At 52.6% G+C, this 55,392-nt stretch carries 61 protein-coding genes (1 of these 61 only partly in view); 22 read left to right on the top strand and 39 right to left on the bottom strand.

Going from position 1 to position 55,392, the window contains the following annotated elements; all coding sequences use genetic code 11:
* Nucleotides 1–318: 318 nt before the first annotated feature.
* Complete coding sequence (locus tag B472_RS02520) at nt 319–744, bottom strand: Cd(II)/Pb(II)-responsive transcriptional regulator (RefSeq protein ID WP_019425169.1); 426 nt, start codon at nt 742–744, stop codon at nt 319–321.
* A gap of 79 nt (nt 745–823) precedes the next feature.
* On the opposite strand from B472_RS02520, the gene B472_RS02525 reads away from it, so the two are divergent.
* The 3 genes from B472_RS02525 to B472_RS02535 all read left to right on the top strand — a co-directional run bounded on the left by B472_RS02525 (nt 824) and on the right by B472_RS02535 (nt 2,904).
* Complete coding sequence (locus tag B472_RS02525; protein WP_040505710.1) at nt 824–1,456, top strand: cation transporter; 633 nt, start codon at nt 824–826, stop codon at nt 1,454–1,456.
* A 69-nt stretch (nt 1,457–1,525) separates the two neighbouring features.
* Nucleotides 1,526–2,569 carry a DMT family transporter gene (locus tag B472_RS02530; protein WP_019425171.1) on the top strand — a complete coding sequence of 348 codons (1,044 nt, stop codon included), beginning with the start codon at nt 1,526–1,528 and terminating at the stop codon, nt 2,567–2,569.
* Nucleotides 2,566–2,904 carry a YnfA family protein gene (locus B472_RS02535; protein WP_019425172.1) on the top strand — a complete coding sequence of 113 codons (339 nt, stop codon included), beginning with the start codon at nt 2,566–2,568 and terminating at the stop codon, nt 2,902–2,904. Before B472_RS02530 ends, B472_RS02535 begins: the two co-directional genes overlap by 4 nt.
* Nucleotides 2,905–3,146: 242 nt before the next feature.
* On the opposite strand, the gene B472_RS16880 is transcribed toward B472_RS02535, so the two are convergent.
* The 8 genes from B472_RS16880 to B472_RS17070 form a co-directional block, all read right to left on the bottom strand.
* Entirely contained in the window at nt 3,147–3,716 is a 570-nt protein-coding gene (locus tag B472_RS16880) for a hypothetical protein (protein WP_133176048.1), read from the bottom strand.
* A gap of 16 nt (nt 3,717–3,732) precedes the next feature.
* On the bottom strand, nt 3,733–4,107 hold the full coding sequence (locus B472_RS02540; protein ID WP_019425173.1) for a hypothetical protein: 375 nt from the start codon (nt 4,105–4,107) through the stop codon (nt 3,733–3,735).
* A gap of 49 nt (nt 4,108–4,156) precedes the next feature.
* A complete protein-coding gene (locus tag B472_RS02545) occupies nt 4,157–7,276 on the bottom strand; it encodes an efflux RND transporter permease subunit (RefSeq protein ID WP_116798558.1) in 3,120 nt (1,039 codons plus the stop codon).
* A gap of 12 nt (nt 7,277–7,288) precedes the next feature.
* Complete coding sequence (locus tag B472_RS02550) at nt 7,289–8,419, bottom strand: efflux RND transporter periplasmic adaptor subunit (RefSeq protein WP_019425175.1); 1,131 nt, start codon at nt 8,417–8,419, stop codon at nt 7,289–7,291.
* A 12-nt stretch (nt 8,420–8,431) separates the two neighbouring features.
* Nucleotides 8,432–8,968, bottom strand: a complete 537-nt coding sequence (locus tag B472_RS02555) for a hypothetical protein (RefSeq protein WP_040505712.1) — start codon at nt 8,966–8,968, stop codon at nt 8,432–8,434.
* Nucleotides 8,969–9,000: 32 nt separating this feature from the next.
* Nucleotides 9,001–10,269 (bottom strand): TolC family protein, encoded by a 1,269-nt coding sequence (locus B472_RS02560; protein ID WP_019425177.1) that lies wholly within the window; start codon nt 10,267–10,269, stop codon nt 9,001–9,003.
* A 146-nt stretch (nt 10,270–10,415) separates the two neighbouring features.
* Nucleotides 10,416–10,769 (bottom strand): cation efflux protein, CzcI family, encoded by a 354-nt coding sequence (gene czcI, locus B472_RS17470; protein ID WP_026039163.1) that lies wholly within the window; start codon nt 10,767–10,769, stop codon nt 10,416–10,418.
* A gap of 116 nt (nt 10,770–10,885) precedes the next feature.
* On the bottom strand, nt 10,886–11,053 hold the full coding sequence (locus B472_RS17070; protein WP_157951953.1) for a hypothetical protein: 168 nt from the start codon (nt 11,051–11,053) through the stop codon (nt 10,886–10,888).
* A 33-nt stretch (nt 11,054–11,086) separates the two neighbouring features.
* On the opposite strand from B472_RS17070, the gene B472_RS02570 reads away from it, so the two are divergent.
* Nucleotides 11,087–11,710, top strand: a complete 624-nt coding sequence (locus B472_RS02570) for a tyrosine-type recombinase/integrase (RefSeq protein ID WP_019425179.1) — start codon at nt 11,087–11,089, stop codon at nt 11,708–11,710.
* 249 nt (nt 11,711–11,959) lie between these two features.
* On the opposite strand, the gene B472_RS02575 is transcribed toward B472_RS02570, so the two are convergent.
* The 15 genes from B472_RS02575 to B472_RS02650 all read right to left on the bottom strand — a co-directional run bounded on the left by B472_RS02575 (nt 11,960) and on the right by B472_RS02650 (nt 25,041).
* On the bottom strand, nt 11,960–13,018 hold the full coding sequence (locus tag B472_RS02575) for an esterase (protein WP_040505704.1): 1,059 nt from the start codon (nt 13,016–13,018) through the stop codon (nt 11,960–11,962).
* A 68-nt stretch (nt 13,019–13,086) separates the two neighbouring features.
* Nucleotides 13,087–14,064, bottom strand: a complete 978-nt coding sequence (locus B472_RS02580; protein WP_026039165.1) for a tripartite tricarboxylate transporter substrate binding protein — start codon at nt 14,062–14,064, stop codon at nt 13,087–13,089.
* Between the two features lie 37 nt (nt 14,065–14,101).
* Complete coding sequence (locus tag B472_RS02585) at nt 14,102–14,494, bottom strand: VOC family protein (protein ID WP_019425183.1); 393 nt, start codon at nt 14,492–14,494, stop codon at nt 14,102–14,104.
* Nucleotides 14,491–15,429 carry a hydroxymethylglutaryl-CoA lyase gene (locus tag B472_RS02590; protein WP_026039166.1) on the bottom strand — a complete coding sequence of 313 codons (939 nt, stop codon included), beginning with the start codon at nt 15,427–15,429 and terminating at the stop codon, nt 14,491–14,493. The genes B472_RS02585 and B472_RS02590 overlap by 4 nt, the downstream gene beginning before the upstream one ends.
* Nucleotides 15,430–15,437: 8 nt before the next feature.
* Complete coding sequence (locus B472_RS02595) at nt 15,438–16,664, bottom strand: CaiB/BaiF CoA-transferase family protein (protein WP_019425185.1); 1,227 nt, start codon at nt 16,662–16,664, stop codon at nt 15,438–15,440.
* A 70-nt stretch (nt 16,665–16,734) separates the two neighbouring features.
* On the bottom strand, nt 16,735–17,637 hold the full coding sequence (locus tag B472_RS02600; RefSeq protein ID WP_019425186.1) for a LysR family transcriptional regulator: 903 nt from the start codon (nt 17,635–17,637) through the stop codon (nt 16,735–16,737).
* A gap of 949 nt (nt 17,638–18,586) precedes the next feature.
* Nucleotides 18,587–19,327, bottom strand: a complete 741-nt coding sequence (locus B472_RS02610) for a 2OG-Fe dioxygenase family protein (protein ID WP_019425188.1) — start codon at nt 19,325–19,327, stop codon at nt 18,587–18,589.
* 15 nt (nt 19,328–19,342) lie between these two features.
* Nucleotides 19,343–19,753, bottom strand: a complete 411-nt coding sequence (locus B472_RS02615; RefSeq protein WP_081504889.1) for a dihydroneopterin aldolase — start codon at nt 19,751–19,753, stop codon at nt 19,343–19,345.
* Nucleotides 19,750–20,238, bottom strand: a complete 489-nt coding sequence (locus B472_RS02620; protein WP_116798559.1) for a low molecular weight protein-tyrosine-phosphatase — start codon at nt 20,236–20,238, stop codon at nt 19,750–19,752. Before B472_RS02620 ends, B472_RS02615 begins: the two co-directional genes overlap by 4 nt.
* Before the next feature lie 253 nt (nt 20,239–20,491).
* Complete coding sequence (locus B472_RS02630) at nt 20,492–21,952, bottom strand: exonuclease domain-containing protein (protein WP_238147368.1); 1,461 nt, start codon at nt 21,950–21,952, stop codon at nt 20,492–20,494.
* 63 nt (nt 21,953–22,015) lie between these two features.
* A complete protein-coding gene (locus B472_RS16885; RefSeq protein ID WP_133176049.1) occupies nt 22,016–22,339 on the bottom strand; it encodes a hypothetical protein in 324 nt (107 codons plus the stop codon).
* 26 nt (nt 22,340–22,365) lie between these two features.
* Nucleotides 22,366–22,992 carry a class II aldolase/adducin family protein gene (locus B472_RS02635; protein WP_026039168.1) on the bottom strand — a complete coding sequence of 209 codons (627 nt, stop codon included), beginning with the start codon at nt 22,990–22,992 and terminating at the stop codon, nt 22,366–22,368.
* 80 nt (nt 22,993–23,072) lie between these two features.
* Complete coding sequence (locus B472_RS02640) at nt 23,073–23,444, bottom strand: hypothetical protein (protein WP_133176050.1); 372 nt, start codon at nt 23,442–23,444, stop codon at nt 23,073–23,075.
* A 120-nt stretch (nt 23,445–23,564) separates the two neighbouring features.
* A complete protein-coding gene (locus B472_RS02645; RefSeq protein ID WP_019425194.1) occupies nt 23,565–23,957 on the bottom strand; it encodes a DUF4149 domain-containing protein in 393 nt (130 codons plus the stop codon).
* 10 nt (nt 23,958–23,967) lie between these two features.
* Complete coding sequence (locus B472_RS02650) at nt 23,968–25,041, bottom strand: MerR family transcriptional regulator (RefSeq protein WP_081504891.1); 1,074 nt, start codon at nt 25,039–25,041, stop codon at nt 23,968–23,970.
* Nucleotides 25,042–25,304: 263 nt separating this feature from the next.
* On the opposite strand from B472_RS02650, the gene B472_RS02655 reads away from it, so the two are divergent.
* The 6 genes from B472_RS02655 (at nt 25,305) to B472_RS02680 (ending at nt 29,811) form a co-directional block, all read left to right on the top strand.
* The gene (locus B472_RS02655) at nt 25,305–25,607 is read left to right on the top strand and encodes a high-potential iron-sulfur protein (protein WP_019425195.1); all 303 of its coding nucleotides are present in this window, start codon (nt 25,305–25,307) and stop codon (nt 25,605–25,607) included.
* A 104-nt stretch (nt 25,608–25,711) separates the two neighbouring features.
* Nucleotides 25,712–26,218, top strand: coding sequence for a demethoxyubiquinone hydroxylase family protein (locus tag B472_RS02660; protein ID WP_255418399.1), 507 nt, complete (start codon nt 25,712–25,714; stop codon nt 26,216–26,218).
* An 11-nt stretch (nt 26,219–26,229) separates the two neighbouring features.
* Nucleotides 26,230–26,970: a bifunctional 2-polyprenyl-6-hydroxyphenol methylase/3-demethylubiquinol 3-O-methyltransferase UbiG gene (ubiG, locus tag B472_RS02665; protein ID WP_050995396.1), complete on the top strand. Its 741-nt coding sequence runs from the start codon at nt 26,230–26,232 to the stop codon at nt 26,968–26,970.
* Between the two features lie 8 nt (nt 26,971–26,978).
* A complete protein-coding gene (locus B472_RS02670) occupies nt 26,979–28,538 on the top strand; it encodes a cryptochrome/photolyase family protein (protein ID WP_116798574.1) in 1,560 nt (519 codons plus the stop codon).
* A gap of 58 nt (nt 28,539–28,596) precedes the next feature.
* Nucleotides 28,597–29,004: a thiol-disulfide oxidoreductase DCC family protein gene (locus B472_RS02675; protein WP_116798562.1), complete on the top strand. Its 408-nt coding sequence runs from the start codon at nt 28,597–28,599 to the stop codon at nt 29,002–29,004.
* Between the two features lie 75 nt (nt 29,005–29,079).
* Nucleotides 29,080–29,811, top strand: coding sequence for an SDR family NAD(P)-dependent oxidoreductase (locus tag B472_RS02680; protein ID WP_019425199.1), 732 nt, complete (start codon nt 29,080–29,082; stop codon nt 29,809–29,811).
* A 371-nt stretch (nt 29,812–30,182) separates the two neighbouring features.
* Here the strand turns inward: B472_RS02680 and B472_RS16890 are convergent, their stop codons facing one another.
* Nucleotides 30,183–30,746 (bottom strand): hypothetical protein, encoded by a 564-nt coding sequence (locus B472_RS16890; RefSeq protein ID WP_019425200.1) that lies wholly within the window; start codon nt 30,744–30,746, stop codon nt 30,183–30,185.
* An 84-nt stretch (nt 30,747–30,830) separates the two neighbouring features.
* Here B472_RS16890 and B472_RS02690 point away from each other — a divergent pair, with 84 nt between their 5' ends.
* The 4 genes from B472_RS02690 to B472_RS02700 are packed head-to-tail and all read left to right on the top strand — an operon-like array spanning nt 30,831 to nt 34,810.
* A complete protein-coding gene (locus B472_RS02690; RefSeq protein ID WP_157951955.1) occupies nt 30,831–31,229 on the top strand; it encodes a helix-turn-helix domain-containing protein in 399 nt (132 codons plus the stop codon).
* On the top strand, nt 31,216–33,669 hold the full coding sequence (locus tag B472_RS02695) for a VIT and VWA domain-containing protein (protein WP_019425202.1): 2,454 nt from the start codon (nt 31,216–31,218) through the stop codon (nt 33,667–33,669). Before B472_RS02690 ends, B472_RS02695 begins: the two co-directional genes overlap by 14 nt.
* A 53-nt stretch (nt 33,670–33,722) precedes the next feature.
* A complete protein-coding gene (locus B472_RS16895; RefSeq protein WP_133176051.1) occupies nt 33,723–33,983 on the top strand; it encodes a hypothetical protein in 261 nt (86 codons plus the stop codon).
* Between the two features lie 50 nt (nt 33,984–34,033).
* A complete protein-coding gene (locus B472_RS02700) occupies nt 34,034–34,810 on the top strand; it encodes a Fic family protein (protein ID WP_019425204.1) in 777 nt (258 codons plus the stop codon).
* A gap of 13 nt (nt 34,811–34,823) precedes the next feature.
* On the opposite strand, the gene B472_RS02705 is transcribed toward B472_RS02700, so the two are convergent.
* Nucleotides 34,824–35,849, bottom strand: coding sequence for a tyrosine-type recombinase/integrase (locus B472_RS02705; RefSeq protein WP_026039172.1), 1,026 nt, complete (start codon nt 35,847–35,849; stop codon nt 34,824–34,826).
* Nucleotides 35,850–35,950: 101 nt separating this feature from the next.
* On the opposite strand from B472_RS02705, the gene B472_RS02710 reads away from it, so the two are divergent.
* Together B472_RS02710 and B472_RS02720 are read left to right on the top strand one after the other, a co-directional pair.
* Nucleotides 35,951–36,166 carry a hypothetical protein gene (locus tag B472_RS02710; protein ID WP_019425206.1) on the top strand — a complete coding sequence of 72 codons (216 nt, stop codon included), beginning with the start codon at nt 35,951–35,953 and terminating at the stop codon, nt 36,164–36,166.
* A 448-nt stretch (nt 36,167–36,614) separates the two neighbouring features.
* Nucleotides 36,615–36,926 (top strand): hypothetical protein, encoded by a 312-nt coding sequence (locus B472_RS02720; RefSeq protein WP_026039173.1) that lies wholly within the window; start codon nt 36,615–36,617, stop codon nt 36,924–36,926.
* A gap of 47 nt (nt 36,927–36,973) precedes the next feature.
* On the opposite strand, the gene B472_RS02725 is transcribed toward B472_RS02720, so the two are convergent.
* Both B472_RS02725 and B472_RS02730 read right to left on the bottom strand, forming a co-directional pair.
* Nucleotides 36,974–37,483, bottom strand: coding sequence for a DUF6641 family protein (locus B472_RS02725; protein ID WP_019425209.1), 510 nt, complete (start codon nt 37,481–37,483; stop codon nt 36,974–36,976).
* 108 nt (nt 37,484–37,591) lie between these two features.
* Nucleotides 37,592–38,992 (bottom strand): hypothetical protein, encoded by a 1,401-nt coding sequence (locus B472_RS02730; RefSeq protein ID WP_133176052.1) that lies wholly within the window; start codon nt 38,990–38,992, stop codon nt 37,592–37,594.
* 678 nt (nt 38,993–39,670) lie between these two features.
* Here B472_RS02730 and B472_RS02740 point away from each other — a divergent pair.
* From B472_RS02740 to B472_RS02750, 3 genes are read left to right on the top strand one after another with little or no spacing between them, the layout of a single operon-like run.
* Nucleotides 39,671–39,961, top strand: a complete 291-nt coding sequence (locus tag B472_RS02740) for a nucleotidyltransferase family protein (RefSeq protein WP_019425212.1) — start codon at nt 39,671–39,673, stop codon at nt 39,959–39,961.
* Nucleotides 39,962–39,988: 27 nt separating this feature from the next.
* The gene (locus B472_RS02745; protein ID WP_019425213.1) at nt 39,989–40,213 is read left to right on the top strand and encodes a hypothetical protein; all 225 of its coding nucleotides are present in this window, start codon (nt 39,989–39,991) and stop codon (nt 40,211–40,213) included.
* Nucleotides 40,214–40,234: 21 nt separating this feature from the next.
* Nucleotides 40,235–40,582, top strand: a complete 348-nt coding sequence (locus B472_RS02750; RefSeq protein WP_019425214.1) for a DUF3024 domain-containing protein — start codon at nt 40,235–40,237, stop codon at nt 40,580–40,582.
* 11 nt (nt 40,583–40,593) lie between these two features.
* Here the strand turns inward: B472_RS02750 and B472_RS02755 are convergent, their stop codons facing one another.
* The 10 genes from B472_RS02755 to B472_RS02800 form a co-directional block, all read right to left on the bottom strand.
* Nucleotides 40,594–41,868, bottom strand: a complete 1,275-nt coding sequence (locus B472_RS02755) for a Y-family DNA polymerase (RefSeq protein ID WP_019425215.1) — start codon at nt 41,866–41,868, stop codon at nt 40,594–40,596.
* A 4-nt stretch (nt 41,869–41,872) separates the two neighbouring features.
* Nucleotides 41,873–42,337, bottom strand: a complete 465-nt coding sequence (locus B472_RS02760) for a LexA family transcriptional regulator (protein WP_238147370.1) — start codon at nt 42,335–42,337, stop codon at nt 41,873–41,875.
* 454 nt (nt 42,338–42,791) lie between these two features.
* Nucleotides 42,792–43,196: a hypothetical protein gene (locus B472_RS02765; RefSeq protein ID WP_019425217.1), complete on the bottom strand. Its 405-nt coding sequence runs from the start codon at nt 43,194–43,196 to the stop codon at nt 42,792–42,794.
* Nucleotides 43,197–43,263: 67 nt separating this feature from the next.
* Nucleotides 43,264–46,371, bottom strand: coding sequence for an efflux RND transporter permease subunit (locus B472_RS02770; RefSeq protein ID WP_019425218.1), 3,108 nt, complete (start codon nt 46,369–46,371; stop codon nt 43,264–43,266).
* Nucleotides 46,372–46,386: 15 nt separating this feature from the next.
* Nucleotides 46,387–47,514 (bottom strand): efflux RND transporter periplasmic adaptor subunit, encoded by a 1,128-nt coding sequence (locus B472_RS02775; RefSeq protein WP_081504893.1) that lies wholly within the window; start codon nt 47,512–47,514, stop codon nt 46,387–46,389.
* Nucleotides 47,515–47,529: 15 nt separating this feature from the next.
* Complete coding sequence (locus tag B472_RS16900; protein ID WP_133176053.1) at nt 47,530–48,156, bottom strand: hypothetical protein; 627 nt, start codon at nt 48,154–48,156, stop codon at nt 47,530–47,532.
* Nucleotides 48,153–49,418: a TolC family protein gene (locus B472_RS02785; protein ID WP_081504894.1), complete on the bottom strand. Its 1,266-nt coding sequence runs from the start codon at nt 49,416–49,418 to the stop codon at nt 48,153–48,155. The genes B472_RS16900 and B472_RS02785 overlap by 4 nt, the downstream gene beginning before the upstream one ends.
* Before the next feature lie 1,146 nt (nt 49,419–50,564).
* On the bottom strand, nt 50,565–50,774 hold the full coding sequence (locus B472_RS02790; protein WP_019425223.1) for a BrnA antitoxin family protein: 210 nt from the start codon (nt 50,772–50,774) through the stop codon (nt 50,565–50,567).
* A 10-nt stretch (nt 50,775–50,784) separates the two neighbouring features.
* Nucleotides 50,785–51,063 (bottom strand): BrnT family toxin, encoded by a 279-nt coding sequence (locus tag B472_RS02795; protein ID WP_019425224.1) that lies wholly within the window; start codon nt 51,061–51,063, stop codon nt 50,785–50,787.
* 43 nt (nt 51,064–51,106) lie between these two features.
* Nucleotides 51,107–51,463 (bottom strand): DUF6876 family protein, encoded by a 357-nt coding sequence (locus B472_RS02800; protein WP_040505706.1) that lies wholly within the window; start codon nt 51,461–51,463, stop codon nt 51,107–51,109.
* 506 nt (nt 51,464–51,969) lie between these two features.
* On the opposite strand from B472_RS02800, the gene B472_RS02810 reads away from it, so the two are divergent.
* Complete coding sequence (locus tag B472_RS02810) at nt 51,970–52,581, top strand: tyrosine-type recombinase/integrase (RefSeq protein ID WP_369908169.1); 612 nt, start codon at nt 51,970–51,972, stop codon at nt 52,579–52,581.
* A gap of 242 nt (nt 52,582–52,823) precedes the next feature.
* Here the strand turns inward: B472_RS02810 and B472_RS02815 are convergent, their stop codons facing one another.
* Nucleotides 52,824–53,456, bottom strand: a complete 633-nt coding sequence (locus tag B472_RS02815) for a nitroreductase family protein (protein ID WP_019425228.1) — start codon at nt 53,454–53,456, stop codon at nt 52,824–52,826.
* 127 nt (nt 53,457–53,583) lie between these two features.
* Here B472_RS02815 and B472_RS02820 point away from each other — a divergent pair, with 127 nt between their 5' ends.
* Nucleotides 53,584–54,210: an ANTAR domain-containing response regulator gene (locus tag B472_RS02820; RefSeq protein WP_019425229.1), complete on the top strand. Its 627-nt coding sequence runs from the start codon at nt 53,584–53,586 to the stop codon at nt 54,208–54,210.
* A gap of 269 nt (nt 54,211–54,479) precedes the next feature.
* A protein-coding gene (locus B472_RS02825; RefSeq protein ID WP_019425230.1) for a CmpA/NrtA family ABC transporter substrate-binding protein crosses the window boundary here: on the top strand, nt 54,480–55,392 show its 5' portion. Its footprint extends 332 nt past the window's final position; only the first 913 of its 1,245 coding nucleotides appear in the window; its start codon is at nt 54,480–54,482; the stop codon falls past the right edge of the window.

Genomic DNA, 55,392 nt, shown 5'->3' on the forward strand with positions numbered 1-55,392 from the left:
CCAAGGCCTACCAATACCGGGCACTCGACATGCTGTGCAGGTGATTAGCGCTTTACCGAACATGAACGACCGGTCTAGCGCTAGCTGTAGAGACACTCCCGACCCAAAGCGAACGGTCGCTGCGCTGCCTTGGGCGGCGGTAATGCAGCGTTAGCAGACAGCGGTTTACGGCGGAGGCTACCTGTTACCGGCCAGAAGCTGACGTAGGCTGAAAAATGTTAATGGCTGCATTGAACTGATTACCGTTATGAAGCCAATCAGCTAAATCGAACTGATTGACTGCCATTTGGCTCATTTAAGTTTCTGGGCGTCCCAGCATTAAGCTGGATGGCATGCGCAAGACTCCCCGTGAGCGGCGGACACTAGCTCTTCAAGAATGCCGCAGTGCGCCCCCTCGTGGGTACCGAGGCATCGCGCCCGCAGCCGAAGCAGCTGCTTCTCCAGTGCCCTCATGCTCTTTAGGCGGGCGCGCACACGGGCCAGTTGGTCGTCCACCAGAAGATCGACATCGCCGCAGTTTCTGTCCGGTTTATCAACGAATCCAAGTAGCCGCTTCACATCGCCCAGCGGCATGTCCAGAGCCCGGCAGTGGCGGATGAACGACAGGCGCTCCAGGTGAGCCACCGCGTAGTCGCGGTAGCCGTTTTCGCGCCGAGCCGGCGCGGGCATCAAGCCCTGTTTTTCGTAGTAACGGATGGTTTCGACATCCACGCCGGTGGCGAGGGCAAGTTCCTTTATCTGCATTACATGATCCTGCTTTAAATAAGTATTTGACACTGTAGCGGCTCCAGGGTTTCTAATGCAAGTATTGAAAGGAAAACCCATGTCAACCCACTGCTGTGACCACGTCGCACCCAAACTTGATGCCATTGTCAACCTGGTCCGTTACCGCAAGATCCTCTGGATCGCCCTCGTGGTCAATGCCGCGATGTTCCTGGTCGAGATCGTGGCTGGCGTTCAGTCTGGGTCACTTTCTTTGCTGGCGGACGCGGTCGATTTTGCGGGCGACGCGATGAACTACGCGGTATCGCTCGCGGTGCTGGCTTCGGCGCTGGCATGGCGAGCGCGCGCCGCCATGCTCAAAGCCTTGAGCATGATGGGTTTTGGCCTGTATGTGCTGGGCGCAGCACTGTGGTCGGTGTGGAATGGCGGCGTGCCCCAGGCCACCACTATGGGTTCAATAGCCCTCGTGGCGCTGGTGGCCAACGTGGCCGTGGCATGGATGCTCTATGCCTTCCGAGAAGGCGATGCCAACATGCGAAGCGTGTGGCTATGCTCTCGCAACGACGCCATCGGCAACCTTGCCGTGTTCATCGCCGCCTTGGGCGTGTTCGGCACTGGATCGGCCTGGCCTGATCTTGCGGTGGCCAGCCTGATGGCGGCGCTCGCCTTGCACGGTGGCTGGACCGTGCTGCAGCTGGCGCGCGGGGAACAGGGCGAAGATAGTGCCAAGTAAGACTACCATGGCCACGTCCACTGAACCAATCCGATTGAATCCTTCCGCTGTGTGTCAGACAACCTCGGTATGAATAGAGCCGTCCTTTACGCGCTTTGTGCTGCGGCACTGTTTGGCGCTAGCACCCCGTTTGCTAAGCTATTGACGGGTGATACACCACCAGTTCTTTTGGCGGGGTTGCTTTATTTGGGAAGCGGGCTTGGCCTAAGTCTGGCACGCGTGATTCGTGATCGCGGCGTAAGGCCGTCGGGCCTGCCCAAAGGTGAGTGGCCTTGGCTGCTGGGGGCGATCTTTTTTGGTGGGATGCTAGGCCCTGTGGCGCTGATGTTTGGATTGCTATCAACAAGCGGTTCCACTGCATCGCTGTTGCTGAACCTCGAAGCGGTTCTGACTGCTGTAATTGCCTGGGTTGTTTTCAAGGAAAACGCTGATAAGCGCATCATATTGGGAATGCTAGCGATCGTGGCCGGTGGTGTTGCGTTGAGCTGGCCGACTGCATCCGCTGTCCAATCCAGCATCACGGGCCCCGCCTTGGTGGGTTTAGCATGCCTGTTCTGGGCTATTGACAACAACCTAACCCGCAAGGTGTCAGCATCGGATGCCCTGTTCATTGCTGCTACCAAGGGCGTCATGGCAGGCGCAGTCAATACGTTGATTGCGATAGGTATGGGTGCCGTGCTGCCCGGATTTGCCACTCTGTTGGCCACGATGGCGGTCGGTTTTTTGGGCTACGGCATCAGTCTTGTTCTGTTTGTACTGGCCTTGCGGGGTCTGGGAACAGCCCGCACCGGCGCCTACTTTTCTACGGCACCATTTATAGGAGCGGCTACGGCCTTGATGGTCTTCCCGGAAACCACATCTTTGGCGTTTTGGGTTGCTGCGGCGCTGATGGGCCTTGGTGTTTGGCTTCATCTGACCGAGCACCATGCACATGAACATTTGCACGAAACGCTGCAGCATGAACACGAACATGAACATGACGAGCACCACCAGCATGTCCATGACTTTGAATGGGATGGCGTTGAGCCTCACACACATGATCACAAGCATGCAAAACTCAAACACGAGCATTCACATTTTCCGGACATTCACCACCGACATTCGCATTCATGACACCGATCCAAGCATTGGGCCTGTACGCGCTAACCGCCTGCGCAGAGATTATTGGTTGCTACCTGCCGTACTTATGGCTCAAGAAAAGTGCGTCTCCATGGTGGTTGATTGTTGCCGCAGCAAGTTTGGGCCTGTTCGCGTGGCTGCTGACGCTGCATCCACATCCTGCTGGACGTGTGTATGCCGCCTACGGTGGGGTATACATCGTTATTTCAGTCTTGTGGCTGTGGTTAGTCGATGGCGTGTTGCCTGATCGCTGGGACTTGGTAGGCGCATCACTCGTGCTTGCCGGAGTGGCTGTGATTTATTTTGCACCGCGCAACGTGTCGCTTTGACTCAGCATGTGCTTTCGAGTGTCTAGGCGATAAGCGCTGCCCCGCTTCTCAGAGTCATGCTCAAAACTCTCCAAACGAACCATTCCCAATGACAGCTTGGCATGGCAGGTGCTTCCAGAACATCAGAGCAACAAGTGCTACAAAGACCATCCAAAGTCTTGCGGAGTAAAGATGGTACTTATCCAGACAGGTTGAAGCAATCCCGCCAATGACAATCAGTCATGGCGGATGGCCTCGGAGCATCAAAGCAAAGTGATGTCTTTGATCAAACGAGAACGCAGTGCGCGCTGTTTGAGTTGATCCACTGAGTCATTCGTCCACTGATGCGAAGATTTGCCCCAAAAATAATCAGTACCCGTAATTCCCAACAACCGAACTTCTCCCTTAGTACCTGAAATTGTTCGGTCAAACGTTTTACCTCCAACATTGAAAGTGATTTGATGAGTCCCCTCTTTTAATCGGAGGCGAATCATGGAGTTTGGAACAGTCTCCATCGCTGCGCCACCATCCACAGAAATGTCCAACGGATGATGTCCGTCGCCCCAATAACGCACGACGTAAACCGTCAGAGCTTCAGGCACTGAGGCAAACGACTTTGCTTCATCATCTTTGGCAATGCTGGGTGCAGGATCTTTGGTGCAGTAAGCATTTCTTCCTCGATCCGTATGGCAATGCGGCTTCTCAGCGATTCGATCAACCGGTGAAGCGCAGCCTGCGATGCCAAGTACGCAAGCTGAGACGACGATTGTTTTAGTAATCCAAGTTTTCATAATATTTTCCCAAAATTGATCCACCATTTGTGGCAAAAACAAGTAAGTTGTAAACGCCTCATTTCAGAACAAAACGTGCAGAAGTTGTTTTCCCAGCTGAACTGAATTGAGCAACAACCTTTGTCCCAGGAGCTACCTTGAAGCTACCTTTGGCTTCAAGCTTGTCGCCTGTTGGTTTCAACTCAACTTCTTGCTTGTCAGCGCCAGAAAGCAGTGTGACTTTTGCCGTCGTTTTACTCACGTCAACGGGTTTGCCATGGTCACGCACGAACAACTGCAGCACATCAGGTTTGGCGACCAGTTCGTAGTCAACATCCTTGACGGTGGTCAAAACACCCCCTTGCATGGGTTTGTGATCTGTATCGTGTGGCCCTGCCCATGCGAGTCCGCTGAGGAAAAGTGACGATGTGATCAAGAGCGTATGGAATTTCATGAGATGTCCTTTTGAGGTTTTGGTTGAGGTTGAAGAAACGAATGAATGGTCAGAATGCTTCAGCATCTTTGTCTTGCAAAAGCGCCTCGGCAGGTTTGCGGCCAAAGAGCCAAAACATGGCAGGCGTCAGAAAGGTGTCGAGCAGCGTCGAGCTGATCAAGCCCGAGAAAATCACCACGGCGACCGGGTGCAAAATTTCGGTGCCGGGGCGTTCGGCCTCGAAGAGCAATGGTGCCAATGCGAAGGCAGTCACTAAGGCCGTCATTAACACGGGGCTCAAACGTTCCATCGAACCGCGCAAGATCATGGGCTTGGTGAAGGACTCTCCCTCAAAGCGCATCAGGTTGATGTAATGACTGACCTTCAAAATGCCGTTGCGCACCGAAATGCCCGCCAGCGTAATGAAGCCGACCAGGGCGGCCACCGACAGGGGCTGACCTGACAGCCAAAGACCCAACACGGCACCCACGAGCGCCAAGGGAATGTTCACCATGATCAAGGCCGACAAAACGGCGGACTTGTAGCGGCTGTAAAGCACCACAAACATCAACACCACCGAGACCACCGAGAGCAAAGAGATCAGGCGCGAGGCTTCTTCTTGCGCCTGGAACTGCCCTCCGAGGGTGATGAAGTAGCCCTCAGGCAATCGAGAATCCGCCGTCACTTTGCGTATGTCGGCCACGACTTCTGACAATGGGCGGCCCGAAGCGTTGGCAGAAATCACGATGCGCCGTTTGCCGTTGTCCCGACTGATTTGGTTGGGACCATCGGCGTCTTCAATCGTTGCGATTTTGGACAGCGGAATTCTGCCCGAGGGTGTTTCGATCAACACCTGGCCCAAGCCTTCCAGCGATCGTGCGGATTCTGGTAAGCGCACGACCAGCGCAAAGCGGCGACCTCCCTCCATGATTTGCGTGACACGTTCACCTTCCACCAGGGTCTGCAGTGTGGCAAGCACTTGCGCGCCAGACAGGCCGTATTGCGCTGCTGCGGCATAGTCCAACCGAACCTTGATCTGTGGCGCAAGAACTTGTTTTTCGATTTGCAGGTCGGCCATACCCTCGATGCCTGACAGCCGTGAGCGCAGGGCATCGGCTTGACCGCGCAGCACGTCCAGGTCTTCGCCAAAGATCTTGATGGCGATTTGTGAGCGCACCCCAGACAGCATGTGGTCGATGCGGTGTGAGATCGGTTGCCCCACCTCAATCGAAGCAGGCAGGTTGACCAAGCGTGCACGGATGTCGGCACGGACCTCATCCATTGAGCGCGTCAACTCGCCTGAGGGTTTGATGCCCACGTCCAATTCGCTGACATGAACGCCTTCGGCATGCTCATCCAATTCAGCACGTCCGCTGCGTCTGCCCACATGCAGAACTTCGGGCACCTGCTTGACCAGCACTTCGGCCTGGCGCGCCAGGTCAGAGGACTCGGTCAAGGTCACGCCCGGGTTCAGCCGTATGCCCACCAGCAAGGTGCCTTCATTGAAAGGAGGCAAGAAGGTGGTCGGAAAAAACGGAACAGCCGCCGCTGCAAACACTACCGCCACACATGCACTGGTTATCGCCACGCGTGGCTTGTCCAGCACTTTTTGCAAACTGCCTTTGTAGCCTTGCTTGAGCCATGCCAGCACTTTGGTGTCGCCATGGTCCAAGTTTTTCATGCCCGGCAAGAGGTAGTAGCTCAGCACCGGCGTCATCGTTACCGACACCAACAAAGAGGCCAGTGTCGAGATGATGAAGGCAATGCCCAGCGGCACAAACAACTTGCCTTCCAGGCCCGGCAAAGCGAAAAGCGGAAGGAAGACCAGCACGATGATCACCGTCGCATAGAGGATCGCCGAGCGGACTTCCATGGACGCCTTGGCCACGAGCGCGAGCAGCGACAGGCGCTGGCTTGGGTCCTTGGCGCGGTCTTCTTTCATGCGCCGCAAGATGTTTTCCACATCCACCACGGCATCGTCCACCAGTCCGCCAATGGCAATCGCCAGCCCTCCAAGCGTCATGGTGTTGATCGACAAGCCAAAATACTTGAACACCAGTGCAGTGATGAAGATGGAGACTGGGATGGCGGTGAGCGCGATGATGGTGGGGCGAACTGTACCCAAGAAGAAGAAAAGGATCGCGGCCACAAACAGCGACGCACCGATCAACTTGCCTTGTAGCGTCGAGATCGACGCCTCAATGAAGCTGGCTTGTCGGAAGGTCACACGGGGTGCCTCCATCCCCGCAGGAAGGGATGCCTTGAGATCCGTAATCGCTTCTTCAATCGACTGTGTCAAACGGGTCGTGTCAGCGGTGGGCTGCTTTTGAACGCCCAGAATCACGGCTGGCTTGCCTTCAAAGCCTGCATCCCCACGTTTGATGGCTGCGGCAAAAGTGACCTCAGCGATCTGCCGTAGCAAGATGGGCTGACCGTTCTTGGCGGTGATGGCCAGATTGCGCAAGTCCTCCAGACGGGAAGTGCGACCAAGGTTTCGAATCAGATATTCGCGCCCGTTGAGCTCCAGAAACCCCCCTGAGGTGTTGGCCGAAAACCCGCGCAACGCCGACTCCAACTGGTCCAAGGAGATACCCAAGTCCGACAGGCGCGCTGTGTTGGGCTGCACCTGAAACTGGCGCACTTCGCCGCCAATGGGGATGATCTGTGCGACGCCGGGGATGGACAGGAGTCGAGGCCGGAGCACCCAGTCGGCGTACTCACGCACGGCCATAGGGGAGATCTTCTGCGGATCGACAGGAATAGCGATCTGCATGATCTCACCCATGATGGAGCTGATCGGCCCCATCCGTGGAATTACCCCGGCAGCCAAACCTTCTTCCATGGACGAGAGGCGTTCAGACACCAGTTGGCGTGCCCGAAAAATCTCCGTGTCCCAGTTGAAGGTGACATACAAAAAGGACAGGCCAGCAGAAGAGGTCGAACGAACCGATTCGACCCCAGGCAAGCCATTCATGGCCGTCTCCAGAGGAAAGGTAATCAGTTGCTCGACCTCTTCGGGCGCCATGCCACCCGCCTCGGTCATGATCGTCACAGTAGGTTTATTGAGATCGGGAAAGACATCGACTGGCGTTCGAGACAATGTGAATGCCCCGTAAGCCATCAATACGGCACCCGCTATCAACACCAGAAGCCGGTTGGTCAGGCTATTTTCGAGAAGCCACTTGAACATATCGTGACCCCTTTACCGGACTTGATTGATGAGCGTGGCACCTTGGATCGCCACACGATCGCCAGACTTCAAGCCCGAGATCACCGTGACACGCGCACCATCCAGGGGCTCGAACGTCACCGTGCGGGGTTCAAACTGCTCAGCTGCAGACTTGACCCACACCACGTTCTGATTGGCAGCGTTTTTCATCAGTGCCGACTGGGGGACCGCAATACCCTGTGTCTTTTGCTTAGACTGCACATAGACTTTGACAGGCTGTCCAACGGCCAGACCTAGTAGTTCCGGGCTTTGCACTTGGAAGTTCAGCGGCAGCGCTTGCTCGCGCAAACTGCGCGCTGCACCCATGAAAACCAGTGGCGTGCGCTGGTCGCCGACAGCCAGTGAGGCACTGCCGATGTTGTTGGTCAGTGCGCTATCAAAAGCCAAGGCTTCGATGCGCAGTCGCCTAGGGTCGACAATTTCGAAAATTAATTCACGCTTGTCCACCACTTGACCTGCCACGACATGCGCCGAGGCAATCACGCCAGAAACGGGCGCGACCAGTGCTTCCTTGCTGCTGAGGCCGCCACCGACGGCCGACATGCGTTCGGTCAGGCTGAGCACGTCGCTCTCTGCGGCTTCCACTTCCTTGCGCGGCACCGTGTCCGATAACTCGCGCAAACGTGCCAAACGCTTTTCAGCAAGCGCTTTAGCCGCGCGAAATTCGGCCAATTGAGTCAACTGACCTGCACGCTCTAGGGGGGCGAACGCAGGGACGACGTAGGCCAATACCTGTCCTTTATTCACGGTTTGCCCTGCGTTGGGCAGGCCATTAGGGCCTGGTTCTATGCGTCCGGCGTTGATGGGCTGGACTTTCCCCCCTGCATTGGGGTCCATCAGCACCCGACCATTGAGTTCAAAGGCGCGTGGCAGCTCGGAGGTTTCCACTACAAGAGTGCGCACATTCAATTGGTGTTGGGCTGGCTTAGGCAAAAAAACGCTGCCATCGGCCATGCGCTGTGGACCATTGGTATTGGCCATCGCAGGCGCAGCCCCGTGGTCATGGCCTTCGCCCGCGTACGTAGGCAGCGCAGCACCTGCAAGGGTCAAAGCCGCAGCCATTGCCATCAAGTGGTGTGGTTTAAAAGTATTGATTTTTTTCATGCTGGTGGCTCCTTAAGCCGTACGAGCTTGTTGACGAAAGCGAACGATTGCGCCCAGAGCCATCAGTGCGAATAAACCCGCGCCGATCCACAGGGCGATACCTTTCCAGGAAGAGCGATGGCTAAGTACATCTTTGTTCTCATGCAAATCGAGCTCGGTAGCCAACAGGTCATTCAGATCACCGGCCTGAATGGTTGCGGTGATGGCAATGACGCCAGGTTTGAGCGTGTCCTTAAGGAAGACTTCGTATTCACCCACGCCATGTTTTTCAGCTTTGTATTTGCTGCCTTCGATGTCAATGTCAATTTGAGCGTCATTGACGGGACTGTTGTCTTTAAAACGGTCCAGGTAAATCGTCAGCTGCTTGCCATTGACAATGCCAACCATTTCCAGATCCTCTGAAACCGCGACGAAACGCGGCAGTGCTGTGCCCTGTGCTTGTGGAGCAGCTTCTCCATGGTCGTGACCCGCACCGGCAATGGCAATGGGACTAAGCAGTGTGAAGATCAGCGCCATGAGAGTGGCGGCTGTTGAATGAATTAAATTCATGGTGTTCCTTGAAATTTTGAGGGGTGTCAGCATCACTCGGGCAGCAAGCCCAAGGACTGCCGCAATGCCGAAATGGCGGAGGCTAGGTCAATCCCGCTTCGAGCGGCTTGTCGCGCGGCCTCTGCAGCCTCGACCTCAATGCGCAAGCGTGTGGGCAGATCTGTCTCGCCCAGCCTGAACGACTTGTCGAAAAAACCTCGGGACTCGTTGGCCAGCATTGCTCGTCGTTGCGCGGCGACGAGTTGGGTTTTCACAGCCTCTAGGCGAGAAGCAGCGCCTCTTTGATCAGCTTGAATTTGGTCCCTCTCAAGGATCAGCTTTGACTGCACTTCAATAGCCTCTGCCTGTGCCGTCGCGATACGAGCGTCATACCTGGGCCCTGAACCAAACGGCACTCGAATGCCGATGAGCACAGTCTGGCCATAGCGGTCTCCAAATGCCCCACGACCGCGCGTTGTGGCCACCGTGAGTTCCGGGTTGAATCGCTTCTGGGTGCTAATCAGCTGAGCCGTCCGCTCGGCCATCGTGATGCGGTCCTCCAGTTCAGCCAACAAGGGATGACCAACTGATATAGCCGAACTGGGGGTCGGTTCAGCTGCAGCGTTGACTGTCAAGTCAGCCTGAGCCGTTCTGCCTGTCAACGACATCACTTGTGCCAACGCTGCGGCAGAGGCCGCTTGAGCTTGGGCGGCATGCGCCTGGGCCGCAGCTAGAGCGCCTTCGGCTTGATGCCGGTCCGACTTGGCCAGATCACCCGCGCTGGTACGTTTAGCAACATCAGCGGCGAGGCGTTGCGAATTCGCCAGTTGTTCGCTCGCCAGTTCAGCATCGACGCGAGCTCGCAACCAGCCCCACCAAGCATCCCTGACGGAAGCGGCGAGCCGCAGTTGTGAGGCGAGCAGCTTGCGCTCAACCAACGAGATTTCAGCCTGCGCCAGATCGGTACTGGCCGTGCGTTGCCCGGGTAGCCAAATGGGAATGGCAATTCCCACCTCGGTTTCACGCGAACCGTTGTTGCCAGTCATCTGATCCGATCGCTGACTGATATCCAGCGATGGTGGCTCGGGAGACAGCATCAATGCGGCTTTAGCCTGGGCCTGGGCTGCATCGCGACGCGATTGAAGCGCGTGCGCCTCGGGCTGCCTTTGCCACGCCGTATCGAAAACATTTTTCAAGGACACCGAGCCACTCAACGCGGCGGCGGATGTGCCTTGTGCTTGGGCCGTCAGCACCAAGCCACTCAGGGTCATGACCGACAGCGCGATTCGAATCGGTGTCGATCTTTTTTTGTACAAACTCATAGCTCATCTCCAATGGTGAAAACATCCAAGGAGATCAGCGAGCAGCGACAACACGTCGCTAGGCGATGAAGCAAAACGCAAAAAGCGTCATGCTCACTCGCGCACAGGGGATTCGAAAAGAGGTGGAGAAACCCGAGACTCGCCGATCAGGCAAGCACGGGCCAATTAGGCCGCTCAGGACGTTCTCTTGAAAGCTGAGAAACAATCACCTGAGGGTGAAGTGGATTATCGTCAGAGACCGCTGCTGTGGTCGTGTTCAGATCGTTGACCAGAGCAGCTGCACAACCCATATGGCAAGTGGCACAGTCATGGTCCATGCCCGCCGATTGGGGTGAGTTTTTGCTGGACTCTTGGTGGTCAACTGACGCATGGTCATGGGTGTGGTGACCAGGGTGCTTGGCAGTCACACTGGTTTCGTGCTCGCAATAGCTTGCCATTGCTGCCCAACTGAACTGCAAGGGCAACAAAACCAGCAAAAAAATCGCCAAGTACCGTCTCATAGTTTAAATTTTAGCGACTCAAATTTTTCAAAGTCACCGGGCATTTATTTGTCCCCGTGGAGGTTGAGGTCAATAAAGAAGGATTCAGATGCTTTGGCAAGCGTTCCAATTTACGTTTATCCAATACGACTTTTCATTGTTTGCAAATTAACAATAATTTGTGGCTGGCCGCTTTTGGCCGAATGCGCTGGTTGACTGCCCAACTCGTTTGCAGTCATCAGTTCAACTGGAGTGATCTCTTCTGACTTGATATAGCGCAAGGCGGTTACAACCCAAAAGCGCATGCTTTGCTCCCCTCAACTCGATGGGAGACCATCATGGAAACCTCAACCAATGTGGTTCATCACGAACCGTGGAACAAGGGCAAGATCGTCGGGCAGAAAGCTCCCTTCAAGGTGAAAGACATCTGGGCCCTACGCGTACGGCTTCAGATGGAAGGACGGGTTCGCGAGCTCGCCCTCTTCAACCTTGGTATCGACAGCAAGCTTCGCGGATGTGACCTCGTATCACTCAAAGTCCGCGACGTGACCCATGGCGATCAGGTGGCCAACCGAGCCATCGTCATGCAACACAAGACCAAGCGCCCAGTGCAATTCGAGATCACGGCTGTCACCAGAGAGGCCTTGCAAGCGTGGATCAAGCAGGCGGCATTGAAATCCGACGACTTTCTTTTTCCGAGCAGGCTCCACGATTCCCCCCACCTCGGAACCCGGCAGTACGCTAGGATTCTCGGGCACTGGGTGGATGAGCTTGGTCTGGATCGTTCCGAGTATGGGACCCATTCGATGCGAAGGACTAAAGCCACGCTGATCTATCGACGCACTAAGAACCTCCGAGCCGTGCAACTGCTGCTCGGCCACTCCAAGCTGGAATCGACTGTGAGGTACCTGGGTATCGAGGTCGACGACGCTCTTGAAATCTCCGAGCAGACTGAAATCTGAGACGGTCATTGGAGGCGGCCTTCGTTCCGACACCGGGTCGACCGCCTTCAATGGCAGCTATGTGGGTGCCATCAAAAGTGTTGCTTTCGGCCAGAAACGGTCATTGATCAGAAAGAAGTTTGGGATCACTTCCATTTTTGACATGCAATGGTATCTGGGCTCGGTAGACTTAAAAAATCATCCTTTCTATGGTTAACCCAAAAAAGCATTTTTTAGCATCGAGCCAGTGATGTAACCAGTTGCCCCTCGTCACGGTTTGCTCAATCCTTTGCGCATCATCCAGTCATTGACCAGTTTGGCAACTTCATCTGAATTTCGATCCATCATGATCATGTGACTGTTACCACGCACCCCAACGGTTGGCAAGTCAATTTCATCAGCGATCCCGCCTTGAGATTTCAGCGCAGAGATCATTGTCTTCAGGGGGGCCACAATTCCACCCCATCGTGGGGTCTCGCGAATTTTGTCTCCCCACACAAACAACATCGGAACATTTTTCAAGGGGGAAAGGTCAGTCTTATTTGGATCAAGCGCTCCTGACGGCTCAATGCCCACAACAGCTTTGACCAAGTTCGGATATTTGAGTGCCGCGTTGTAGGCAAACGTACTCCCCTGTGAATGCGGCATCAATATGCATGGGCATACCTTTTCAACCAGCGCGTTGTAGGCGGCTTGTGTTGGCGCATCATTGGTCACCCAGCGAGGGACGCCCTGCTTCATGAATTGATCAAAACGCTCAACCGGAAATTGTGTATCGGTGTAAGCATCTCGCTGAGCGGATCCCACGGTATATGTAGAACCAAACCGGAATAATTCCCAAGCTTCTTTTTTGGTCCTGAAGACGGGTTCTGATTTGAAAATTTCGGGATAACGAGCCCATGAAGCACGACCCCGCTCAACAGCATCAGCGACATACACGTCATAGCCGTTTCGCAAGAAGAACATCTGCCATCCCGGCTTACCATCCGGCTTGGTCTCCCAAGTCACCCCCGATAGCCCACCACCATGGATCATGACCAGAGGATAGGCGCCCCGTTTCTTTTCATCTGAAACCAACGTGTACTGAGCATACATTTGCTCAACCTCAAATTCCCCATTTGGATCAAGGATGACAGGAGGCTGAGTAGGCGTAAAACGTACTTCTTTTTTGGGCAAGCCATCCAACACTGCCGTTCGACCACCCACATGAAAACTTCCAATTTCTTTGATGCTGATCGGTAAATCAGCCACTGTTCTATTGCTTGCACACCCAGCAAGAACCGCGACAAAAAAAACAATTGCCGAATAATTAAAAATAGAATTTTTCATTTTTTTCCTTCAGAAATTTTTTGGGGGAACAATTAAAGGTGGCGGATTCTTTCAATTCGCTTGGTACGTCATTCAGCTGCGATCTTTGCCGATTGGATGACGCGGCCCCAGTAGTCGAGCTCCTTTCGTGTGTAGTCACCAAGTTGAGTTGACGTCATTTGATCGACGGTCGTACCGCTATCTTCCGCCTTCTTTCTAATATCTACCGTCGCCAAAATTTTGTTGACTTCGGTGTTTAAAAGTTGAATCACTTCAGCTGGCGTACCTGCGGGTGCATAAAGCGCAAACCAAGAGTCAAGATTGAAGTCCTTCAAACCAGCCTCCATTGCAGTGGGTACTTGAGGAAGTGACGTTAAACGCGCAGATGTGGTGACCATCAAGCCTTTCAGTTTCTCGGCTTTGATCTGGCCGACCACCGACGCAGGGGTTGTGAAGAAAAGATCAACTTGCGCGCCCAGCAGGTCTTGCACGGCTGGGCCAGCACCCTTGTATGGCACGTGGGTGAGTGACGTTCCAGTGATTTGCGCAAACAATTCGCCAGCGATATGCTGAATAGAACCGTTACCTGAAGATGCGAAATTTAGCTTTCCTGGGTTAGCCTTGGCATAGGAAATGAGCTCCCGCAAATTGTTGGCAGGGAGGTTATTGCGCGCCACCAGCAACTGGGGCGCGCGCGTCAACATGGCGACTGGGGCAAAGTCCTTAATTGGATCCCAGCCAGCCTTTTTAAACAGGTGTGGATTTCCTACCTGGTAGCCGCTGTAGGCAAGCAGCAATGTGTAGCCATCGGGCTTAGCTCGGGCAACGAACTGATTGCCAATATTGCCCGATGCACCGGCCTTGTTATCAACTACGACGGATTGGCCGAGAGCGCGAGACAGCGGCTCCGCAATTAGGCGAGCTGAAAAGTCCGTCGTACCACCTGGTGCGCTAGGAACGACGATGGTGATGGGGCGGTCCGGAAATTTTGTTTGCGCCCATATGACGGGGCTGCTCACACAGGCGATTGCCACAGTAGTTGCTGCAAAAAAATGTCGACGTTGCATTGCTTGTCTCCTTGATTTATGAAATTGCACCGGTCACTCAGACTGGGGTAGATAGTTCAATCAGGTTATGGTCAGGATCCCTTATGTAGACCGATCTGATTTTTGAGGTGGCCCCTGTACGCATAACCGGTCCCTCCACGATTGGCCAGTTCACAACCTGCAGATGCTCAATCACCTGTTCAAGTGAGACACTGACGATGAAGCAAAGATCCAAAGCGCCCGGCACGGGCAGGTGGGCCTTGGGTTCAAGCTCACCGCCCTGGACATGCAAGTTGATTTTTTGGTTGCCAAATTTGAAAGCCCGACGCTCAACAGGTGGCGCGCCCCCAACAAAGGTTTCGAGCTGCATACTGAGAACCCGTGTGTAAAAGTCGATACAAGCTGCCTCACGCGAGGAAGTAAGGACGAGGTGATCGAGGTGGCTGATCATGCGGACTCCTTGAGCAATTCATTTACCGAGGCTGGTATCGGATGCAGGTCAGTGATTAGGCCTGCCTTGGCGATCTGGCCAGGCACGTCGTGGCCAACGATGTCAGGCAGACTGCGAGCAATCGGCAGCAGTCGAATCAGATCGATGCCTGTGTCGTAGCCCATGACGTCGAGCATGTGGATAGCGTCTTCACTGGTGATGTTGCCGCTTGCACCTGGGGCATAGGGGCATCCACCCAGGCCGCCCAGCGAAGCATCAAACCGGTCAATACCCGCATCCACAGCAGCAACAACATTGGCAAGCCCCATGCCGCGGGTGTTGTGGAAATGTAGGGTCAACTGCAATTGCTCAAATCGCTCTCGCAGGGCGTGGGACATCCTGGCGACTTGACTGGGATGTGCCATACCGGTGGTGTCGCAGATGGTGAGGCCGCGGACACCCAGATCGACGAATCTCTCGGCCCAACGCAGTACCTCCTCTTGTGATACTTCGCCTTCCATCGGGCAACCGAAGCACGCCGACAAAGAGACGTTGATCGGGACATGGCCATCGGCTAATTCGATAACCTCTTTCAAGGCGCTGAAACTCTTTTCCCGAGGCATGCGCAAATTAGAGAGGTTGTGTGCTTCAGAGGTGGACATCACTAAGTTCCACTCATCGGCATGCGACTCCAAAGCTCGCTCAGCACCTCGCACGTTAGGTACCAGCACCGTATATTCAACACCTGGTATTCGGCGGATGCGACCCATGACCTCTTCAGCATCACGCAACATCGGTATGGCTTTGGCTGAGGTAAATGAGGTAACTTCGATCTTGGAGTACCCACAATTGCTCAGCGCGTCGATCAGTTCGACCTTGACGTCAGTGGGGACGAATGCAGGTTCGTTTTGAAAGCCATCACGGGTGACGACCTCGTTGAAGTAAATGCGTTGCATGAGGTGGCTCATTGGACAACGCCCCGTTCTTTGAGGGCTTGCATCTGGGAATGGTTCAGGCCGATCTCGCGAAGAACCTTATCTGTGTCTTGACCAATGCTAGGAGCATTTCGGCGATGTGCGCCTGGCGTGGCGGAAAGCTTGGGCACGATGCCCGGAATCGTCAGCGTGCTGCCATCGTCCATCCTAATTTCCTGAAGCATCCCGCGGGCGCTGTAGTGGGGGTCTGCAGCAATGTCGGCCACTGTGTAAATGCGACCGGCCGGGACCCCAGCGCCATCGAGAGCCTGCAGCACCTCGCCGACTGTCATTTGCGCAGTCCAGGCACCGATGGCGTCGTCCAGTTCGCTGACTCGTTGGACCCGTCCGGCGTTATCGGACAGTGTTGGATCGGCACTCAGGTCATCCCGGCCGAGCAGCGCCATCAGTCGGCGAAAGATGCTGTCTCCGTTGCCTGCGATCAGGGCGTAGCCGCCATCCTTGCATCGGTAAGCGTTAGAGGGCGCGATGCCAGGCAGCGCCGAGCCAGCCGCTTCGCGTACTGCACTAAAGGCACTGTACTCGGGCAGCAGGCTTTCCATGCAGTTGAATACTGCCTCGTACAAGGCGACATCAATGATCTGGCCCTTTCCGCTGGCGTTGCGGTGTTGCAGCGCCAACAAGATGCCGATCACACCATGAAGTGCAGCCAGGGTATCCCCAATGCTCACGCCGACTCGAACCGGAACGCGCCCAGGCTCAGCGGTCAGATGTCTGAGTCCGCCCATTGCCTCGGCAACGACGCCAAATCCTGGCTTGTTACGGTAGGGGCCAGTCTGGCCATAGCCGCTGATGCGCAGGACGATCAGGCGAGGATTGATCTTGATGAGGTCATCCGGATCCAACCCCCAGCCTTCCATGGAGCCAGGGCGAAAGTTCTCAATCAGCACGTCGGCCTCGGAAGCCAGTTGACGAACAATCGCCTGGCCCTCGGTCTGGCGCAGGTCAAGCGCTAACGAACGCTTGTTGCGAGACTGCACCTGCCACCAAACCGAAGTTCCGTCTTTGAGCAGGCGCCACTTACGCAGGGGATCGCCAGCTGTTGGGGTCTCAATCTTGACAACTTCTGCGCCGAAATCTGCAAGCGTCTTTGCGGCAAAAGGGCCAGCGATCAATTGACCCAGTTCGAGGACCTTCAATCCACCCAGTGCGCTGGGTGAAAAAATGTTTGCGCCGGAGAAGTCGTCTTGTCCCATGTGAAGCAGTTTCCCACATGGATATCCGCAGTGTCTATTTGCGAATCAATGAGGAAGCCTTAGCATTTTGCTAAGGCCTGGAGAAAAAATCACGTAAGTCGGTTGCCGCTGAATCTGCTTCGTCACGGATGCCGATCATCAACTGTCGGTGGGCCCATGAATCAGCCAAGGGACGCCATGCAAGCTTCATTGACTTAACAATCGATAGTCCAGCGCCTTTGGGCAGGGCCGCGATCCCCAGCCCAGATGCCACCATGTGACCTACGGCGTCAAAACTTCGCACCTGCATACGTAATTTGAGCGGCCGGCCTGCCACTATGGCGGCTCGTTGCTGTTGCTGGAGCATCGCCGCGCCATGGTTCAGGCTTATCCACTGCTCTTCAAGGGTTTGTTCAAACGGCAAAGGAGTTTGCCCAGACAACGGATGACCCTTGGGAAAGATAAGGATCAATTCATCAGTACGGAAGTCCACTACCTCTAGGCCGTCTGTGACTGGCCCCTCAACGAAGACGCCTACATCCGCTCGACCCTCCCGCAGTGCCATTACCACCTGTTCTGAGACCTGCTCTTCGACCTCGATTCGAATCTCAGGGTGTACCTGTTCGTATTGCGCTATCAACGGGGGAAGAAACTGGGTGATGGCTGCACTGCTGCAAGACAAGTGCAAGTGGCGCAACACACCTTGACGCGCATCGGCTAGTTCAGCCACAAGCTGGTCCATCTCCTGGAGCATCGTCAGGCCTCGACGCATAAAGGTCCGTCCAGCTGCCGTGGGTGCTAACCCCCTCGAATGTCGCACAAACAGGCTTTCGCCAAGGGCCGTCTCCAGCTCCCGCAGGCGTCGGCTCGCGGCAGGCAGCACAAGATTACAGTCCCCTGCAGCTGCTGTTAGGCTACCAGTTTGCGCGCATGTCACAGCCAAACGGATTGAGATGAAGTCGAAGCGAGCGAGGTTGTACTGTAGTGCTGGCATGAAGATGGGTAAAAGACAAAACAATTAGAGAACAGTCTAATTCAAGCCTTTATTCTGGGGTGTGGTTATTTGTTACCGCCAATGAAAGAACAGTATTCGTTCGACTGCTAAGTTGGATATTCCGCTTCGGGTCGGGAGTGTCTCTACAGCTAGCGCTAGACCGGTCGTTCATGTTCGGTAAAGCGCTAATCACCTGCACAGCATGTCGAGTGCCCGGTATTGGTAGTACAGCAGTCTTTGGAGGTACTACCTGTTGTATGACGGGTAGTGATCGTGGCGGCTATAACGACCGCTCACCACGAGTGGCTCAGTTCAGCCTAAAGCCGCCCCTTAGACTTCTCCACAAACACTTTTTCCATGACCAAGGGGGTTCCCCGGCACATGAACTATGGATTGGAAATCCGAAACATCGCCACAAGTAAATGCTTGCTCGTGCATGCACCAACCCACCCCGCTGAGAAAAATGCCCAGCCAACCGGTATGAATTTTTCAGATCGACTTGATAGCTCCTCGGGATCGAAGCAAACATGCGGCTTCATGGAACTAACGGAGCCCGTAGCATGCAAGCCCATACTAAAGAAGAAATCGACTCAAGGACTGAACCAAGCCCTATGGCCATCATTGGTGCCATCCTCGCCCAGGGCGCTATCAGGTGGATGGATCGGCAAAAGAAAGATCAACAGGTTGCTCAAAAAAGCAGCAAAGTCTCTGCCTCCCGCCTAATTGCTAAGCCCGGGAGCACTTTGCCGACAAAGTGAATCGCTTGTTTAACTTCAGATAAAACCGGAAAGCCTTGATTCGATTTTGGTATGAATACATTAGCTACCTTCTAGTAGTCCAAGTTTTTAGCAGCATCCCCAGATGGTCGGTTTTCGGCCGGCGTCAACACGCTCATGATCCTATGATCGAGTCTTCAAGTCACTCACGCGCTACCATTAAAAGCTTATTTTCAAGCAGATGGGTCTTGGAAATGGTTGGCGCGCAAGGTTACAACCAGCGTGTCGCGATGGCCTTGAGCGCCCAACGGCTGTACCGGCGTGCTTTCGTGGATCACGCGCGCATCGTCCAGTAAAAGCAACGACCAGGCTTGCTTCATGGTGAACCTCTCACCCCTTGGCCCGTGAGCGTCGAACACGCGCGTCTCGCCCCCTTTGATGCTCTCCCGGTGAACCACAAACACGGCAACGAAATCCACGCCATCGCGGTGCGCGCCTTCTGGCGTAGGCCGGCCAATACCGTCTGTCGTGTCGATGCGAAATTGGTGCGCTTCGATGCACCATCGTGTGTCCATACCGCGCAGTTGATTCGCTGTTGTGGCCAAAGCAGACAATATTTTGGGCCAGGCCGGTTGATAAAGGGTTCTGTCCAAAATGGGTTCGAACCAACGCGCCATCCCGCCATGCAGTGCGTTGTAGTCCAGCGATTGCCAGTGGGCGCGGTGCGGCACCTGGGCCAAAGTGCCGCTCTCATGAACAAAACTGCTGTGCCGTCGGCGTCGGTAGCGGCCGCCATCCTTTAAGTGCTGGTCGTGAGGCATGTCGTTCCAGTCGGCGGACAGGGCGTTCAACTCATCCATTGAGCAAGCGGCCCACTGCGCAACGCTTGCAGCATCGAGCACGATGAAGGCCTGCTGCGCCATCTGGTCCGGCAGGTTGGCAAGTGGGGCGTAGTGAGGCGTTAATTCGTGCATTTTTGAAAATTCAGTCTATATTGGATTTTGCAATGAATGACGCAGATTCTGGGTGGCTGCCTCGTTGAGAGACAAACGAACGCCCAGGACGCCATTGCCCCTGCGAACAGGTGCTTTTCGCAGGCGGATGTCGATGCTGAGGATGTCTGTGTAAGCCACGCAAGCTTGGGCGATACGTGTCATGAGACGTTCTTGGGTTTCGTAGTGCCCATCTTCGGCAAGCCGGTCAATCTCCGCCATCAAGGGGTCATAGTCAAAGACATTTACCATCTCATCTTTAGCAATGAGTACCCGATGGCTACTGATGCCCAAGGTCAGGTCCAAGAAGTGAATGTCGGGTCGGGTGTCCAACGGTCCATAAGTTCCGATGTCTGTTCTCAGATGCAAATCTCTCAACTCGATGACTGCTGAATTGGTAGGTTTCATATCTGAACCTTTTGAAGAGTAAATTTCATCAAACCGTCGCTGGCTTCTTCGATCAAATCCAACACCTGCTCAAAGCCCTGATCGCCACCGTAGTAGGGGTCCGGTATGACCGAGGCTTGCGATGTTTGCAAAAATTCAGCCAACCCCCGAACCTTGTGAAGATGTTGTGCTGGACATCTCTCCTCTAAGAGCGCGCGGTTATCCCAATCCATTGTCAATAGCAAATCGAATTCTTCAAAGTCACTGTCCACAACTTGCCTGGCTCTTAAATGAGACATTTCATACCCTCTTTTGAGCGCATGCATCTGGCTACGCTCATCCGGGGGTGCATCAGGATGAAAGTTGTGTGTGCCGGCCGAGTCAATTTTGACTTTGTGCAGGAGTTTCTGATTTGCCAGCCGCTTGTAAAAGACAGCTTCTGCAGTGGGACTTCTACAAATATTGCCCATGCAGACAAAAAGAATTTGGTATTTGAGGTCGCTCATTTTTACATTGGTTGAAATCATTTTTTAAAAAGTACAACAGAGGGTGTGACTGTCAGTGCCGCTTATCGGCCTTCCAAGTGCCGCCATATCGGTAACTGGGGTGAAACGCTACTTTGGTCCGGCATGCTTGGCAAAGCAAGGTCCAAACACCGGTTTCGTCTGGCACCACCCTGTAAAGCGTTGATCTCACATCTTTGCAGTTTTCGCAAGCTTTGATACGGGATCGAACAGGTTTGGACATGGTGATCCAAGATCAATCAATCGCGTCAAACGGGACGGTCGCCCGCCGGGAATTGGCGAGCTTCAACACGCTACTTTTATGGGAGCCTGTCATGGCCTTTTTGACGACTTTGTAAATGTCGAGATCAAAGTCAAAGTCTTCAGACCGAGCGATATCTTCCATTTCATCGTGATCGTTGGCGGTACCCAAGTAACACCATTTGTTGATTACCAGCATGCTGTGGCCGTCCTTAATGGCCACAGCTCCCTCAAATGGCCAAATCGGTACTTTGTAAAGCTGAAGCGACGTTTGTAACTTCAAGTTGTGAACCGCCAAAGACACTTTACCGATGCATGCGCCTTGGCATTGTTTGACTTGGTAGCCGAAGCAAGGTTTTCCTTCTTCCACTTTTTCGAGACCCATCAAGGCCTCACAAAGTTGGTACTTTTTGGCGACGGCGGCAAGGTAACCAAGCGCTTCTTTTTTATTCGGAAAAAGCCCATACAAGTTGTCTTGAAATCCTGGCTGCAAATGCTTGTGCGTGATGAGTGTGGGGCGTTGAAGGCCCGAGGGTTCTTCACTCAATTGCCATGCGCACAAGTCCTTGGAGCGACGAAGTTTGATGTTCGCGCTGGGCATACGCTCTTTGATGAGCTTGGCCTCTAATATCAAGGCGCTCAATTCGCCACCGGTTTCTATCCACTCGATGTGATGAACCTGTTGGGACAATTTCATTTCTTTGCGAACGGTCAGTGCACTTTGGAAATGGCTCATAACACGGCTACGCATTGAAATACTTTTACCAATGTACAAAGGGGCGTGGTGTTCACCGTAAAAAATATAGCAACCCGGCGAGTCTGGAATCGCGTCGACAACAGATTGGCTGATGTTGGGCAGCAGGCTGACACTGCCCAGCAACTGATTCACCGCTTCAAGTAAACGCGCTTGGCCAAAAGTATTTTCACAAACACGCCAAAATTGAAGGAGCAAATCGGCATCACCCAAGGCTCTGTGCCTCGCACTGACCGTTAGCCCATGCGCAGCGACGATGGTGTCCAGGTTGTGCCTAGCTTGTTGCGGAAAAAGCAGTCTCGAAAGTTTAACGGTACAAAGCACTTTGGGCCGAAAATCCATCCCCAATCGCTTGAAAGAGGCTTTGATGAATCCATAGTCAAAGCGGGCGTTGTGCGCGACAAAGATCTTGCCCTCAAGCTCTCTTTTGATTTGCAGCGCAAGTTCGTCGAATGGGGGTTGGCCCGCCACCATTTCTGGCGTGATACCTGTCAACCGCTGGATATTTTGAGGAATGAAGGCTTGGGGATCTACCAAACTCTCCCAGGCAGTTTCTTGACCATGAGCGAGTGTCTTGATACCGATCTCGGTGATTCGGTCACGCTCGAAATTGCCGCCAGTCGTCTCAATGTCGACAAAGGCCAGAACAGGGAATTCGGTTTTTGTAGACTTCATTGAAATGTCACGAGGTGAAAGCTGCATTGATATTTTTAAGTCAATAAACCCCTGTTGAGGTGAGCACCTCAGCAGCTTTGCGGAGCGTCATCAAGTTGTTATTTGTTTCTCTTGCGCTATGCAACTTTTAAGTGCATTGGATTTAAGTTGGGTCAACCATTTTGGTTTTGTAGTTGGCTTTTTTGAAATTTGATTCAACTGCTCTTTTGTTGCTCTACTTACGATGTAGTTGGTTTCACATTTGCAGTAATCTTCAAAGTTGCTTGCTTCTACTGCGTTGCCTTTAATTCCTTTGTGCAGGCCCACCTGCTCGTTTACACAAGCTTTTTGCAGGTCTGCTGAAGTTTCGTCTGCATGGGACTGCATGCAAAAAAGCATAAAAGTGAGCACTAATAAATTTTTTGGAGATGTCATGGATTTCCTGAAGGTGACTAGACCGATTACTTGGAATTCTTGCCAGATGCCAAAACAATTTTGCAAATATGTTCCAGCCGTTCAATGTGTTCATAGGCTCGCCAAGGTGTCACATCAATGGCAACAACGCCATGACCTTTGATGCCAACAATGTCGTAGCCAATAAAGCCCTTGTCATCTAGTTGCAAATTAGCGTGGCATTGATCTGCAAGCTGTTGACTGATTGGCTCAACATCCAGAACATTGGGGGCTACTCGTGTGTAGCGATTTAGCTCTGGGAATGATTCACTGATTGTGCTCAGGTCAATGCCTGCGTGCATTGCTGCAATGCAGTAAGTTGGATGCAGATGCACCACAACCCTTACTTCATTGCTATGTTGCCCCATTTTTTTCTGAAGCCCATAGTGCAACGGTATTTCACCGCTAGGTTTTAAGCTTCGGCTTATGTCTGTGTATTCAAGTTCTTCCCATGAACTCTCAAGCAGCTTAATTTTTTTAAACTGGTCGGGCTGCAAAGTTTGCTTGCGAACACCGCTGGGCGTGATGTAGAAATGGTCACGATCATGGTGCCGGATGCTGACATTACCATCCCTGCTGGTAATCCAGTTACGCTTGTAGGCATCCACTAAGGTTTCACAAATGGTTTCTAGCATGTTGTTTAAAAATGAATTTGTTGAGTCTGTGGGCTTATTGGAAACACAGACTATTGAGACAAGCCTGAGAATTTAAAAATTTAATTTTTAAAATCTTTCGCTTTCTCAAGTCTTTGCTCATCTGTCATCTCATCACAGCGGCTGCTTCGATCTGGCATGCGAAGCCATTCTTGTGTCCCTTTTCTCGGACCATAAATTCGATCAGATTGTTTGAACACAGCCCATGTCACGAAGGCCATGGTGATGACAGCTGCATGGCCCGTCATGTTGTAGCCAATGTTCTGGATATCTCCAAAGTAAACGCCAAAGGCCAAACACCAAAAACTGGCCAAAAGTATGGTGGCCAAGTACCTCACAAAAGCTGGTGCGTGCCTAAGAGGATTGAGGTTTGGGTCTAAAAGACTGCGCAGTTTTTGAAAACTGAATTCGAATAAATTGAGGGTTGAAGTCATTTAAATTTCCTGTGAAGTTGTTGGTTCGTGCGTTGATACGCAATGGGCTGATTGACTGATAGAAAATGCTTTGACGTTTGTATCTTTAGACCGTTTTTTGAGGGCATTGCAAGGTAGTTCTCAAACAATGCGTGCAAGGATCCAGCCAGTGACAGTGATATGGCTGAGCGTTATCAGCACAGAAGCACCGTGAAGCCATTTGAAACGCAACCGATCTTCAGAGTCAGTGGCTCGATTAATAGCTGGCATCAGCAACTGCCGCACCGGAATAGTTGTCAAAGCGACGGCCGCCATCACGATTGCCGACACGGCGTCTTGTGACCACCAAAGCAAGGCGGCAATGGCCGCCGTGGCCACAACAAACAAATAGAACCAAGGAAACGCAAGCCGCAGCGTAGCGCCAGCAGATGGAGCTGGGAGTGCTTTGAATAAAAAAGCAGCAAAACCGAACGAGTACAGCGTCATACCGCCGAACAACAGCGCGGTGACCAATATTGCGAATGAATGAGTCATATCGAGCAGCTCAATTTGTGGCGGTACTGGATGATGGTGGCAGAGGCAAGCCTTCTGCGATGGCTACTTGTTCCAATGCTTTTTCAAAAAGCATACGGGCAGAGCCCGCAACATGCTGCAAGTAGGCATGCAGTAGCGCGTCAGCAGCGCTTCTGTTGGCACACTCGCTGCTATATTTCTCAAAGGCTGAGACTTGCAAAAGCAACTCTGCCAAGTGGCTGGGACACTCACATGCAACCGTCGTGGAAAGTCCAGCAAATTTAGTTAGGGCAACATCGTCAAACAAGGGTGGTGAGACGGGTTGTTCATTGAGACCCACTGAAACAGGTGGAGTTGATTGACGAACGTCAGCAGATTTAGTGTGCTGTGCATCGTTTTTCTGCAAGGTCGCTAGCCATTGACGCAATGATTTGTCATCTGAAGGCTCAGATAAGACTTCCACTCCAGCATTCGTTAACTCTTCTCGTGCTGCTGCGCTGGAAAAGCGATACAAAACCGCCGCTGAAGAAGCGCGCCATGCGTCTTGGGCTTCAATTAGTTCTTTGTGAATGCCAGTTTGAAGGCTTCCAGCTTGCAAGATGATCATGTCGGCAGTGTCTTCATCCGACATACCTCCAGCTTTTGCTGATGCATTCAAACTGTCAAATACCCCCACCAATTGCACCTTTAGACCGAAGGGCTGTAGGTAAAACAAGCGTTGTACACGACTCGCCAAGGAATGCCCAACCACCACAATCTTTATTGAACTTTGTAAATGTGATTCAACCCAATTAGGTTGAGGTACCTCAGGGGCACGCATCATTTCCCGCATTTGTTCTGTCTCTAGCGAAGCAAGCAATCCAATGGCATGCCCCTGCGCGGTCAACCGACGCAGCAGGGTAGCTCTCTCCACATCTGCTGGCGAATACAACCGGTGACCTGATGCTGCAGTGCTGGGCCGCACTGCCTGGTAGCGCTGCTCCCAAATGCGCAATGTAGCAACGGGCATACCCGCAATCCTCGCTACAGCTCCAGCTCTAAAAGTGGGCTGAGTTTTGTTTTGCTGAGGCGCTTGTGATTGACCTGCAGAATTTGTAAGCGTCATTTTTATCGTTTGAGTTAGATTTGAGTTTGATTATCGCACCTTTTTTGATCGATTGAGTTGATTTTTTTCTTTTAAACGCTACGATAGCGTTTCACGTTCAACTCAAGTCACCATCCGAGTCGTTTGTCAAGCTGGAACCAAACATTTTGTTCTGGCAAGGCTCCTGACAACTCGCCACCCCACTTGTTGACGTCTTCAAGCGCCAAGATCCCAAGCCCTTGGTGCTCGTTGAATTTTTAGGCTTGCCTTCAATCGGATTCTTCATGAACACCAATCGACGCACTTTTTTCATGACTCTGGCCGCTAGCGGTTCAGTTTTGGCCACCTCTGCCCACGCCCAAGCAAAGGCGGACGAAAAAGACCCACAGTCTGTGGCATTGGGTTACGTGGCTGATGCCACTAAAACCGACACCAAAAAGTTCCCCAAGTACGCGGCTGGTCAAGTTTGTACCAACTGTGCTTTGTACCAAGGTAAAGCGAGTGATGCCTGGGGTGGTTGCCCGCTGTTTGCTGGCAAACAAGTTGCAGGCAAAGGCTGGTGCAATGCATGGGCCAAAAAAGGCTAATGGTGTCAGAGTCGGGCGTAGTGCAGCTACCGGGCGCGGACCAAGCACAAAGCTTTTACGCAAGCCGCTTACACCTCACTCCTGGGGACATACTTCCCGCGTGGGTGTACGCTCATTTGCGAACCGACCACGCTGGCGAAGTTGGTGCCGTCTGTATTTATCAAGGTGTGCTCCGTTTCGCCCGCGACCCGGTGTTGCGCGCCTTCGCAGAACATCACCTGGCCACAGAGCAAAATCACCTGCGTCTTATCTCAGGCTGGTTGCCTGTAGCTCAACACAGTCGCTTGCTGCCGCTTTGGCAAGTGGCGGGGTTTCTCACTGGCGCCCTGCCTGCGTTGTTCGGCCCCAAGGCGGTCTACGCCACGATCGAAGCAGTCGAGACCTTTGTCAATCACCACTACGAGGAGCAGATTCTTGCTCTGGCCCGGCAGATTGAACTTCGTAACCTGCGCCAAACCCTACTCGATTGCCAAGCTGACGAGGTAGCTCACCGCGATGAGGCGGCGGCTGCTTCTCGGGGCTTCAGTCAGTCAGGCTGGATGCTGCGCGCTTGGTGTGCCATGGTGGGCGCAGGCTCAAAAGCTGCGGTGACCTTGATCCGCCACATTTGAGTTATGCACACATGACCGCCATCGCAGCAGAAATCGAACGCTTTAACCGCCTGAGTGCTACTTGGTGGGACTGCCGTGGACCCATGCGGCCCCTGCACGTTGTTAACGCCCTAAGGCTTGACTACGTAGTCGAACAAATCACCTCGCATTTGGGCCTGGACACTGCCAATGCGCTAACAGGGCTACGAATTTTGGATGTGGGATGCGGCGGCGGGTTGATGTCGGAAGCGCTGGCTCGCTACGGAGCCAATGTTGTTGGCGTGGATGCTTCACCGGGTAACGTCGCTGCTGCTCGCCTGCACGCTGAGTCTCAAAACGTCACAGTTGATTATCGGCTCGGCGAACCTGCCGAGGTACTGTCCCCACACGAGCGTTTTGACGTGGTGCTCGCGCTTGAGGTCGTCGAACACGTGAGTGACGTGCCCGCATTTTTGGCTGCTGCCGCTGATCGCCTCACACCAGGCGGCATCCTCTTTGTCTCCACCATTGATCGTACTTTCAAGAGTTTTGCAGTGGCGATCGTTGGCGCTGAATACCTGCTGCGAGTTCTTCCGCGCGGCACCCACCAGTGGTCCATGTTTGTGCGTCCCGAAGAGTTGCGGTCTGCTTTGGCTCCCTCGAAATTACACATGAACAACCTGCGCGGCATGCGCTATTTGCCTGTTGTCCACAAAGCCTCTTGGTGCAAGGACACAAAGGTCAACTACATCGCCACCTTCTCGCGCACTCCCCACGACAATTACGAACATTGAAAGCCGCCATGCACCATGTAAGACATCTGATTTTGGTGCTGGGAGATCAGCTCGACTTGGAAGCAGCAGCCTTCGACGGATTTGATGCCACACACGACGCAGTGTGGATGGCCGAAGCCCACGAAGAGTCCACCCATGTCTGGTCAAGCAAGCAGCGCATCAGCTTGTTTTTGAGCGCCATGCGTCACTTTGCACAAGCACTGCGCAATGCGGGCCGACCGCTTTACTACCACCGGCTCGACGATACCGGCCCTGTCGCCAGTTTGGACAGCCTTGGAGCCAAGCTGCAGGCTGATTTAACCAAACTAAACCCACAGCGCGTGGTAATGACTGCGCCGGGTGATTGGCGGGTGTTCCAGCAAATCGAGGCTGCAGTCGAAGCAGCTGGGCTGAAGCTTGAAGTCTGCGAAGACCGCCACTTCTTTACGACAGTAAGCGAGTTTGCAGCGCATGCCAATGGGCGAAAGTCGCTGCGGCTGGAGTACTTTTACCGCGAGCTGCGGCAACGCTACAACATCCTGATGGACGACGGCAAGCCCGCAGGAGGCCAGTGGAATTTTGATGCCGACAACCGCGAAGCCTTCGGTCCTCAAGGCCCCGGCCCGGTACCGGCCCGCGTGACCTTTGAACCCGATGCCCTCACGCAAGAGGTCATTGCACTGGTAAACACCCGCTTTGCCGACCACCCCGGCACGCTCGATAGCTTTGCTTGGCCAGTTACGCGCAGTCAAGCCTTAAAAGCATTACAGCGCTTTATTGACGAGCGTTTGCCTCTTTTTGGTCGGTACGAAGACGCCTTATGGCCTGGTGAGCCCTGGCTTTATCACTCCCACTTGTCTTCTGCCATGAACCTCAAGCTGCTCAGTGCGCACGAGGTGGTTCAAGCGGTGGAAGCGGCTTACCGGTCTGGCCATGCGCCGCTTCAAAGCGCTGAGGGATTTATCCGCCAGATCCTAGGATGGCGGGAATACGTGCGCGGTATTTACTGGATGCAAATGCCCAGCTACATCGAGCGCAATGCCCTGAATGCCGAGGAAGAGTTACCCAGCTGGTTTTGGACTGGTCAGACAGACATGGCTTGCTTGCGCGATGCCATCACGCAGACCCTTGAACACGGCTATGCACACCACATACAGCGCCTGATGGTCACAGGTCTTTATGCACTGCTCCTTGGGGTGCGGCCTCAGCAGGTGCACGCTTGGTACCTGTCGGTCTATGTGGACGCAGTTGAATGGGTAGAATTGCCCAACACCTTGGGGATGAGCCAGTACGGCGACGGCGGCCTCATGGCAAGCAAGCCCTATGTTGCTACAGGCAAGTACATCCAGCGCATGGGTGGGCCTTGCAAAGGTTGCCGCTACGACCCCGCGCTGCGAGAGGGTGAAAGAGCCTGTCCTTACACCACGCTGTACTGGGATTTTTTGATGCGGCACGAAACACTGCTCGCCAAAAACCCCCGGATGGCTTTGCAGGTCAAGAACGTGGTGCGCATGACTGACAGCCAAAAGCAAGCTGTGACGCTTCGTGCCGATGCAATTCGCCGTGGTGAAGTCGGCGTAGCTCAATGACAGTGCTTGATACTTTCCCGGCCAAGCGCCTGCGCCAAGTACCCATGTAAACCAGACTATGAACAATACGAATCAGATCAACTCAAGCCAGTGCAATGGATCACTGACCGTGCTCTACGACGGCGCGTGCCCGCTATGCAGGCGCGAAATTGCTGTCTACCGTGACCTGCAACCGCTGCAACCAGGCTCGACGGTGAGCTTTGCCGACATCAGCAACGCGGCTGTACCACTGCCAGCCGGTACAACACGAGAACAGTTACTGGCGCGGTTTCATGTGCAAGGCCGCGATGGTCAACTGCTCAGCGGAGCTCAGGCATTTTTGGCCTTGTGGGCCGCCCTGCCCGGTTGGCGCTGGCTGGCCATGATCGGACGCTTGCCGGGAGCTGGCTGGGTGATGGAGCGGATGTACCGGTTATTTTTAAGGTGGCGGCCAACGATTCAGCGCTGGGCATTGCACTGGGACTGACACCCCTCGACAAAGCCTGCAGCTTTCCGTTAAGCAATTACTTATTTTTTTCACTACAGTTTTTCAAGGTAGCCCATGACATCCATCGTTCTCATTACAGGCGCAAGTGGCGGCATTGGCAGGGCCCTCGCAAATCAACTCCATAGCCAAGGCCTTCGAGTTGCAGTCGTTGGGCGTGACATAGACCGTTTGACCGACGTTGATGCGGCACTTCGCATTGCTGCAGACATCACCACGCCGGAGGGCGCAGAACAAGCAATCGCCACCTGCCAAAAGTCGTTGGGCGCTGCGCCATCACTGCTGGCACATTGCGTGGGCAGCACTTTGATTGCGCCTCTGCATCGCACCAGTGTGCAGGCCTACCGCGAGGTCATGCGCATCAATCTCGATAGTGCTGTATTCATGTTCCAAGCTTGGGTTACCGCGCTTCAGGGCGGCCCCGGCGCTGCCGTGATGGCAAGCTCCGTGGTGGCTCGGATTGGTGTGGCCAACCACGAAGCAATTGCCGCAGCTAAAGGAGGAGTTGAGGCTCTGGTACGTAGCGCTGCGGCGACTTACGCCGCCCAAGGGCTACGCATCAATGCAGTGGCACCTGGTCTCACCGAGACACCTATGACGGCCAACATGCTTAAGATGGCAGCAATGCGAGAGGGTGCCGCACGCCAGTACCCTTTGGGCGGTATTCAAACTGCTGAGCAAGTCGCTGATGTCATGGCTTTTTTACTGGGAGACGGTGCCGCCCGGCTGACGGGCCAGGTCATTGCAGTGGACGGTGGTTTCACCACTGTTAGGCCCTTGGTGCGCTAACTGACCGGGTTCAGTTACATGAAGCACGGCTTAGAAAAATCGCAGGATATTCGCCAGCAAATCTGGAAAGAACTTGGACGAGCCAGCGTAGACCGTAAGTCGCGCAAAATCTGAGTGGCGACCATCACTTCGCCTTGTTGAATGCCCAGGTACTCCAGATGGACTGGTTGGAATTGGGCCATGGCGCACATCGTCGAGCGCGCCTAAGCGCCGACACATGGCAATGGCTCATCCCCTGAAAAATTCAAACAAAACCTTGCACCTTCCCGTATTGAAAAACGTAATAGCTTTGCGGATTTTCTGAAATTTGGAGAACCCGGCGTGTATCGAACTTTTCCGACGAGCTGCTAACTCATTTGAACTGGCTGTCGTCAAACAAGCCACTGATCCAGAAGCGGCCCGACATAGTCTCTGCCCAAGTCATGACCACCACCGGGCACCACGGTTGCAGTGATTCCAGTGAGTAGTCCCAAAGCCTGAACGTTGGCAGGAATGCTTTGCCAATCTTCTTCCCCAACATGCATCTCGCATTGGCGCGGAACCTTGAACTGGCCGGCCTCAGCCAAGTCCTTCAGTCTTGTCGGCCTCGGGGGAGAAAAACTGGTGCGCGCCTCAGCATTTGTGAACTCACCCACGATGGGGGACAACAACAGCACTCGACCCGGAAAAGATGGCAGCTGAGTTTGTGCATGCAAGAAAAGATACGCACCAAAGGAGTTGCAGATCACCTGGGCATCTTCATGCCAAAAGTGGTCTTTAAGGTCCTGACCTACCGTGGCGATTTGTTCATCAAACGGCAACAAACGAAAGTCGCCTCGTGTTTCTCGTCCAGCCACATCAAACCCTCGATCCATCAACGCCCTGCCCAATCCTGAGGCCAGTTGACCGCCATAGCCCGGCAGGTAATAGATAGTTTTTGCAGTTGAATTTGCCATGCTTTGATTGTGGCTCAGGTACGTACAAGGTTGGTGATTTTAAATGACAGTTCTATTTGACAGTTTTACTGTATGATAGAAAACATGGACACCACTTTTACCCTGGACCAACTCAGCGCGCTGACCGATTTGCCGCTGAGAACGATCCGTTACTACATCCAGCTTGGACTGGTTGATCGTCATGAGGGCGATCGAAAACATGCCCGCTACACCCAAAAGCACTTGGATCAGGTGCTGCAGGTTCGAGCCATGGCCGATCAGGGCACACCGCTGGAACGCATCAAGCAACTGATCAACGGAATCACAACGCCCCTTCCCTCTTCAAAGGCTGCGGGTGACATCTCAGTCATTAGCAAGGTATTCATCGCCCCCGGCGTTGAACTGCACATAGAACCGCAAATGGCGGGACTCTCGCCTGAAAAACTCCGCCTATTTGTCCGTTCCGTCCTCTCCACCTGGGAAGAAATCAATGCAAGCGAATAACAAACAAATGGGACTGCACGCCAAGGACATGGACGCCAACATTGGGTTGGTCTCAGCCCATGTGACAGGACGCCTCAATGGCTTAGTGGCCCAGATCAAGATTCGCCAGGTCTACAAGAACTGGTCAGATGACAACGTTGAATGCGTTTACACCTTCCCTCTGGGTTGGCAAAGCGTTCTGCTCGGCATGCGGGTAGAACTGAATGGCAAAAGCCTTGCAGGAACAGTCAAACCTAAGAAAGTGGCAGAGGCTCAATACGAAGCAGCGATCGACAGCGGTGACTTGCCCGTCATGTTGGAGCGCTCCGGTAAGGACCTGTACACAGCCAACATCGGCAACATCCAGACGGGGGATGAAGTGGTCATTGAACTTGACTACGCCCAAATCCTGAAAGCCGAAGATGGCGCGATTCGATTCAGCTTGCCCACGACCATAGCGCCAAGGTACGGCGATGCTTCAGCGGAGGGCTTGAAGCCACACCAACAAGCATTCGCAGATCCACAAGCTGAGCAGCGGCTATTTCTGAGCCTTGAGTTGTCTGAAAATCTGAGCAAAGGCACGGTTTACAGCCCAAGCCATAAAATTCAGCTTAACCGTCAAGACAATCAGTGCGCCTTCAAGTTAGAAGGTGCGGCTTGGTTGGATCGGGACTTTGTATTGGTCATCGACCGGCTTGGTGACATGAACTTTGCCGTCGCAGCACAAGATCCTGTTCGCCCTGGAGAGGCCACAGTGCTGACAGGCGCTATGTACCGTCCGGAAAGCTCTGCAAAAAATCACCCAGTCTTAATCAAAGTGCTGGTCGATTGCTCTGGCTCTATGCAGGGCGACAGCATCGAGCAAGCCAGAGACTGCCTCAACTGGCTGTTCGGACAACTGAACAATTCGGACCAAGTTTCGTTCACCAGGTTTGGCAGCAGCGTCGAGCATGACCACCCAGAACTCAAACCCTGCACATTAATCCACCGACAACTGTTAAAAGCAGCGTCGCGTCGGCTAAATGCTGATCTGGGCGGCACAGAGATTGATGACGCGCTGAAAAAGGTCATCGCCATCGAAAGTGGATCCCCAGAAGAATCCAAAAATGCGGTGATTTTGCTGATCACCGACGGCGAGGTTTGGAACATTGAAGAAACCATCGCCAGAGTTCGAGCATCTGGGCAACGCATCTATGCCGTGGGTGTGGGTTCAGCTCCATCAGAAAGCCTGCTCAAAGACATGGCAGATGTGACTGGCGGCGCTTGTGAAATGGTCACTCCCCGTGAAAACATGCAAAAAGCCGTGGAGCGTCTACTTCACCGAATTCGGCAAACACAGGCTATCGAACAAGAAGTGTCTTGCGAGGCACCCATCGTCTGGCAATCCAAGCCAGCGGGACACGCAGCTGCTGGTCAAGCCTTGATGTCTTGGACACAAATACAAACGCATGACAGCTTGCTGGATGGACTGCAGATGGTGCAGACCATTTATCCCAACGGCAGTCCAACGCCCTGCCCTGTCGTTTGGGACAACAGCCAAGACCTCTCACGCATCGCAGTCGCCTTGCGCCTAAACGACATGACTGAAGCAAAAGAGCGAGAGCGTCTCGCTGTCGAATATCAATTGGTCACCAGCGAAACCAATTTAATTCTTGTTCACGAAAGAGCTGAAAACGAAAAAGCAAACGACTTGCCGGAGTTGCACCAGGTGAAGCCTATGCTGGCTGCCGGATGGAGTGGTAACGGAGTTGCTGCGTATAGAAGAAAAGCCCCTTCGCTTCAAGTCTTGCGATCTGGCTGTGACAACGCACCATTCATAGCTGAATCCCATATAAACATGAGCCAGTCTGTTCCGGCCATGTGGCGCTCCAATAGGACCCATGCTACCGCCCGAGTTGATGGGATGGCAAACGCAGGCATGGATGACATTGAGATACCGGCGTTTCTCAGGAAACAAGAGTCGTCCTCCGATTCAAAGCCCGTCAAAACATTCGTCCAAAAATTCAAGGACATCGTCAGTACCCCCAATAAACCGCCGCAAAGTACGCACACGGTCAAAAAACCGCAGGGCACATCAGATGAGCTGAAAGCCATCCTGGCCAATAAGACCAACGCAAACAACCCAATTAATGAATTACTGACAAGCTTCAACCAGATAGCACTTACGCACACGAGATTCAGATCTGCGCTTGCCGCATGCCTCCGAAAAAACCAAGCCAACTACATGGAGTGGTTGATCACAAAGCACATGAAGGCTGCTGGCTCTGGAGCACCCATCTGGGCGATTTTCATCAGCTGGGCAGCGGAAAACCTATCCGTCGAGCTTGATCGACATGCTGAAATGTTGTTGAGAGACTTCCTGATTCCAATTGACAGCGATCTGCAAAGCGCGATTTACGCAGAACTGTCTGAATTGAAAAGAGATGCAAATCATCATTTGCCATCTGCGCAGGTTGACTAAGGGCGGGTGCGAAACTATCATGCAGCATGAATGCATGAAAAAAGGATCACACCATGGCTCACCCTGCAGCGGACAACAAAATGGTTAAATCCATTGGTGCCAGCGGACAGATCTCCTTGGGCAAAGAGTTCGCAGGAAGGCAAGTCCTTGTGGAATCACCCGCCAAAGGTGTCTGGATCATCAGAACAGCCACCATTACGCCTGATCATGAACACTGGGTGCCAGAAAAAAACGCGCAATCGGCCGCAAAAAAAACTCGCACAAATAAAACCAGATCGCCGATTCAAAGAGCCCGATCAAAATCACCAGACTGATGCCTGCACATGTTTGTAAAGAACAAGCATCCACGAGGAGAAAGATAAAAATGTTGGACTTATTCGCCGCCTTGGGCTTTCACTGGGATCGTGAAAAAATCCCTCATGGTGTGCCAACCCATTCGCTGGAGCGCGTGACATTTCATTTTCATCGCATGCTGACAACCTATGTGTGGGATGCATCCGTGCTCGAAGGGAACCCCTTTACTTTTCCTGAAGTCAAAACTTTGCTGGAAGGCGTGACAGTCGGGGGCCGAAAAATTTCAGATCAAGAGCAGGTGTTGAACTTGGCGGAAAGCTCCAAACAGCTTTTGGCTCTTGTTAAAGCAGGAAAATTCGTGCTTAACAAAAGTTTATTCACAGAACTGCATGGGCTTGTTGCCAAAAATGAAGCTCTGGAATGGGGTCACTTTCGCGGCGAAGGTCCAGAAACCAACTACACACCAGATGTCGGCTTGGGCCCCGAGGGTCGTTACACACCGCTACCCACTTTGGCTGGAGCACCAGAGTTAAATCGGGTGTTTTCTGGTGGAATCCAAGCGCTTGAAAAAGATGTCGAAAATGCTTTTGAAAAAGCGGCTGCATTTTTCCTATTCGGAGCCTTGCAGCAATTCTTTTTTGACGGTAACAAACGCACATCCCGCTTCATGATGAATGGCGTTTTGATGTCCGCCGGCATCGATGCAATCAGTATCCCAGCGGCTAAGGCTCAAGACTTTAACGAAAAGATGGTGCGGTTTTATACGACAAAAGACGCAACTGAAATGATGGCGTTCTTGGTTGCCTGCCATCCAGATGCCATCACCATTCAGCAAAACAACACTTGAACGGCTGAATCCTTTAAACGGCAATACGATTCAGCACCTCAAGCTTTTGCTCAAGCGTGTAGCCCACTGTGCCGTAGTTGTTGAACTCAGATCCACCACTAGAGTGACCTGTGATGCTCTCGGCCAAACGCGTGGGAATATCGTTACAGGCTTTCATCCTGTCGATCAGGGCATGGCGGAACATGTGACTTCTGAACTCTAGTTCGGCCAGATACTTGTTCATGATCGCCGAGCAACTGTTACTGCCATGGTAGTGGGCATACTGCGGCACCAGCCATTCACTGCCTTCGCACTTGGCCATCTCCACCAGTCGCTTGGCCGCAAACAGCGACACACCTACCAACGGTACCGCACGAATACTGCTCTTGTTCTTTCGATTGGAGAGTGAATTTTTGCGGATCCAAATGTGCGGAATCGGGTGATTAAAAACACAATCCTCTACACGGGCGTATACAGGTTCAGACAGTCGCAAGCCCGTATTCAACTGGATCAGCCCAATGAACTTGTAGGGCTTGAAACGCGTCATCAACTTTTGTTTGACTGCCAGCAACAAGTCATGGGTAATCACAGGCATTGGCCTGCGCTCATCTTCGCCGGAAATTTTCAGAGCACGGAATGGGCTTAGTCTGTCTATGTCCAGACATTTGAATGCCACATTGAGCATGGCGTTCAAGATCGCCGTTTGCTTGCGGACCGTCACGGGTTTCAAACCCAAACTCAGCAAATGGTCACGAAAGATGCATGCATGCACATAACGCAAATCACACAGGTGCAAATCACCGACCAAGGACGAGAAGCGCCTGAAAACATGCAAGACATCGCCCTTGAATTTTCGTCCATCGCTGGCATCACTTTCATGGAGGTAAATCGCCATGGCATCGGAAATTTTAGGTTCGGCATGCAGTTCTTTGCGGATGAAATAGTTGCCAATCAGCTCAGCAACAAAAGCCTCATCGAAGTCAACACCCCTCACCCGAACCAACCGCCGCAAGACAGCGTCTGGAGTTGATTTAACAATCTCAAAGTGGCCGTCACTCATGCTCAAAAATAGTCAATTTGCACCCAACAAATTTACTGTCAAAGACGCAGATGGACAACCGGATTTAGACGAATTCTTAGGACGATCTGGACAGAAAACCCATGAAATTTTCTACCCAAACTAAGCGCTACAACACCTCTCATGTAGGCCTTGGATCCGTGTCGATACCGGCTCTCAAATTAGCCGCGTTACGCTTGTTTTATGCGCTGCTAGATGCCTGGGTTGATGAATACCCCATAGAGCCAACAGACATTGCCCGTGGGTATGCAGAAACCATTTTTGCTATGCCTGTCATCCCCATGGCCATAGATTTTTAAAACAGCCGAATTCGGGGCCAAAGCCACGCGTTTTCGAGTCTTTTGACGGTTTATCGTGGCAAGTTACCCTGGCCTGGCCCCATCGTTTGTTGCTGCAATCCATAGGCATCAGCCTGGCTGAAGCTACTTGAATGGGTTGGCCTCAGCACTGGTTGTGAACTGGGCAGTGGTGGGGGCCTGCTGGGGGTCACTACCCTTGCCTGCTGGGGTACCGGACTTTTCGGTGGGGGTAGCTTGGGGGCTGGCGGTTTCGGCTTGGGGGCTGGTGGCTTTTTCGGAACAATCTTTTTAGGCTTGATCCTCTTGGGCTTTGGGGTGGCTGCAGCCTGCGCCTTGAGCCTGGCCTGCTCCTTGGCCTGTGCCATCACAGCAGACCAAACGTTGTCTGATATCAATCGCCAAAGAGCAAGTTGATCGTCCGCATTGGCTATTTCATTAAATCGCATAGTTGCTCTCCTTTCTCTATATTTATTTAGCAAAAAAATCGACATCTCGTCCCCTCAATTTCGATCTGCTCATAAATAAAAATATGCGGATCAACGAACTCGTCAAACCCAAGACTCCAGAGCAATTGAAGCTGGACCAACTTCGCGCTACGCGGGAACGCGCAACCACTGCTGTTCAACAGGAACGGGAACGACAAAAGACACAGCGGGCTCAAAAAGCCCTGCAGTTATTGACCAAGCCTAAGGCTCCCACAGCAAAAACAACCAAGCCCATTGGCACCGTAAAACCCATTGCGCCAATCAAATCGATCTAGCCAAAAGAAAGCCGACACCAAGATGAATCAAGGTGTCGGCCATTGCTTTAAGCAGTGATCGCTTGTGAGGCAGCTTTAAGTGGCAGCTTCAACTTGCCCTTTTTGACAGCGCCCTCCTCCTTGCCAAATGCAGCCTTGACCAAACCACTGACTGCTTCAATGCGAGCATCCAGCTCTCCGGCATCCACAGCAGCACGCAAAACTTCAAGCGTGGTGATAACGCCTGCGATGGTGTCAGTCTCGATGGCGTTCTTTCCTTCGACCACATCCAAAGTTCGTGCGCCATAACGGACGGTGATGCATAGCTTGCCGTTATCTCCAGACCACCACCATGGTTTCAACCGCTTGGGAATTTCAACTCGTCGCATTTCGCCTGTGGCGTCATCCCTGACTGTGCGAACCTTGACCGGTACAAATTCACTACCTGACTGAACGGCTTTTGCCATTTGAATCTGCTCATGCAGCTTGGCGCTGAGCTTTTGCCGTCTGGCATGCGCTGGGCTAGTGTCCTGCTGACGCTTGCTGGCGATGAATTTCAATGCATTGAGACCTGACATTTGCTACTCCTTGTGTGTTGCAGGAATAACAAATTTATTGTCAAACCATAGCTCTGAGCAACCGAATCATTGGTAACCCGACAGTCTGGAAGGACACCACTCGCAGCCTCAGCCAATCAAGATGTTGGGAAACACCGATTTGTATCCTTTGGCCAAAGCTTCCTCTTGCTCGATTCTTTTCTTATGCTCGCTTTCCTCGGCAGCAGCGTTCAAGGAATGCGGTTTGTAACGCTCTAACTGCTTAGGGGTCAAATGCCAATAAGGGTTGCCCGTTTGCTCGCGCATCTGCATTTCAATCTCGGTCTTGAAATCAACGCCCAAACGACGCTTGAAGAAGATGGCGTCGTGAACATTGGCAATCGGTGTGTGACCCTTTGTCAATGCTACGCGCCTGACGATGTCCATGACCTGTGTTTCGCCGTGCTGGTAAAGGTAAGCCATAACCTTGGGTTTGCTGGGCCTGCCACTGTCGGTTTGCAGGAAGCTTTCTTGAAGCAAATCTGGGCGGTGCTTTTTAACGAGCTCGTACAGGTAGTCGTCCAAAGCGTTTTGTTCTTTAATAAAAAGCTTCACGGTCTTGTCGGCTAAAAATCGCTTTCTATCGTCTCCATTTTTTAAGATGTCGACCAGGGCTGGATTGGTCCAATTGCCCGAAGCATCCAACCAGCCATTGGCGGTTTGTCGTGCGCCGAAGCTGATGGCGGTAAACGCTTGCTTGAGCAAGACAGGCTGCAGGTCTTTGGGCACTGGACTCGTGTCGCCAAAGGTGAAATACCTGATCGTGGCCATCAAGTCAGCCTTGTCTTCCAGGTACAGCAAAGTGGCTGGGAAATGCTTGCGCAAATCAAGATCAAATCCCGAATCGCAAAGCAAGCTTCTGGCATACCCCATCTTCCAAGCCACCACACTGCTGCGAATGTCGTACTCCCAGCAATTACCCAACATGGCCCTTCTCAAGTCCTTGTTGACGTTTTGAACACTGGTGCCTTCGTAGTACGTGCGCCCAAACTGACTTGGTTTGACCCGCTGCACGTAATAGCCCTTGGTGAGGGTGGCAACGTTAATGATCGTCAGGGCTTGACGAAGAATAGTGTCTTTTTGAGCGCCCTTGATGTGCAAAGATTCCATCTCCACCCAGTACAGGTAGGCCTTGACGGATTCGATGTCAACCGGCACCCAATGGAAAAGCTCAGCGAGTTTTTCGTCTTGCCAAACCTGTCCGTATTCAGGGTACAGGTGATCAAACAATGCCTTGTTGGCTACTGGATCACCACTGAGGTACGCATCAATTTCCTCATCCGTGGTTGCCGTCGCCAATGATCCGGGAGGTACGGACAAAGTGTTCTGCATTGTGATCAAGGGTGACAGTTTGACCTGTGAGTACTGGCCAGTGAATTTACTGCCGGGCACCACCGTTTCCAAAAGCTCCAGGTTGTTGTCGCGTAACCATTTGTGAAGGCGAATCTTTTTTGAACCAATTTGGCCACCCTTATTGGCCAATTGATCCAAAGAGACCGCGTACAAGTTCAGCTTGAGTTGTTCGGGTGTTTGGCCGTGTTGCAAGGCATCGAACAGCATGGACTCAACCACAGCGACATACTTGGCCAATGCTTTTTTAGCCGAAGCAGCAGGCCGAGGAAAGGCTTTGTGCAAAGCCTCTTCGACTGACTCATGAACGGTGATTTTGATCACAGGGTGCCGACTCCTTGATGTGAGAAATCTCGGATTTCCTATGTATTTAGCGCTTTTTCATAGATTTCGGCAATAAGTGAAAAAGTCACAGACATATAGTAATTTCAATCATTCAATTGAAATATCACCTGATCCAAATGGCATCTTGAAGTGGCGCAGCCACCCAATGCCGCAGGCATGCAGCTCCTTGCTTGGATCAAGTCTTATGCCAATCAGTCAGATGGACAGGTGTTTTTTGATAGGAATAAGTACTTGATGCGCACATACAAAGCATCAGTCAGGGTCAAGGTTAACGGAAGAACGCAGGTCATTGCCACGGAAATCCGGGCGCCCAATGCGCAAGACGCTCGTTGGCTGCTCTGGGCCATGTACGGATTTCACAGCGTCCAGGCAGGGCCAACGCCTAAGAGCCAAGAAGGATAAGGCTCCAAGCTGCTCAGATTGGCAAAAACAGGGGTTGATCGTAAAATTGAATACACGATAAAAATACAGCCCATGAAACCATCCGACGCACTAGCTGCTCACCGTAACGAAATTCGCGAGATTGTCCTCTCCCATAGGACTTCGAATGCCCGCGTTTTCGGTTCTGTGGTTCACGGATCGGACACCGAGGAAAGCGATCTCGACATCCTCGTGGACACTACTGAAGACACAACACTCTTTGACCTGGGTGCTATTCGATACAAGCTTCGCAACTTGTTGGGTGTTCAAGTGGATGTGCTGACACCAGCAGCGCTACCTGAAAAATTTCTTCAAACTGTCATCGCAGATGCTCGACCAGTATGAATCCCGATCCTCTATTCGAAATATTTGATGTTTGACCCCAAGGACATTCGTAACTCAAAAGATCCGGATTTGGCTGGCTCCTATGCCGCTATCCATCGCGCGGCAAAATCTGCTGAGGACCTTGCCATCAAGACCAACACAGCCATCATCGTGTCGGTTGACGGCAAGCCTGTACGAATCACTGCAGCCGAATTGATCAAAAAGCGCGAGCTTGAATCAGCTAAGCCCACACCAAACATTCCAACTGTTTGAATCGCGGAAGATAAGCGTTTCATGGCACTCAGCATTGAAGACATCGGGGAAATCGACCAGGTCGTTGGCGATTGGTGCCTCGCTCGCGTTCCCGCTCACCTCAAGCAATCCGTTGATTACGACTACGAAATCGACGGTCAGGCCGTGACGATTTTAGAAGTGAGACCTGCTTGGAGGGGGACTCCCGGCGAAGTAACCCGTCAGCCTATAGCCAGGTTTCGGTTCGTCAAAGTGACCGGTTTCTGGAAAATCTTCTGGATGCGAGCAAGCGGTAAATGGCACGCGTATGAACCCATGTTCGAGGTCAATGATCTGGTCGATGCACTAGATGTCATTGAGTCAGACCACTACGGCTGCTTCTTTGGTTAAATGAAAGTACATCAAACAAGCGGCACATCATCCCAACTGGTCGTGTAGTTCGGAGATTTACGCTCCTGCTTCATCTGCCAACCTGAGTAAGCGCCTTGAGTTGACACCTTGACAGCACCTCGCCCATAGCGTGCATTCAAGTTGTCCAGTGCTTCCATAAGCTTGTGTTTGTCGGCATGCACTGCTTCCAGCAAATCGCCTTGGCTGTGCGTAACGGGACTGATTTCGCTCAACATGATCCCAGCTCTTTTGTACTGGTAGTCAGGCTTGAACATTCGCTCGCACAAAAAGGCGGCCCACCTGTTCACTTCCAATGAGTCGTTGGTGGGGTATGGCAATGGCACCGCCAAGCAAGGTGCGTATTGGGGTAATTCTTTGCGAAATCGGTTGGTCCCTAAAAACACCTGAATTACAGAGGCATGGCTTTTTTGAGCGCGCAATTTCGCGCAGGCATTGGCCACAAACGTTGACAGCGCATCTTTCAAAACAGGCAACTCGGTGACCATGCTGCCAAAGGAGCGGCTTGAGACGATTTGCTTCTTGTCCGCTGGCACCTCTTCCAACTTGATGCAAGGAGTCTCTTGCAACTCCCGCTGGGTTTTCTCCATGACGACACCAAACTCCGCCCGCAACGTTGGTATGTGGGCTTCGCGCAGATCCAAGGCGTTGGTCACTCCGAAGCTGGCCAAGCGCTTAGTTAATTTACGCCCTACACCCCAAACATCCTCCACAGGTAGGTGTTGAAGCAAATTGGTTTTCTGCACATTGGTCAGTGCGTTGTAGTTGAAAACGCCTTTGGACCTGGGATGCTTTTTTGCCACATGGTTGGCCAACTTGGCCAAGGTCTTGGTTGGCCCAATGCCTACGCAAACAGGCATACCTGTCCACATGCCCACACGTTCACGCATGGCGTAGCTGACCTCTCTGATCTTTGGCATACCCGTCAAATCAACAAAGTTTTCATCGATCGAGTAAACCTCGCACTGCGGCGAGAAGTCACTCAATATGGTCATTACTCGGTTGGACATGTCAGCGTAAAGCGCATAGTTGCTGCTCATGGCCAAGATGCCATGCTCCTCGGCTAACTCCTTGCACTCAAACCAAGGTTGACCCATCTTGATGCCCAAGGCCTTAGCTTCGTTCGAGCGAGAAACTACGCAGCCATCGTTATTGGACAAAATGACCATCGGCACACGCGCCAGATCTGGGCGGAAGATCCGCTCGCACGACACGTAAAAGTTATTGCAATGCACAAGCGCCAAGGCCTGCTGGCTCTTCGGCAACATGGCGTCAATACAACTTGTGAAGGTTGCGCGTGACCACACCCCAGATCACCAACTCCTCACCGTCCTTGACCACGATGGGTGGAAACAACGGATTTTCAGCAATCAGCTTGACCACACCCCCACGGCGATGCAAACGCTTGACGGTGTATTCGTCGTTCAGCACGGCCAACACGATGTTGCCGTGCTTGGCTTCGATAGAGCGATCCACCAACAGCTCATCTCCCTCGTAGATGCCGATGCCATTCATCGAGTCACCCTTGACCCTAAAAATAAAGGTCGCCTCTTTGTTGCGGATCAGGAGTTCGTTCAGATCAAGTCGTTTGCGCGTGTGATCGGCCGCAGGTGAAGGAAAACCGGCACGGACTGTCCAAGAACACATCTCTAGCCAGACCTTGGTGTCGGACACGGAGACGGGCTGAGGGTGAGAAATTTCGGTTGTTTGCATACCTGCAATATACTGTGTATTCATACAGCAAATCAAGTACACGACTTACCTGTCAAAAGAGTACTTGTAGGCAAAACAAGTCATCTCCGACTGCTAGTCCGCTTTAGGCTGGTTGGAGTCACTCGCGTTAAGTGGACGTCATAGTTGCGATGATTACTACCGGTCATTCAAGCGGGAGTAGCTCCTACGACCGCTGTAATTGAAATACCGGTCACTCGACATGTCGCGCATGCGATCCGTGATTAAGCGTACATGAATGATCGGTCTGGTGCTGGGTGTACAGACAATCCCGACCAGAAGAGGTTTATCGTTATGCTGGAATCGATATTCTCGAATGCAGCGGCATGCGACGATCGAATGAGTCACTTCTCTAGCCTAATCCGACCGAAATCAGACATTCAATCATTTATTGCGAAAAGTAGATTAAGGCTCTGTTTGGCATGAGCTTCAACAATTCTTAAATGCTTCTTTGGTCAGATCACGGAAGCGTAAACCGCAAGGCACCTGAACGGCCATTGGGCAATTTCACAGTGACGACTGCTTTGCTCCCCTTCGGTAATGCACTGGTAACAGTGGCCGACAAACTGTTGGAGCTAACGGGGGTAAATGTCAGTTCTGTTCTGTTGTTTCCATTTAGTACAACCGCCTTGGCAGAGCCTCCGTCCATGACAACAGGTTCCCCATGAATGGTGATGTGAAGAGTTAGGGTCATCGCCTTGACGACCAACTCACCTTGAAATGAGCCTGCCTCTGCAACCACACCTCCGTACATAGGTTTTCCATGATCGGCGTGCGCAAGAGCAGCGCTAGGGGCAATCATGCAGGCAGTCATCAAAGCCACCAGCGAAAAGCGTCGAATTAAATTCTCTTGGTTATTTTTCATGAAAAGTTCCTCAATGAAGATTGAAAAGGGGGCTGAATAACGACTCAACAAGAGTAACGCATGCGCATCATGGCCCCTCCTCGGCGTTGCGCAATTTTTCCGACGGCTTTCTACCATATCGAGCAAACAAAACTGGCGTGACAAATGCATCTAGCAGGGTTGAGCTAATGAGCCCCGAAAATATGATGACAGCAACCGGATGCAAAATCTCCGTTCCAGGCTGCTCCGCCTCAAACAACAGGGGTGACAATGCCAAAGCAGCTGTCAATGCTGTCATCAATACCGGAACCAATCGCTCAATAGAGCCTCGTATCACCAACTCACGACTAAATGGTTCGCCCTCGGTCCGCATTAGATGAATCCAGTGACTGATTTTCAAAATGCCATTGCGTGTGGCGATTCCAGCCAGAGTCACAAAGCCTACAAGCGCAGCCACTGAAAGGGGTTGGCCAGACAGCTTGAGGCCAACAACGCTACCAACTAAAGCCAACGGCACATTCGACATGACCAGCAAGGCCAGTACCGAGGACTGGTAGCGTGAATACAGCACCAGAAACACGAGTAATGCCGAACCTGTGGCCAGTATCGCAATCAACCGGCTGGCCTCCTCTTGTGCCTGGAACTGGCCACCCAATGAGATTGAGTAGCCCTCGGGCAGTCGACTTTCGGCAACAACGGCACGGATATCAGCAACCACATCGCTAAGTGCACGACCCTGCGCGTTGGCAGAAATGACAATCCGGCGGCGACCATTGTCCCTGGCGATCTGATTTGGACCGTCGCCCTCTTCAATGCTTGCCAGCTGCGAAAGTGGCACACGACCACGAGGCGTATCAATCAGCACTTGCGCTAGACCCTGCGGACTACGGGCAGATTCCGGCAACCGCATCACTAAGTCAAAACGGCGACTGCCCTCCACGACTTGGGTCAAGCGGGCCCCTTCTACAAGGGCCTGCAACTCAACCAACAATTGAGAAGATGACATTCCATAGCGCGCAACAGCCGCGTGATCAATGCGTACTCTGACCTGTGGTGCCAAAACTTGCTTTTCGATCTCCAAGTCAGCTAATCCGGGTATTGAGGCCAGACGCAAGCGCAAAGCGGCAGCCTGTGATCGAAGCGTGTCTAGGTCATCCCCCACAATACGGATTGCGATCTGCGCTCGTACACCTGAAAGCAAGTGATCCAATCGGTGCGAGATGGGTTGTCCAATGCTCACGGCCACTGGCAATGGAACTAGAGCCGCTCGCATATCCGTGTAAATCGCGTCCAATGATCGGTCGCTTCGGCGTAATCTAACGTCTAACTCTGACACATGCACACCTTCGGCATGCTCATCCAGCTCGGCGCGTCCCGACCGCCGCGCGACGTGTTCAACCTCAGGCACGGCTTTGAGCGCAATCTCTGCTGCCGATCCCATACGGGTTGATTGATCTAGCGTCACACCTGGATTGAGCCTAAGACTGACCACTGCCGATCCTTCATTAAAAGGCGGTAAGAAAGTTTGAGGAAAAGTTGGTACCAGTAGCAATGCAATCACCACACCAATAACCGCAGAACTCAAGGTCAGGATTGGCCGATCAAGGGCATATTGGAGCAGTGACACATAACGGGCCTTTAGGGCTCTTACCATTCGAGGCTCTTCATGTGGCAAACGGTCTAGCCGACGGCCAATGAAAAAATAAGCCAGCACCGGTGTGACTGTGACCGCAACCAAGAGACTGGCAAGTATCGCGGCTATATAGGCGATTCCAAGAGGTACAAACAGTCGCCCTTCGATGCCTGGCAGAGCGAAAAGCGGCACAAAAACCAATGCAACCACTACCGTGGACCAGATGACTGCACCTCGCACTTCTTGGCTGGCATCGCGAATGACTTTCAAAACTGGTCGCGGTTGGTGAAGAAGCGAATTGGCTCGTAGTCGCCTCACTATATTTTCGAGGTCAACAATCGCGTCGTCTACGAGCTCTCCAATAGCAATGGCAATTCCACCTAGTGTCATCGTGTTGATTGAAATATCCAAGGCACGGAATACGAGAATGGCCGTGAGAATGGATAATGGAATCGCTGTCAGTGAGATAACCGTCATACGAAAGTTACCCAAAAAGGCAAACACCACAGCCGCAACCACTGCACCGGCGGCCAAAAGCTTTATCTGCAAATTACCAATCGACGCTTCAATGAAATCAGCTTGGCGGAAGGTAACCTGTGGTGTCGAGATGCCGTCCGGTAAAGACTGCGCGGATTCTGCGAGTGCAGCTTCAACAGCCCGTGTCAAAGTTACCGTGTCTGCTGCGGGCTGCTTTTGAACAGATAAAACTACCGCAGGTGCACCATCCAGACCCGCATCACCTCGTCGAATTGCAGGTCCGAAACCAACATCAGCTACTTGCGACAACACAATACTTTGACCGCTGACCGATCCTGTCCCTACAGCAATTGACCGCAAGTCCTCCAGTTTGGCCGTTCGGCCCATGTGCCGGATCAACACTTCGCGCCCATTGATCGCCAAAAATCCACCCGAAGTATTGGCTGCAAAAGCCGATAAAGCACGTTGCAGAGCTTCAAGCGTAATGCCCAACTCTGCCATGCGACGGGTATCCGGCAGAACCTGAAACTGTCTGACTTCTCCACCGATTGGGATTACTTGCGAAACACCGGGAATTGACATCAAACGTGGACGCAGCACCCAATCGGCAAACTCGCGAACTGCCATCGGCGTGGTTTTAGCTACATCAATGGGCAGAGCAATCAACAAGATCTCGCCCATGATCGAACTAACCGGTCCTAATTTAGGCGTAATACCCGCAGGCAAGGCCGTCTCCAGCGAAACCAGCCGCTCGCTGACAAATTGTCGGGCCTTGTAAATGTCAGTATCCCAGCCAAACGTGACGTAAAGAATAGACAGGCCAGCCGCCGACATAGACCGCACGACCTCCACGCCAGGCAGCCCATTCATCGCAGTTTCTAGAGGGTAGCTGATGAGTTGCTCAACTTCTTCCGGGGCCATCCCCCCGGCTTCGACCATCAAGGTCACCGTTAGTTTATTCAGGTCCGGAAAAACGTCCACCGGTGTACGACTGGTCTGCCAACCACCCCAAAGAAGCAGCACGATGGCCATTGCCATGACCAGTACACGGTTACGCAGACTGGCATCGAGGATCCATTTAAACATGTTGCCTCCGTGCTATCAGCGAACTTGATTGATCAAAGGCGCACCATCGGTGACGACCAATTCACCGCCCTCCAAACCTCGGGTAACCAACACATGCGCAGCATCCAGTGGCTGAACCAAGACACGACGCGGTTCGAATTTTTCAGCAGTAGACTTGATCCAAACCAGAGGCTCATTAGCTGATGAACGAACCAATGCAGCTGCAGGCAGAGGTACGCCCTGCACATCGGTCTTTAACTTCACAGTCACGGCCACAGGTTGACCCACCGCAAGCTGCGATAGGTGAGCACCCTGTCCACGAAATTGCAAGGGAAGCGCCTGATCACGAAGCACTCTACCCGCCCCCAAAAAGGTCAACGGTACAGCTAGATTTCCGACCAACACCGAGGCGGACTCGATCGGCGCTCCCAACCCCGCGCCTGGTGCGGTGACCTCAACCAATAATCTTCGCGGGTCGATGATTTCGAATACCAGTTCTCGAGCGTCTACCACTTGTCCAGAGACCACTCTTGAAGATGCAACAACGCCCGAAATAGGTGACACCAGTGGCTCAGCGGTACCTGCAGCTTGCCAAGATGCCAAGCGCCCCGTCAAACTGGTTAACTCCGCCTCGGCCGCCTCGATTTCTTTTCGAGGTACTGACTCGGCCAAAGTGCGTAGGCGTTCAACACGCTGTGTGGCCAATGTTTGCATACTTCGCAATTCAGCAAGTTGCGAGCCTAGAGATGCACGGTCAGATGGCGACATGGACGGAAGCACAGAGGCCAGGACCTGTCCCTTCTGAACTACCTGACCAAGGGTTGGCAATCCCCTTGAACCCGGCTCAATGCGTCCAGCAACTGTGGCCTGAATACGACCGCCTGCGTTCGGATCCATTGCAATCAAACCAGGTAGCTCAATCGAACGACTAGATTTCTGTTGCAGCACTTCTTGCGTACGTATACGCAGTTGTCGCTGCGAGGACTTGGGAAGAAAAATAGCGCCATCTGGAAGCCTCTGAGGAGAATAGGCGTTCACTACCGTTGTTTGTGCTGGCCCATGGTCATGGCCCTCGTGAGCTTGAGACAATGAAGGAGCCCAAACAAGCGTGCAAGCAATCATTACCGCCAAGTGACGCGGGCGATGCGAAAAAGTCTTTTTCATGTTTGTCCTTGATTCTCAAAAACTAAAACGGCCCAGACGCCGACGAAGTGCAGCGCCTAGCGAAAAAAATGCAATCAATCCTGCTAAGGCCAATAGCCAGGGGAAACTCTGTACCTCAGATGCAGATGGCGTGACCACTTCAAAATCAGTCTGTACAAACTCTCCAGCCAACAAATCTGTTGTGCCCCTGGTAGACACAGTCGCTGTGATGGGGAGCATCTCAGGTACAAAATCAACAGGAAGTGTGGCCACCCAAACCTCACCAGCCAGTTGCGGTTGCAGCTTGGTCTCACCAATCTCGATTTCGATGGATCCGCTCACAACCGGTATGTTGGTTTTGACATCGTCAAGCCAAAGGGTGAGCTTGTTGCCCTCCACTAATCCGACCAATTCAAAATCGGGGCTACTGGCAACAAAACGTGGAGCATTTGTAGAGACCGATCGTGCAACTGACGAGACATCCAGCGCGGTGGCAGATACACCCTTTGCTGCACCAACACTAGCGACGATGGAAACTTCGGGCGCTTTAGTTTTATCGCTTGTTCGGTCATGGCCCTCATGAGCGCTCACTTTGAAGGCGGCAAAGAGAATGGCAATTACAAGAGTATGTAAAACTGAATGCTTTGTTGACTTGATATTCATGGTTCGAGTCCTAGTGCTTGGTTAAGGCGAGCTTGCGCCAACCCAACTTGGTTGCGTGCTGCCTGTAGTGCAAGTTCAGCTTCAAAGGCCAAGCTTCGCACCCTGAGCAATTCGGCAAGGCTGCGTTCACCGGCACGAAAGGCGCGCTCAATAACTTCTTTTACGTGAGTTGCTGCAATTGACCTGGCTGCTTGGGTCTGGGTCATAGCTTGGTTACTGGTCAAGACGATGCGAGCTCGCTGAACTTCAGCATCCAAATCGCGTACTCGTTGTTGAAGCGCCACCTCTGACTCGGTCAAGGTCGCTGCCGCTGCAGCTAAACGTGGCGCATTACGGGCTTCGGTATCGAGCGGGAAATTCATCCCAATACGAAACGTGTTGCGATACGGTGCACCCGCGATATCACGGTCAAATCGTGCCACTGCGGAAATCGTTGGACTGTCTCGCCGGGTGCGCATAGCCAATTCCAAGCGGCTTTGTTCAGTTGAGACAGCCTCGCGGGCCATCTGCAAAGCCGGATGTGACACCAAATTGGTCAATTCGGTGGACTTTTCATGCAAGGAGCCGACTTGGACACTGCCCGTCAAACTCTTGAGATCCACGGATGCAGAGGCCAACTGACCTTGCGAATCCAGCAAACCAGACTCTGCTGCGAGCGTATTAGAAAGTGCCAAGGAAAGATCGACAGGTGCGAGGTCGCCTGCTTGTACCCTTTGCTTCACATCAGCTTCAAGTGCGCGTGCGCTGTCCAGTTGAATCTGTTTTAGACGCAATTGAGTAGCGGCGATTTCAAATGCCCACGCCGCTTCGCGAACTTGTCCGGCTACCCTCAACCTTTTCAGACGCAGCTCAGCATTTAGCAGCGCTCGCTCCTGGAGTAAGACACGACGCTGAGCTTCACGTTGTCCTGGTAACCAAAGAGGTACGGATAGACCCGGTTCGATTTCATTACGGCCAAGTTCATTTGCACGCGTTGTACCAGGGAGAGCAACTCCAGAAGGTAAGTCACGGCGTACGTCAAAACCGAGACTTGGAGCGTTGGGAAACAAGGCCTGATTTGCCATGACCTTCGCATCCAATTCTGCATCACGCGCTGCGTTAACTTGGTCTAGACGGGTTAAGGTCAAGGCCCGCTGATGCAGATCCGCCAATGCTGGTACCGCTTCATTGCGATTCGCTGCTATTGCTTCGGATGTCGGAACAAATCCGGGCTGAGCCAATACACCCGCAGAGGCAAAAGCGAGAAGAAATATAGAACGCATGGGTTCTCACAGGATTTTTCCGTGAGGATTGCGGCCAACTCGGCATCGTCAAAAACTTTTGAAGACGTCGAATGCTTTGGCCCAGCGCAAGCGTCACGTTCGCATGCACTGCGGCATTTCAGATCAGTGATTTGAACTGGCGTGCCCGCTGAGGTCAGGCGGGCAACGTACGTGGCGGCCGGAAAGGACCGTTAGTCGTGTGAGGCATTGATGTCATCACGGGAGCACCATGCAAAACGTTTGAAGGTGCCAGCATAGCCAGCGAAACCGATTGAACTGGCAACGAAACAACTAAATGACAACATCCATCAAAAATATTCGATTCATGAGCCAAGCAGTTAGACGTTATGAGAGAGTTGCTTTCATCTGTGGCAACCAAATCGACCAAGTCCAAGGTATGGTGTTTTGCGTGATGAGTGGCTAAGTCGGAACTGAGGGCAGGGACGCGATCATCCATAGCAACAGGTGTATGGCTGACTTTCCCCTTTACTCCGCAAGGCATGGCAGAAACCGCATACAAGGATTGCAACGGTAGAAGCAATGCAATAACAAATGTCATTATCAAGCGCATAGCAAATATCTTAGCAGTCTTGCTGCTTCTTGAGTCAAAGGTGGGGCCATAACCGTCGGACGTAGAGCGATTAGATGCAACTTGGCAGCTAATTGTTGGCAATTCAATGCGATGGGCGCTCGAAGCTGCCAATGTGTAAATATCTGAAATGGCTGCTTATATCGATTGACGGCTAGATAAGCTGAATCCTCCGACGAACCGCTTTGCTAGACCCAGAATTTGGATTGTAGAAGTTATCGACCTGCACCAGTCAAGGCTGTCGCTGCCGCCACGCGGTCCAGTAACTGGGTTTTTCTGCGTCGGTCTCGCTGCGTGCGTTATACGTGTGCCAACTGATTTTGTCGTCCTTGGCCACCCTGGTATCAAACCGAACCTGGTCAAACCACAGGCGACACGTTCGGATTGCCGACTCTTGACGACAACAGGTGCAAGGTAACCGGGATAGGCTTCTTCAGGGAAACCTGAAGGCAGCTCAACACCCAGGTTTTCCTTGACCCATTGGGCGCGTGTTGTTGGAGTGAAATTCGTATACAAGCACTGAATTCAAAAATAAGAGTGCTGACTGATCAGTCCCATCACTTCCAACTCAGGTCCAGTTTTCTGTTGTGTGCAGCGCAGTCACGCAAGTAAAGATTAATCAGGCTTTGATAGGGAATTCCAACTTGCTCGGAAATGCCTTTGAAGTAGCCAATCGAGTCTTCATCCAGCCGGATGGTGATTTGCTTTTTCAGTTGGGCTGCGTAAGGGTTTTTGCGCGCTTTGGTGAAATCGTATTCTTTTCGCATCTTTGGCCTCTTAGCGGTATTGCTTGGATTCATGGGCTGAAGCTTTTCGGGCAGAAATGATTCGAATCAAATTGCCTTGCTCACGGTAGCAATGACAGACAACCATGACGCGCAGCGTGCTGCTGATGCCCAGCAGGACAAATCTATCCTCATCTTCCGAGTGATCAGGGTCATCGATCAGTTTCGCGTTTTCATCAAAGAAGACTGTGCGCGCCTCTTCAAATGAAACGCCATGCTTCTTCTCATTGGAAGCAGCTTTTTTAGGGTCCCACTCAAATCGTATGGTCATAACTACAGTGTAGTTTTTATTTTTACGAGTCGCAAGCTAATTTTTAATACTCACTAGGCAGCATGATCACCCAGTGCTCACCATCCCAGCAGGCGTAGAGCGTTTGCTCCGCTAGGGGAAAGTCAGTGAATGGGATCTCTTGACGGGCGTGCTCATGACCGTTGCCGTCCTCGTACACCATGGTGGCTCGGGTACCTTGAACAGTGACGCGAACCAGAACAAACCAATCCGCTGTGCCAATTTCGCTGAGGTGACTAGCCACAGCGTCCATCAACCAAAAGCACTCAGCCTCTTCTGCCAAGTATTTGGTTCCATCGGTCAGCAAGTGCCTTCGGCTGATTCGATAGTAGCGCTCCGTCCCGGTGAAGTGAAACAGTTGGCTTGCATCGAATTTTTTCATCTGTAGTCCTATTTGTATGACCACAGTTTTGTGTCAGCGACGCAGATGGACAACCGATTTCAAGAGTCCCGACAGATTGAACGGATACCGATCCATCGCAGCCTTCTAAGGCCTGTTCGTGACATGCACCTAGTGCAAGTACTTTGTGATTGGACGTAAGTTACAGCCCCTCATGCACTGAACATCGCACGCAAAAATTCCACGCGCAAAACGCCCTACAACGCGTGTTTACCTGAGTCCGAATACTTTGAGTGCTGAATCAGCCGATCAGCGCTAGTAGGGCTTTTTTGACGCCCTGCTCTGCTGGGCACTGAAAGAGTGCGAGATCTCGGCGGAAATCTATGAAAAGTGTGCTTTTACAAGATTTCGCTGGTTGAGCGTTGAAATCATTGAAGAAAATTTTAGTGAAAAAGTTATCCACAGGAAATTCATCCTGAGCCAGATCTAGCCTGAAACCCGCCACTTTGGCGGGACTCCGGTTGTCCAGATAAATATGTGAAAACAAAATGCAGTTAACGCAAACACATGATTACAGGAGAACTAAAATGGCACAGGCAAAAACACTGACAAAAGAAGAATTAGCTCGCGTACTGGACTACATAGACACGCGTCGCTTTGCGCAGCGCAACAGGACAATGATGTTGCTCACACACCTGGCGGGTTTGCGCATTGGCGAGGTGGCTTGCTTGCGCTGGAGCGACGTGATCAACACAGATGGCTCAGTGAAAGAAGAAATTCGCTTACTGCCCGACATGACCAAGGGCAGATACGCTCGCACTGTTTTTGTCAACATCAAATTACGTGAGGAGTTACAGGCTTATGCCGCACAGGCCAAGTGTGTGGACAGAAGCTACCCGTTCTTTGCAAGCCAAAAAAGCATCCTCAGTGGGTTTAGCGCAAACAGTTTAGCCCAGACGTTTGGATTGCTGTACGCGGGTGCGGGACTGCAAGGCGCCAGCAGTCACAGCGGTCGCAGGACATTTTTGACGTCATTGGCCAACAAGGGCACTGCGATTCACATCCTCAAAACTCTGGCTGGCCACCGCAGCATCCAGACCACTGCCGCATATTTGTACAGCAGCCCAAGCCAGTTAAAGGCGGCTGTTGAATTGGCTTAAACAAAACAGCACTATGTGAAGTAAGTGGACGACAGCAATCGACCCAAAGCGGACATAGGACAGAGGGGCTTAGTCAAGTGCATGTGGCCAGAAGCAGACGAAGGGGGCCATTAGGGCGATGAATTTTTTTGGTCTTTGAGCCATACAAGTCATGCAAATACCACTGACACAAATAACCTGTGTTGAGGCCTCCCAACGAAAACTCAAATTGCGGTTGTGATCTTTGTCCGCAACAGTTGACTTCAAGTGGTGCTTTGACTGTCTAATGCGCGGGATGTCCACACGCTATAGAACTCAAGAGTTTTTTTTCGAGGTTTTTCAGGCGCTTGAGCAAGCTCGGTTCCTATACTCAAAAAGCAAACAGCTTGTTCACCCTCTTTTAATCTAAACCCCTCACGAAGTGCTTTTGATCTCAATGCCTTGCCACTGGTCAGCGCAGAGCCATACCCCATGGCTGTAGCCAATAGCAGCATATTTTGTAATGCACAGCCAGCAGAAATGAGGCGTTCCATGAGATCAATCTTCTGATCACCTTTTTCAAAATCTACTATCAGCAAAAGTAACATGGGTGCGCGCTGCGCTTTCTCCTGACAAAGTGACATTCTTTCCGTTGAGATATTTATCTCCCTTTCGCTCAGGGCTTCCGCAAATATGAGCCCCAATGATTTGCGGTGCTCATCTGGAATGAGCACTAAGCGCCAGGGTGATAACAGATCGTGATCTGGACCTGTAGCGGCTGCTGCCAACAAGGCTTGCAACTGATTGCTATCTGGCCCAGGCAAAACCAGTCTCTTGGGCAGTACGGTTCGGCGCATACACATCAGCTCACTTACTGATGACTGAAACTCAGTATTTTTCATCGTTTTGTAATTCATTTTCACCAACACTTGCTACCGTCAACTTTGACCTAAAAATTTTCAGCAAGAGCCATGCCGTCGAATCAGACGCCAATAAGACAGCTTGTAATGTCTGAATCGGCATGTTTATTGCAACGAAAAGAGCATGGTTGAAGCTTTAAGAATTGTTGTGATCATTTCTGATCCAGCTTTGGTGTCAGAGGGTGATGAGCAGGCGCAGGCTATTGAAGAGCGTTCACGGCTTCTGCGAATTGGCTTGCTCGAAGCGGGCTATAACCTAGTGGCCACCTTGCCCGCTGATGTATTTTTGACTGAACGGTTGGCTCAGCTGCAAGCCGACATGGTGATCGTTGATGCCGAAAGCGACGCCCGAGATGCGCTGGAGCATGTCGTCATTGCCACTCGGGACGAGCGCAGACCCATTGTGATGTTCACCAATGACAACGACACGCGTCCCATGAACGAAGCTGTAGCTGCAGGTGTGACAGCCTATATCGTCGCTGGTCTGTCACCTGAGCGGATACACCCGATCCTTACGGTAGCGCTAGCCCGCTTCAAGCACGAGCAGGCCCTCTTGGCCGAACTAGATAGCGCCCGGTTAGAACTGAGCGATAGGAAGCTCATTGACCGCGCAAAGGGCTTGTTGATGCAACGCCAAGGCCTGAACGAACAAGCTGCCTATGCCCGCATGCGCAAAGCGGCCATGAACAAAGGCGTGAAGCTGGCCGAAATCGCGCAGCAAATGTTAGAGATGGCCGAGTTGCTTGGATGAGGCTTACGCCAAATTGGTGCATACCAATGCTCCTCATCGGTGCCTAAACTGAAAAATCAATCGACTTTAGGGCTTTTAGACCAATAAAACCTTGGCACGCGGCTTGCATTATCTGACCCAAGACCAACGAAGGTCACACGTGAGTTAACCCAACGGCGGGTGAACTCACATCGGACAAAGGCGTCCCCATGCGTTCGCGCTCTGCACAGCAGGCGCCAATGACATGAGGACGCCTTTTTTGTTTTCAAAACCTCACCAGGAGCTTTGCCATGATCGACATTCTGAAAACCAGTTTTAACCGCCGCACTGTTTTGCAGGCAGCCGCTGTAGGTGCAGCAGGCGTGTCGCCCGCTTTGCGAACGGTGGTTTATGCCGCTGGCTCGGACGCGCCAGAGAAGAAAGAAGTGAAGATCGGTTTCATCCCACTAACGGATTGCGCCAGCGTCGTCATGGCCTCAGTTTTAGGGTTGGATGTCAAGCATGGTGTGAAGTTTGTGCTGAGCAAGGAAGCGAGTTGGGCCGGTGTGCGCGACAAGATGGTCAACGGTGAGCTCGACTTTGCCCATGTGTTGTACGGTTTGGTTTATGGCGTGCATTTGGGTTTGTCAGGGCCCAAAAAAGACATGGCCATTTTGATGAACCTGAACCACAACGGCCAGGCCATCACCTTGTCCAAGAAATTGGCCGACAAGGGCGCCGTCGATGGCGCAGGCTTGGCCAAACTGATGGGCAGTGAAAAGCGTGAGTACACCTTTGCACAGACCTTCCCCACCGGCACGCACGCCATGTGGCTGTACTACTGGTTGGCGACCTACGGCATCAACCCAATGAAAGACGCCAAAGTCATCACCGTGCCCCCACCACAAATGGTAGCCAACATGCGTGTTGGCAACATGGACGGCTACTGCGTAGGTGAGCCCTGGAACCACCGCGCCATCATGGATGGCATTGGGGTGACGGCAGCAACAACTCAAGACATTTGGAAAGATCACCCTGAAAAAGTGCTGGGCACCACCGCCGAATTCGTCAAGAAATACCCGAATACGGCCCGAGCTGTCACGGCTGCCATCATCGAAGCAGGCCAGTGGATCGACGCGAGCTTGCAAAACAAACTCAAGATGGCCGAAACCGTGGCCGACAAGTCCTATGTCAATACGGGTGTTGATGCGATCAACCAGCGCA

The sequence above is a fragment of the Limnohabitans sp. Rim28 genome (assembly GCF_000293865.2).
In the GTDB taxonomy this organism is placed as follows: Bacteria; Pseudomonadota; Gammaproteobacteria; order Burkholderiales; family Burkholderiaceae_C; genus Limnohabitans_A.

What these genes read in the sequence shown, in the direction of transcription:
- B472_RS02770 (WP_019425218.1), bottom strand. Translation starts at nt 46,371, where the DNA reads ATGTTTAAATGGATCCTCGATGCCAGTCTGCGTAACCGTGTACTGGTC.
- czcI (WP_026039163.1), bottom strand. Translation starts at nt 10,769, where the DNA reads ATGAGACGGTACTTGGCGATTTTTTTGCTGGTTTTGTTGCCCTTGCAG.
- B472_RS02690 (WP_157951955.1), top strand. Translation starts at nt 30,831, where the DNA reads ATGGACACCACTTTTACCCTGGACCAACTCAGCGCGCTGACCGATTTG.
- B472_RS02680 (WP_019425199.1), top strand. Translation starts at nt 29,080, where the DNA reads ATGACATCCATCGTTCTCATTACAGGCGCAAGTGGCGGCATTGGCAGG.
- B472_RS02700 (WP_019425204.1), top strand. Translation starts at nt 34,034, where the DNA reads ATGTTGGACTTATTCGCCGCCTTGGGCTTTCACTGGGATCGTGAAAAA.
- B472_RS02790 (WP_019425223.1), bottom strand. Translation starts at nt 50,774, where the DNA reads ATGCGAAAAGAATACGATTTCACCAAAGCGCGCAAAAACCCTTACGCA.
- B472_RS02785 (WP_081504894.1), bottom strand. Translation starts at nt 49,418, where the DNA reads ATGCGTTCTATATTTCTTCTCGCTTTTGCCTCTGCGGGTGTATTGGCT.
- B472_RS02645 (WP_019425194.1), bottom strand. Translation starts at nt 23,957, where the DNA reads ATGACTCATTCATTCGCAATATTGGTCACCGCGCTGTTGTTCGGCGGT.
- B472_RS02745 (WP_019425213.1), top strand. Translation starts at nt 39,989, where the DNA reads ATGTTTGACCCCAAGGACATTCGTAACTCAAAAGATCCGGATTTGGCT.
- B472_RS02650 (WP_081504891.1), bottom strand. Translation starts at nt 25,041, where the DNA reads ATGACGCTTACAAATTCTGCAGGTCAATCACAAGCGCCTCAGCAAAAC.
- B472_RS02705 (WP_026039172.1), bottom strand. Translation starts at nt 35,849, where the DNA reads ATGAGTGACGGCCACTTTGAGATTGTTAAATCAACTCCAGACGCTGTC.
- B472_RS02525 (WP_040505710.1), top strand. Translation starts at nt 824, where the DNA reads ATGTCAACCCACTGCTGTGACCACGTCGCACCCAAACTTGATGCCATT.
- B472_RS02530 (WP_019425171.1), top strand. Translation starts at nt 1,526, where the DNA reads ATGAATAGAGCCGTCCTTTACGCGCTTTGTGCTGCGGCACTGTTTGGC.
- B472_RS02810 (WP_369908169.1), top strand. Translation starts at nt 51,970, where the DNA reads ATGCAGTTAACGCAAACACATGATTACAGGAGAACTAAAATGGCACAG.
- B472_RS02545 (WP_116798558.1), bottom strand. Translation starts at nt 7,276, where the DNA reads ATGTTCAAGTGGCTTCTCGAAAATAGCCTGACCAACCGGCTTCTGGTG.
- B472_RS02600 (WP_019425186.1), bottom strand. Translation starts at nt 17,637, where the DNA reads ATGCCAGCACTACAGTACAACCTCGCTCGCTTCGACTTCATCTCAATC.
- B472_RS02610 (WP_019425188.1), bottom strand. Translation starts at nt 19,327, where the DNA reads ATGCACGAATTAACGCCTCACTACGCCCCACTTGCCAACCTGCCGGAC.
- B472_RS02815 (WP_019425228.1), bottom strand. Translation starts at nt 53,456, where the DNA reads ATGAATTACAAAACGATGAAAAATACTGAGTTTCAGTCATCAGTAAGT.
- B472_RS02655 (WP_019425195.1), top strand. Translation starts at nt 25,305, where the DNA reads ATGAACACCAATCGACGCACTTTTTTCATGACTCTGGCCGCTAGCGGT.
- B472_RS16895 (WP_133176051.1), top strand. Translation starts at nt 33,723, where the DNA reads ATGGCTCACCCTGCAGCGGACAACAAAATGGTTAAATCCATTGGTGCC.
- B472_RS02520 (WP_019425169.1), bottom strand. Translation starts at nt 744, where the DNA reads ATGCAGATAAAGGAACTTGCCCTCGCCACCGGCGTGGATGTCGAAACC.
- B472_RS02710 (WP_019425206.1), top strand. Translation starts at nt 35,951, where the DNA reads ATGAAATTTTCTACCCAAACTAAGCGCTACAACACCTCTCATGTAGGC.
- B472_RS02555 (WP_040505712.1), bottom strand. Translation starts at nt 8,968, where the DNA reads ATGAATTTAATTCATTCAACAGCCGCCACTCTCATGGCGCTGATCTTC.
- B472_RS16890 (WP_019425200.1), bottom strand. Translation starts at nt 30,746, where the DNA reads ATGGCAAATTCAACTGCAAAAACTATCTATTACCTGCCGGGCTATGGC.
- B472_RS02580 (WP_026039165.1), bottom strand. Translation starts at nt 14,064, where the DNA reads ATGCAACGTCGACATTTTTTTGCAGCAACTACTGTGGCAATCGCCTGT.
- B472_RS02750 (WP_019425214.1), top strand. Translation starts at nt 40,235, where the DNA reads ATGGCACTCAGCATTGAAGACATCGGGGAAATCGACCAGGTCGTTGGC.
- B472_RS02765 (WP_019425217.1), bottom strand. Translation starts at nt 43,196, where the DNA reads ATGAAAAATAACCAAGAGAATTTAATTCGACGCTTTTCGCTGGTGGCT.
- B472_RS02800 (WP_040505706.1), bottom strand. Translation starts at nt 51,463, where the DNA reads ATGAAAAAATTCGATGCAAGCCAACTGTTTCACTTCACCGGGACGGAG.
- B472_RS17070 (WP_157951953.1), bottom strand. Translation starts at nt 11,053, where the DNA reads ATGCGCTTTTGGGTTGTAACCGCCTTGCGCTATATCAAGTCAGAAGAG.
- B472_RS02570 (WP_019425179.1), top strand. Translation starts at nt 11,087, where the DNA reads ATGGAAACCTCAACCAATGTGGTTCATCACGAACCGTGGAACAAGGGC.
- B472_RS02640 (WP_133176050.1), bottom strand. Translation starts at nt 23,444, where the DNA reads ATGACTTCAACCCTCAATTTATTCGAATTCAGTTTTCAAAAACTGCGC.
- B472_RS02585 (WP_019425183.1), bottom strand. Translation starts at nt 14,494, where the DNA reads ATGATCAGCCACCTCGATCACCTCGTCCTTACTTCCTCGCGTGAGGCA.
- B472_RS02615 (WP_081504889.1), bottom strand. Translation starts at nt 19,753, where the DNA reads ATGAAACCTACCAATTCAGCAGTCATCGAGTTGAGAGATTTGCATCTG.
- B472_RS16900 (WP_133176053.1), bottom strand. Translation starts at nt 48,156, where the DNA reads ATGAATATCAAGTCAACAAAGCATTCAGTTTTACATACTCTTGTAATT.
- B472_RS02775 (WP_081504893.1), bottom strand. Translation starts at nt 47,514, where the DNA reads ATGAAAAAGACTTTTTCGCATCGCCCGCGTCACTTGGCGGTAATGATT.
- B472_RS02725 (WP_019425209.1), bottom strand. Translation starts at nt 37,483, where the DNA reads ATGTCAGGTCTCAATGCATTGAAATTCATCGCCAGCAAGCGTCAGCAG.
- B472_RS02550 (WP_019425175.1), bottom strand. Translation starts at nt 8,419, where the DNA reads ATGAAAAAAATCAATACTTTTAAACCACACCACTTGATGGCAATGGCT.
- B472_RS02795 (WP_019425224.1), bottom strand. Translation starts at nt 51,063, where the DNA reads ATGACCATACGATTTGAGTGGGACCCTAAAAAAGCTGCTTCCAATGAG.
- B472_RS02535 (WP_019425172.1), top strand. Translation starts at nt 2,566, where the DNA reads ATGACACCGATCCAAGCATTGGGCCTGTACGCGCTAACCGCCTGCGCA.
- B472_RS02540 (WP_019425173.1), bottom strand. Translation starts at nt 4,107, where the DNA reads ATGAAATTCCATACGCTCTTGATCACATCGTCACTTTTCCTCAGCGGA.
- B472_RS02820 (WP_019425229.1), top strand. Translation starts at nt 53,584, where the DNA reads ATGGTTGAAGCTTTAAGAATTGTTGTGATCATTTCTGATCCAGCTTTG.
- B472_RS02670 (WP_116798574.1), top strand. Translation starts at nt 26,979, where the DNA reads ATGCACCATGTAAGACATCTGATTTTGGTGCTGGGAGATCAGCTCGAC.
- B472_RS02620 (WP_116798559.1), bottom strand. Translation starts at nt 20,238, where the DNA reads ATGAGCGACCTCAAATACCAAATTCTTTTTGTCTGCATGGGCAATATT.
- B472_RS02595 (WP_019425185.1), bottom strand. Translation starts at nt 16,664, where the DNA reads ATGGGACAAGACGACTTCTCCGGCGCAAACATTTTTTCACCCAGCGCA.
- B472_RS02560 (WP_019425177.1), bottom strand. Translation starts at nt 10,269, where the DNA reads ATGAGTTTGTACAAAAAAAGATCGACACCGATTCGAATCGCGCTGTCG.
- B472_RS02695 (WP_019425202.1), top strand. Translation starts at nt 31,216, where the DNA reads ATGCAAGCGAATAACAAACAAATGGGACTGCACGCCAAGGACATGGAC.
- B472_RS02675 (WP_116798562.1), top strand. Translation starts at nt 28,597, where the DNA reads ATGAACAATACGAATCAGATCAACTCAAGCCAGTGCAATGGATCACTG.
- B472_RS02740 (WP_019425212.1), top strand. Translation starts at nt 39,671, where the DNA reads ATGAAACCATCCGACGCACTAGCTGCTCACCGTAACGAAATTCGCGAG.
- B472_RS02630 (WP_238147368.1), bottom strand. Translation starts at nt 21,952, where the DNA reads ATGCAGCTTTCACCTCGTGACATTTCAATGAAGTCTACAAAAACCGAA.
- B472_RS02635 (WP_026039168.1), bottom strand. Translation starts at nt 22,992, where the DNA reads ATGCTAGAAACCATTTGTGAAACCTTAGTGGATGCCTACAAGCGTAAC.
- ubiG (WP_050995396.1), top strand. Translation starts at nt 26,230, where the DNA reads ATGACCGCCATCGCAGCAGAAATCGAACGCTTTAACCGCCTGAGTGCT.
- B472_RS02760 (WP_238147370.1), bottom strand. Translation starts at nt 42,337, where the DNA reads ATGAATACACAGTATATTGCAGGTATGCAAACAACCGAAATTTCTCAC.
- B472_RS02590 (WP_026039166.1), bottom strand. Translation starts at nt 15,429, where the DNA reads ATGCAACGCATTTACTTCAACGAGGTCGTCACCCGTGATGGCTTTCAA.
- B472_RS16885 (WP_133176049.1), bottom strand. Translation starts at nt 22,339, where the DNA reads ATGACATCTCCAAAAAATTTATTAGTGCTCACTTTTATGCTTTTTTGC.
- B472_RS02575 (WP_040505704.1), bottom strand. Translation starts at nt 13,018, where the DNA reads ATGAAAAATTCTATTTTTAATTATTCGGCAATTGTTTTTTTTGTCGCG.
- B472_RS02755 (WP_019425215.1), bottom strand. Translation starts at nt 41,868, where the DNA reads ATGTTGCCGAAGAGCCAGCAGGCCTTGGCGCTTGTGCATTGCAATAAC.